Here is a 57,671-nt window from a genome sequence, read left to right on the forward strand (position 1 = left end):
ACCCCAATAATGCGAAAGATCCTGCACATCAACACCCATTCCCGCACAGGCAGCAACAACCTCACGCGCAACACCCGCATGCTCCACAGAAATCACCGCATGCGCCCCCGAGGTCAACATCACCGGCACAGAAAGAACCTCAGCGATCACCTCACGGCGGCGCAAAATATCGCGACGTCGACGAATAATCCGCCGACGCAACCCACCGCTTTCCAAAAACGTTGCCACCGCGCGCTGCGTTATAGCCGAAGCCCCTAATCCCAAATCACGCTGAGTGGAACGCAGCTGCCCACTCCAAGCCGGCGGAGCAATCAGATACCCAATACGCACCTCAGGGGTAAGAACCTGATTAAACGTTCCCAAGTGAATTACCTGATCAGGCGCTAAATCCCACAACGTTGGTAGCGGCGGTCCAACATGGCGGTAATCAGCATCCAAGTCATCTTCAATAACAAGAATCTCCTCCTGACCGGCATGCGCCAACAAATCCATCCGCCGTGGAGCGGGCATCGCCCCACCAGCAGGAAAAACATGATTCGGAGTCACCAAAACAGCATCCACATGATCCGGCAGCTCCTGCGGAACGATCCCCTCAGCATCACTACGAACCGGCACAACACCAGTACCAAGACGATCCAACACCCGATGAAGCCCCGGATAGCCTGGAGACTCAACAGCAACGGTCGGTGCCCCCTGAGCAGCCAACACCAACATCAGTCCTTCACGAGCACCAGCCGTAATCAAAATGCGCTCAGGATCAACAGCCATCGACCGCATCTCTTGCAGATGCTCAGCCACAGCCTCCCGCATCATTACCAAGCCAGGTGATGCAGAACCAGAAGAAGGCCCCTGCGACGTCGCCGCCCGCCGCCACGCCTCCCGCCACGACGAGTCATCAATCGTGGCATCTACCCACGAACGTGACTCACCCCGCACTCCCCCATCAGAAGGCGCCACCTGCTCACGCCCACCGTCAGCAACACCACCACGTAGTATCACCGACTGCCCGTCACGCCCACCACCACCCCGAACAGCTACAACACGCTGAGCACCTGGGTGCACCCTCGTAGCGCCCCCAGGCGTAGAAACAAGGTAAGACTCTGACACCAACTGGTCGTATGCACCAACCACTGTGCCCCGCGCAACCGAAAGTCGCTGCGCCAAAGACCGCGTCGACGGTAGCGCTTGCCCAGGAGCCAAACGGCCAACCGAAATCAGCCCCCGAATCCCACCCGCGATTTGCGTCGCAAGTGGGACCCGGGAGGAGCGGTCAAGCACGACAGGAATCTCAGCGCCCATAACAAACACCACACTCCACACGCCTAACCGCCCACAACAACGCCATAGTCACGTCACAGGCAGGTACTTATCCCACCAACCAAGAATCGCATCGAATCGCTGCCGGCGATGCCACGGAGTACCACTACGCGACAACTCATGATTCTCACCAGGGAACACCACAAACTGCGACTCAACGCCACCATGACGTAACGCCAACGCATAACGCTGCGCCTGCTCCAACGGACACCGCAAATCAAGCTCAGAATGCATCACACACGTCGGTGTACGAACCTGATCAACGACTGCCATCGGGCTCTGCGCCAACACCTGATCGACCTCAACCCCGGTGTACTCCTGCGCAAAAAACCACCCAATGTCAGAAGGCCCCGCAAACGTCAGCGGATCAAGGAACCCACGCTCCACAATCGCACCACTAAACCGGTGATCATGAGCAATAATCCACGCCGTCAAATACCCACCATACGAACCACCAAGAACACCAACCCGGTCACCATCAAGATCAGGATCACTCGCCGTCACAGCATCAAGCAACGCCAACACGTCATCCTTATCCACAGTGCCCATAGCCCCCTTAATCACCCGGCCATGAGCCTGCCCATACCCCGCGCTCCCTCGAGGATTAGCCTGCACCACCGCATACCCAGCCTGGGCATACACCTGAGCCTCATCAAAATACGCCCACTGATAGTCAGCAAACGGACCACCATGAATATTCAGCAACACCGGGTGAGGGCCAGGCGTCGACGGTTTATAAAGCCACCCATGCACAGGGTAGCCATCAGGGGCGCTTGCGGTGATCTCAACCTGTTCAACGACCTGGGTTTTGTCACGCAACGCTGCCGCAAAGTCAGTGAGAACTGTAAACTCCCCGCCATCAACGACCACCGCGATCTCCCCTGGCGTCACCGGATCGGTATATGCCATCGCCACGGTCTTGTCGGCTGCAGCAACCCCGGTAACCACTCGCTGCCCTGTGACTACTGGCGTCACTGTTGCGGTGCTGTGGTTATCCTCTGCGGGTTCTATGAGGTGTAGTTCACCAGCACCTCGGACTCGTGCGATGGCAAGCACACCTGAACCATGCGGTACGAGTGCGCCTGTTGGCGCGTAGTCAACGTGTTCCAAATCGGTGAGCAGTTCTGCAGTCAACGCAGGCAAAGAAGCCGTTGGAACCGCGTACACACCAACGTTGCGGGCAACAAAATCCCGCCCGGTTGGGCCAAGGTCGTGCCCCAACGCAAACAGTGTGTCTCCCTGCGCACCGAAGGCCGCAGAACTGAACGACACCTTCGCCTCAGCACCACCGAGGACACACTGTGCCTGTGGTGGGGTAACATCCCATTCCTTCTTGTCTTTCACCTCAACACCCGCATGAAGTTCCACCCGGTAGATACCGGTGATGAGGTCGTCATCACGGCGGTCATGCTGAGCTGACGTGAAGTACACGTGGCGCCCATCTGGGCTAACCACGGGCTGCGACGCCGAATACGCAGGGTCGCTCAGCACATGACACGTCGGGTATTCCAACCGATCACCTGCCACCCCATCATTGGCGCGGCTTTCGTCCGTGTCGAGCGCAGAATCCTGTGCCTGTTGCGCTGCAACGCGTCCCACCGGGGTGAGGAACGGTTCGCTATCCACGGGGGGTACCGTCACCACATACAGGGCAGATAATCGGTCGTAGGACCAGCCCACCCCATTGCTGATGGTTTGGTTTGTCGTGACTACGCGGGGATCTTCAGCACCAGCAGAAACTCCCTCCACCGTCCCATACCGGCCAGGGCGGGCTGTCGCTGAGGTAAACACGATGCGCGATGAGTCAGGCGTCCACGTGAAGGAGCTGACACCCAAGTGACGGTTCGTGATGATGAGGGGTTCGCCGCCTCGAGCATCGAGAAGCGCAAGTTGAGGGCGTCCACGGTCATCCGGCCTCAGAAAAGCTATCAGTGTTCCATCGGGAGAGTACTGCGGAGCAGCGTCGCGCACTCCGCGTGTGAAGCGACGGGGTGGCGATGAACCATCAACTGGAATCTGCCACAGCTGACCGACATAACTGTCGGTGGTAAAACTTGGCCGCGAGGTTGCCGTGACAATGGTGCTGCCATCTGGGGAAACCGTAGGAGTAGAAACGGAGACAAGGAGATCAAGGTGTTGTGGTTGCACAGCAACCACGCTACTCCTCCACACCTCAACTGGTCTAGTGAATCTTTCACTAACTGGCTCTACACATAGACCAGCTGGTGCGCCATGCTGGAGGCTGACCACCACGCACAGCCAGAACCGCGCAGGAGAACCTTATGACCACTGATTCAACCACCCCATCCCCCGCGCCAGCATCACGCGTGAACACCGGGCTGGCTCGCATGCTGAAAGGCGGGGTCATCATGGACGTCGTCAACGCCGAGCAGGCACGCATCGCCGAAGACGCAGGCGCCGTTGCCGTCATGGCACTGGAACGCGTGCCAGCCGACATCCGCGCACAGGGCGGCGTAGCCCGCATGAGCGACCCCGACCTCATCGATGGCATCATCAACGCTGTGTCCATCCCCGTCATGGCTAAAGCACGCATCGGCCACTTCGTTGAGGCACAAGTCCTTCAAGCACTCGGTGTCGACTACATTGACGAATCTGAAGTGTTGTCCCCAGCAGACTTCATCCACCACATCGACAAGCGGTCATTTGATGTCCCGTTCGTGTGCGGTGCCACAAACCTTGGTGAGGCGCTGCGCCGAATCACCGAAGGTGCTGCCATGATCCGGTCAAAAGGCGAGGCCGGCACCGGTGACGTCTCCGAAGCGATGAAGCACATTCGCACCATCACCCAAGAAATCGCTCAGCTCGCTGCTCTGCCACACGACGAACTTTACGTGGCAGCTAAAGAACTCCAAGCCCCATACGACCTTGTGGTTGAGGTTGCCCGCGCCAAGCAACTGCCTGTTGTCATGTTTGTCGCCGGTGGGGTTGCCACTCCAGCGGATGCAGCGATGATGATGCAACTTGGCGCTGACGGCGTATTCGTTGGTTCCGGTATCTTCAAATCTGGCGACCCGGCAGCCCGCGCAAAAGCAATTGTTCACGCCACGACCCACTACAACGACCCAGCCGAAATCGCTCGGGTTTCCCGCGGGCTCGGTGAAGCAATGGTTGGCATCAACGTGGCAGATGTCCCTGCACCGCACCGCCTCTCGGAGCGCGGCTGGTGACAATTCGCCGAACTATTGGTGTGCTCGCCCTGCAAGGCGCAGTCAGCGAGCACGCCTCTATCCTCACTGACCTTGGCGCACACGTTATCCTTGTGCGGCGCACCGAACACCTGAACGGCCTGGATGGTTTGGTGATTCCTGGCGGGGAATCCACCGCCATCGCACGGATCGCAGCCCCTTTGGGGTTGTTCCCTGCCGTGCGGAACCTTGTAAGCGGCGGGTTGCCAGTGTTTGGAACATGCGCAGGGCTCATTTTGCTGGCACACACGGTGGAGGACGCCGATGCGCTAGCCGGGTTTGACCGTATCGCCACGTTGGATATCACAGCGCAACGCAATGCTTACGGCAATCAACTTGCGTCACGAGAAGCGCCAGTCGACTTCATGCCAACCCCCACTGTGCAACCAGTCGCCGCTTTCATCCGCGCACCACACATCTCCAGTGTGGGCCCACGGGCGAAAGTCATTGCCACAGCTGACGGTGTACCTGTTGCCGTACAACAAGACAATCAGTTAGCCGCTACGTTCCACCCCGAAATCACCGGCGAATCAGCATTTCACCACTACTTTTTGTCGCTGGTTTAGGAAAACAACACAGGGTGGCGGCGGAGGCCGCAATCTAGACAACGGACACACCGCATCTCAACAAATCGCCATGACATCATGTCACCAACCCTCCACGCACAGCATGAGTGGCAAGTTGGACACGGTTTTCCGAACCTGTTTTCTCCATAGCGCTTTTCAGATGTGTTTTTACCGTCGCTTCACCGATAAACAGGCGCTGAGCGACATCACTATTCGACAGTCCCTGCGCGACAAGTGACACTACCGCAACCTCGCGTTCAGTCAGTGCCGCCAAGAGGTTCTGAGAAAATAGGGCAGTACTTGATCGTTCGCCGTGTTGCAGTTGTTGAAGTACGACACGGGCGGCCCTGTGCGACAGCGCACCCTCCCCAGCAGCGACTTGCTGGACCGCAGTAGCGATGTCATCAGGAGACGAATCTTTCGACAGAAAACCAGCGACACCGGCATCAATTGCATCGACAATAGCCGCATCCGTGTCGAATGAAGTGATCGCGATGACACCTGGTGGGTGCGGGAGTTCGCGTAACTGCCGCGCAGCGTCGATTCCTGACACACGGGCCATACGGATGTCCATGATCACGACATCGGGAAAATGTGCTTGGACAGTGTCGATAACCTGATCACCATCAGTGCACTCAGCTACCACCGCCATACCTTTGGCGTGAAGAATAGTGGTGAGCAACCGGCGGACCATCGTGTCGTCATCAACAATGACAACGCGAATCTGCGACGTACTGTCCATGGTGCCTGTCATGAAACTTCTCGTTCTGTCCAAGGCAACGATGCGTTGAGGAACCACACGCCGCTGATTTCTGCACTGCTGACTGATCCTCCAACAGCACGTGCTCGTTCTTTCATTCCGGGGATACCAGCATGAGAACTTTTCCCTTGATATGCCAGACGGGCAGTCGGGGATATCTCGTTAGTGATGGAAACGTGTACCCCAACACCTGGTGCTGCAATAATTCGTGCGTCAATGGGTAAACCGCTGGAATACCGGATCGCATTGGTCAGACCCTCTTGAACAATTCGATACATTGCTGTCGCTAGTGGGGCTGGCATCACTTCGGTTCGATGCAAGGTCACTTGCGAAACGACGTTGGCGCCGGAATCTTTTGCCTCCGCGATAAGTGCGTCGAGGTCGGTGGCCGTGGGCACCGTGCCGGTGTAACCGCCGTCGCCGGAATCTCGCAGAGAGGTGATTAACCCACGCATCTCATCGAGCGCTTTATGCACAGATTCTCGCATTGCTTTCGCACTCTCGGGCACTGTTGGGTCAGTCGAGGTAACTTCAAGTGCCGATGCTTGCAATGACAACAGCGAAAGTTGATGAGCAACGGTGTCATGCATTTCTCGTGCAATCTGCTCTCGCTCTTGTTGGCGACTCAAATGCTCACGTAACACTTGGGCGGTTTTTTCATGTTCTTGTGAGTTCTCCTTCGCAGCACGTTCAGATTGCTGCGCGAGAGAAACGTTCGCAACTGCTTGGTGCGCGGTTTCCACAGCCCGGGTGGTTGTGGCGTGGAGGCGTCGAAGAGAACCAATTCCCACAGCGATGCCATAAATGATCAACGCACCGACCACATACTGGGTGACGCTGAGGCGACTAATAGTGCCAGTTACGTCATCTGTTGAGGTGAACATCGCGGAGTCAAGTGGTCGCCTGACTTCCTGCCATAGCCCGAAAACAGTCATGGCAGCTGCGATACCAGCACCCCAGATCACTTGCTTACGTGTTCCTTTGGCGATCAGCCAATTCACTGCAATCAGCACACCGAGGGGCCCAAGTGGAAAAATCACCGCAAGAATGACGTTGGTGATGAAGACATTCAACGGGCGCCGCATACGGCTGAGCATAGATAGACCTGCCCACACTGCGGCGGCAAAACTCGCAAGGGCATATATGCCACCGAACGCTGACAGCGTTTCGGGCATGGCGTACGCAGCCCACGCCATACCAATAAATCCCACCCACCCGATAGCGTTGACTGTGCCAAAGAAGGAGAGGATTTTCCAAGCCAGACTGCGTTGCGGCTCAAGCGAGTGGTCAACACGATGATGCCGTTCAGCGTCCGGTGGGCCTGACAACACCTGATCGGCCCGCAGTGGAGGCATTAAGTCGGCCGCTTGCCCCCACCCACCAGCCATCGCCTGCCCATTCGCGGTTGGCCATGACGCATATGGGGATCGTTCACTGGATGGATCGCGGTATGGGAAGTCTCCAGCCGCAGGTGAAGGTCTAGGGGACTTGGAACTACCACCTGGCGGCGCGAAACGCGAGTGATCGTCACGCCGAGACGGGAGATCAGCGGGGGAACTCATGGCAGAAGCCTACCGACTTCTTTGACAATCCCACTCCCCCAAGTGGAGTTTGTGATTCATCCGATCGGGGGAGGTGACGTATTCGCTGTTCAAGGACTCTTAGAGGTGTTAGCCAGTCAACCTGCGAAAGGGCACCCCATGAGTTCTGACAATCGATTCTCTCCACCACAACCCTTTAGTGCACAATCTGGCCCACAGGCGACAAGCCACGGGCCGCAACATCCCAGCGGAGGAAACGACCCGAGTTCGATTCAACCGCCGCTTGGTTCGCATCCAACACAGCGAAAAAATTGGTTTGCTCGACACAAATTCCTCACCGCGTTAGGCATTATCGCAACACTTATCGTCGTTGGGAGTGCACTGGGCGGGGGCACCTCACCCAGCGACAATGTCGCAGCATCAACGGACTCGACAAACAACAGCGGAGAATCATCTACGCAGGAGTCTGTCCCAGGAATTGGTGAAAATGTTACGGCTGGAGACATGTCCTATACAGTCACCGCTATTGACACAACGGACACTGTCGGACCTTCTTTTCTCTCCTCAACAGCTAAGGGAACATTCGTTCTGGTCACTGTCGAGGTAACGAATAACTCCAACGAATCATCGATGGTCGATTCGTCTTTCTTCACGCTTCGCAATGGCGAGAAGTCATATCAGGCAGATAGTTCAGCATCAATGTACGCAAACACCGATGAAGATGGCGATTCTTCATCCTTTTTTATCGAGAATCTTAACCCTGATCTCACCATGACTGGAATTGTTGTCTTTGATGTTCCAGAATCAATCGCTTCCGCTACCGATAATGTCTTGCAAGCTCAAACTGGTTTCTGGGGCACAGAAACTGTTGATATTGCACTTTCCAAGTAACAGCCGTTGGCCCTAACCACGTGAGGGCCAGTTGCTACAGGCAGTCGGGTGTGATGCTGTCATCGCTCCACACCCGACTTCACCTCATTGCGGGAACTCTACTCTGCGTGGTGGGGATGAACGATGATACTGCCCACTTTCCGCCCGGAACTAACCCTGGCATGTGCGATGGCAATGTCATCGAGTGTCATCCGTTGCTCAATAACACTACGCAAATGCCCTTGGCGCAGTTGTTCCAGAAGGTAGTCAAAGTCGCCTACTCTCTCAGGAGCAGCACCAGCTTTCACCTGACCACGAGCGATCAGCGTTTCGCGCAGACTCGCAACTGCTAGGAGAAGCGTTCCGTCAGGCGTGATGAGTTTCTTTCCCTGACGTGGGGAGATGTTTCCCACCGTATCGAAAACTATGTCGAACTGTTCGTTTATCTCCGTGACAGGTGTGGCGTGGTAGTCGTGGATACTTGTCGCCCCCAGAGATCTGACCAGGTCTGTGTTGACTGCACTGGTAACAGCTGTGACGCGCGCGCCAGCGTGGTGGGCGAGTTGCACAGCCTGAGTACCTAAATCGCCGGAGGCGCCGTTTACTAGGACGGACATGCCACTGTGCAGGTTGCCAAGATCACGGAGGAAGTACAGTGCAGTTGAGCCGCCAAACATGATCGCAGCAGCATCATCGTGGTTCACTTCTGCGGGCTTGTGTGTGACTTTTTCCGGCTTGATAGTGAGGAACTCAGCGTGCGCTCCCATAGCCATTCCAGTCATTCCGCACACCTCTTGACCTGGGGTTAATCCTTGGATTTTGTCTCCCACTTTCACGACGATTCCAGAGAAGGAACTGCCCAAAATAGGGTTGCGTGGCCTCGTTATGCCAAAAACTGCGCGCGCGATGGGGGTGAACCCCGGAGGGAATGTTCCTGCACGCAGTCTTGCGTCGGCAGCAGTTACGGAAGCCGCTTGAACCTTGACCAGGATCTCGTGCGGCGCGGGGTGTGGGGTGGCAGTAGTGGAAACGGACACGCTTTGTGGCGGGCCGTACTGGTGGGCGAACGCTGCTCTCATAAGATTCTTCCTTACATGTGTAAGTTTTACGTTGAGTGTAACCTTACGACTGTAAGAACAACAAGGGGGACCATGAAGCGCGCACGCCTGACGCACGACACCATCGTTGACGCCGCAGCCGAGGTTGCCCGCGCCCGCGGGCTAGAGCGACTCAGCATGCGTGCGGTTGCAAGCGAGTTGGGCGTTGAAGCAATGTCGCTATATCACCACGTCAGCAACAAGGAGAGCCTGCTCGATGCGCTCGTCGAGTGGGTCTATGCACGCATCACACTCCCCCCGTTTGATGCGCCATGGCAAGACGCACAGCGCATCAGGGCCCTTAGCGCCAGAGCCATACTTGCGCAAAACCCGTGGGCATTGACCTTGATAGAGTCACGCACCACACCAGGCCCGCATCTTTTACGCCATCACAACGCAGTCATCGGCTCTTTTCGCTGTAACGGATTCACCGTGCAGCAAGCTGCACACGCAATGCTAGTCATCGATGCGTACATCTATGGTTTCGTCCTGAATGAAACCCAACTACCGTTCGAGGGAGGCGCCGAAGCTGATCAGCTCACTCAGGACATGAAACTTCCCGCAACCGATTTCCCTTATTTAGCCGAGTTTGTCGACACCCTCATTCGAGATAAAGGGTACAACTTCTCTGAACAATTCACCGCAGGGCTTGATCTCATCCTCCACGGACTTTCCCCAACTGATGCAACGTCGATTCACGGCTCACAAGAACCCTTGAAATCGTCAGAAACGCAGTAACCTGTATACCCCGTGGGGTATTAAATGTATGCTGGGACAACCACCAGTCATGAAAGGCCACCCATGCGCACACTTCCCACACTCCTCGCAGCGCTCACCCTACTCATTGGGGCATCTAGTTGCTCCACCACCCCCGGCGAGCAAATGCCTGCCACAAGCCCAACAATCACCGTCACATCGACCACGGTCCTCGTTGACGTGCGGACAGCAGAGGAATGGGCGACAGGACACCTCGATGGCGCAGAACTATTGGACTTCACCAGCGGGGAGTTCGCCGCAGCGATTCCCACACTCGACGCTGACGCGGACTACGTCGTGTACTGCCGCTCAGGAAACAGAGCCGAACAAGCAATCGCGCTCCTCAATGAGGCAGGCATCAACCAAACGGTCAACGCAGGGAGTGTTGAAGAGGCATCCGCGGCGACGGGCATCGACATTGTTACTAACTAACGGCGACGCCCGCCGCCTGAGCGCTTAAATAAAGAGTGTCGACCCTGACTTCTCTGCCGCAGCAATAAACGTGGCAACACCACCTAGTTGAACCCCATCGATGAGATCACTTTCGGCAATTCCCAACAAGTCCATTGTCATAGTGCAAGCCGTGACTTCTGCCCCACCTTCCACCGCAGCTGTCATCAGTTCCGGCAAACTGGAGACCGAGTGATCTTTCATGACTTTCTTGATCATGGCGGTTCCCGCACCTGCCATATTCATTGTGGAAAGTTTCAAAGCATCAGGACCGGAGGGCATCATTGCGCCAAACATTTTGTCTAACGCGCTCCGGTCACGGGCAGGTGGGTTCTCACGGCGAAGCGCGTTCAGGCCCCAGAACGTGAAGAACATGCGCACTGGTTTCCCCATAGCTAGGGCACCGTTCGCGATAATGAATGCCGCCAACACCTTGTCCAAGTCACCTGAGAACACCACAAACGACATCCCGTCACGGCCATCCGAAACCACACCAGCGCCAGTTGCAGATTCAATGGCTCCACCCATGCGCATCGTCATGCGGTAACCAGGGCCATGCGGGGTGAGGTCAAGAATGTCGTGACCGTTCGCGCCTGCCCACGCTGGACCGTCGTGCGCAAAACCAGGGTCAGACACGGTGACCGTTACTTCATCACCCGGAGTGAGCGTTGCCGCTGTCTTTTTGAGCGACATGATCGGTCCTGGGCATGCAAGCCCCGTGCAATCAAGGTCGATGTGCTGCACAGGCCCCTTTGCCACAGCCGCCGCGATCTTCTCCACAGCAGGGTCACCCCCTGCTGGTGCGTGCGAAATCTCAGCATGCTGCGGGGTAGCACCCTCCCCTTCCACTTCATGCCAGGCACGGAACGTGATGGACCCACCTGACAGAGTGCGAACATCGGCAAATCCTCGCTGTACCAGGATGCGGTGTGCCAGGTAGGAACGGAAACCCACCGCACAATACAACCGAACCGGAACCGCTGGATCCCACTGAGCCACCTCATCACGCAGCGTGGCCAACGGAACGTTCACCGCGCCTGGGATGTGCCACAGATCGAACTCCTCTGGCGTGCGCACATCAACAACTTTGGCTCCGGCCACAGCTTGCGGGAACTCTTGGGCGTACCACAACGTCAAGTCACCCCGAATCGTGTTCGCGGCAACAAACCCAGCCATATTCACGGGGTCCTTCGCTGAACCGAAGGGCGGGGCGTACGCCAGTTCGAGCTCTTCCAAGTCATAGACGGTAGCCCCAAGCCGGAGGGCGGTTGCCAGCACATCAAGTCGCTTGTCCACACCGTCAAAGCCGGATGCTTGAGCCCCCAAAAGCTTCCCAGAGGTGGGATCAAAAAGAACTTTTAGATGCATGGCTGCAGTGCCTGGGTAATACCCTGCATGACCTGATGGGTGCACATGAACGGCACGATAGTCCATACCTGAATCGAGGAGCTGGCGTTCAGTTGCCCCGGTTCCACCAGCAACCATGTCGAATACTTTGACAATCGAGGTTCCTTGCGTGGAGGTGTATGTGGTCGCCCGGCCACAAATATTCTCTGCAGCCACACGCCCCTGCCGGTTAGCTGGCCCCGCCAAGGGGAACAACGACTGGCCAGAAAGGACAGTGTGTGGGGTTTCCACCACGTCACCAGCTGCCCAGATATGCGGGTCGCTGGTTCGCATGTGCTCATCAACAATCACCCCACCCTTTGCACTGACTGCCAGGCCAGCAGCTTGTGCGAGTGCACTTGAGGGGCGGACTCCGACAGAAAGGATGACAATGTCGGCTTCCAATGAGGAGTTGTTCGTCAACTCAACCCGCATCTTGCCGCCCTCACGCTCCACAAACGCTGCAGCAGCAGTGTTGAGGTGGAGGGAAATACCGCGTGCGCGCAGGTGGTTTTCGACCGGCACGGCAATTTCACGGTCGACGGGCGGCAGAATTTGGTCGGCCGCTTCAACGACTTCGACCTTTACGCCCCGGTGGTGGAAGTTTTCGGCCATTTCTAGACCAATGTAGCCCGCACCGATGACCACTGCGGTGACAGGTCCGCGCTCTTTGTTATTGTGCGCGCTCAGGGCATCGTCGATGCGCTGTTTAATGCGGTCCATGTCGCCGATGCGGCGCAACACCATGACGTTGGGCAGGTCGATGCCAGGCAAAGGTGGGCGCACTGGTTCTGACCCGGGGGTCAGTGCGAGTGCGTCGTAGGTTTCGGTGTACTTGCTGTTGTCGTTGATGTTTCGAATGGTGACGGTACGTGCATCGCGGTCAATAGCGATGACGTCGTGGCCGGTTCGTGCGTCGATGTTGAGTGATTCTCGGAGCGACTGCGGAGTTTGTACAAGGAGTCGCTGGCGGTCAGTAATGACATCGCCGATGTGGTACGGCAGTCCGCAGTTTGCGAAAGAGACGTGGTTGCCTCGTTCGAGGACGATAATTTCGGCATTTTCGTCAAGGCGCCGAGCGCGCGCGGCAATGGATGCTCCTGCGGCGACTCCGCCAACGACAACAAGTTTCATGGTGTGGGCTCTTTCTGGGAAAATGATGGCACGTCTTGGCGCCTGTGGTGCGTGTGCGTACCACACCAGACTACCGTAAATACCCCTAGGGGTATCAGGACGTTTGTCCGCAGTTCCCGCCGAGCGCATTCCACGCTTCACGCACCGCCATAATTGTGACCAGCGTTACACTAGGTTGTGGGTCGAGTAGAGAACCCTGCCCCTCAAACCTCACTACACAGCTGAGGACCCCATGGTGACAATCGCGCCGAGTATTTGGTGCAATAACAACGCCGAAGAACTTGCCTCGTTTTACACATCAGCCTTTTCCGATACCAAAATTCATGCCACCACGCACTACCCGCACGAAGGATTACTCGACTTCCAACAGCACTTAGCTGGGAAGGCGCTGACCATCGATCTCGAGATACTCGGCACACACTTTATTGCCATCAACGCAGGACCCGAGTTTTCACTCAACCCGGCGCTGTCCTTTATGGTGCTGTTCTCCGTACACACAAGTAGCGACCCGCAAGCTGAACTCGAAACATTGTGGGAACACCTCACCGCTGACGGAACAGCCCTCATGCCCCTAGCGGATTACCCATTTAGCCCGCTATACGGCTGGTGCAAAGATCAATTCGGAGTGAGTTGGCAGATAGCACCCCGGAACGTCGACTCACTGATGGATAAACCTGCCGCGTACTCCGCGATGATGGGGATGAAAAAGATTGATATAGCCGCTCTCCATGAAGCCGCCCAAGAGCGTTAACCAGCAGGTGCGTCTAGCGGCAAGCTCTACTCAGCAGGTTGTGGCCCGTTTTCCACAGCAGCGGGGTCCATCCAAAAGGGCTCAAAATGATTACCATCAAGGTCATCAAACTGGCGCTGGTACATGAACCCGTAGTCTTGTGTAACGCCAATGCGCGCACCGGCAGTTTCCGCACGTGCGATAAATGCATCAACGGCCTCTCTGCTCGGCAAGGAAAAAGCAGTGAGAGCTAACGACGTAGTGCGCGGATCTCCGAGAGTTTTGCCTGTGCCTTCAAGGAACCCCTCATAGAACTCACGGCGCAAAATCATCAGCACGCTGTGTTCCGAGATGACCACCGCTGCTGCATTTTCGTCAGTGAAATGGGGGTTGAGGGTCCACCCGAGTGCTGTGTAAAACTCTTTGGATTTCTCCAAGTCGCTGACCGGTACATTGACAAACAACTGCGTTTCCACGAGCCCCCTCGGGTGTGATCTATTCCACTTCTACGGACGGTCTCAGCCTAACTCTCCCCTCAAGAAAAGGCATCAGCGCGCGACAACGTGGTCGAAAACAATGGATGTTCGAGTGGATGCCACCGCAGGGTGAGTCGACAGATGCATCACCACAAAGTCGCGAACGTCATCAGAATTTCTCGCCGCAATGTGAATAATGAAGTCTTCAGATCCACCAAGAAAAAACGTTTGGACAACCTGAGGTAGGGAGCGCATCTCTTGGGCAAAGCGCGTCACTGCAGCACGTTGACCTGACCGAATATTGACGCTAATGAGCACTTGAAGCGTCAGGCCAAGTTGGTCTGCTGATAATTCTGCCGTGAAACGCGAGATCACACCCCGCTGAACCAGGGCACGAACTCGTTGATGACACGTTGACTGAGCGACCCCCACCCGGTCAGCCAGAGCAGCATTCGAGATTCGCGCATCAAGGCGCAGCGCACGCACGATCTCTTGATCGATGGAATCCAATGATGCCAACTGATAATGATCCTTCGTCGACCCCATCCACGAACCCCTCACTGGCTGATGATTTACATGATTTTTCTCTATTCTTCCGCATAATCCTCGATCTGTAACGCTAACGAAACAGATACTTCGGATACTGAAGCAGTCCCACATGATGTGTCATACAACACATCTTGTTAGTGAGCGGTGGTCACAAGCCACCGGAACAGGAGATCACCTATGCGCATCGGCGTTCCCACCGAGATAAAGAACAATGAATATCGTGTCGCTATCACCCCGGCTGGTGTCTACGAACTGACTCAAGCAGGACATGAAGTGTGGGTCCAAACCGGGGCCGGTGTTGGGTCAGGAATCTTGGACAGCGAATACCGCCGCCAAGGAGCACACATCATAGGAACAGCATCGGAAGTGTGGCAAAACGCTGACACCTTACTCAAAGTGAAAGAGCCAATTCCCGAAGAGTATGGTTACCTTCGAGAAGATCTTGTGCTTTTCACCTACCTCCACCTTGCTGCTGATACGCCATTGACAACGGCTCTCCTTGCCGCAGGAACAACCGCAATCGCCTATGAGACCGTTCAACTCCCTGATCAATCGCTGCCACTCTTGGCACCAATGAGTGAGGTCGCTGGCCGGTTAGGTACTCAAGTCGGCGCATATCACCTGATGAAACCTACCGGAGGCCGTGGCATCCTCATGGGCGGTGTACCTGGCACCTCGCCTGCACGGGTTGTCGTCATTGGTGGTGGCGTTGCTGGAACACATGCCGCAGAGTCCGCTATAGGGATGGGCGCAAATGTCACGATCCTCGACGTATCTTTACCCCGACTACGCTCGCTCGAGGCACGTTTCCAAGGCAGGGTCCACACGGCTCTATCGTCGCAGTACGAAATTGGCGCCCACGTCGTAGACGCTGATCTTGTGATTGGGTCAGTGCTGATTCCTGGTGCTTCAGCTCCAAAACTAGTCACCGATGACATGGTATCTGCCATGAAAAAAGGTGCAGTGCTCGTGGACATTGCCATCGACCAAGGCGGGTGCTTTGAACACTCACATCCCACCACACATGACTCACCTGTCTTTTCGGTTCATGACACCCTCTATTACTGTGTTGCGAACATGCCAGGGGCAGTCCCCTTCACGTCGACACAAGCGTTGACGAACGCTTCACTCCCCTATGTCATGTCGATCGCCAGCCACGGATGGGCCGCAGCGGTGAGAGAAGATTCCGCGCTGGCCGCCGGGGTAAATACCCATGGTGGCGCGGTGGTAAACCCTGGTGTGGCGCAGTCAGTGGGAAAAGATGTCACACCTCTGACAGAGCTCATAGGGCTGAGTTAATCGCTTGAGGAAAAACAAAATGCTGCTGGCTCTCCTATGAGGGAGGGCCAGCAGCATTGATGACGCGTTGAGACTAGGAAGTCAGTGAGTCAACGTAGTCCTGGTTTTCTTCGATCCACTGACGAACGAGTGGCTCGTAGTCATCGGTGTCGTTCTCGTTGAACAGAAGGTCTTCGAGATCGTAGAGCAGTTCAGGTGTCATGGTGAAGTCACCCATCCACTGAGCTACATCGGGGTGGTCTTCACTGAAGCCACTGCGTGCGTAGGAGTGAATGAGTTCAGCTCCGCCCAAAGCACCTTCAGGGTCCTCAAGGTTACGGATGGGGAATGCTGAGTATGCCCAGTGTGGCTCCCACAACGTCACAACAACGTTCTCGCCAGCATCAGTGGCGGCCTTGAGCTCGGAGAGCATGGCAACGGTGGATGAGGTGGTGAAGTCCATCCCCTCAAGGCCATACGTGGGGATTACTTCGTTTTCGGTGGCGCTCGTCAGGCCTGCACCTGGCTCAATGCCAACAATCTGGTTACCGAACTCGTCAGCGTTGTCGGCCAAGTCAGCCAGCGACGTGATCGGTGAATCCTCGTTGACAGCAATGGTCAATTTTGCCTGGTCAAACCAGGAGCCAAGGTCTTCGATGTCGTCGCCGAAACGGTCAACGTATTCCTTGTGGGTGCCTGGCAACCAAATGTCGGTGGTGAGGTCGTAGTCACCGGTGGACAAACCTGCGAAGAGTGGTGCTGGGTCAGCGTACTCGAGGGTTACGTCGTAGCCCTCGTCTTCGAGAATGGCCCGCCACAATTCTGACGTAGCGATTCCTTCATCCCAGCCGTTGAAGACAGCAATCGTAATGTCCTTGGACTGCTCTTCACCTGATGTTGAGTTTTCTTCAGCATCAGAGGAGCAGCTAGCCAGCACGAGTCCGGCAGCCATGATTGTTGCGAGTGAGGCGGTTGTTTTCTTGGTCAAGGGAAGTCCTTTCTTCTCAACGCCAGGTATTTCCGGACGTTGTCGTAGCCACTTATCATCGAGATCAGTAGCCAGGGCTCAGGAGGCCCGTGGTAAGCCCGACGTTTTCTCACAGAAAACACCAGGAAGTTGTGGTCAGTAGACCGAGCGTGTTGACGCAGCGTGTCAGACGTTGCCGACTGCGGGGCGGCCTTTGCGTAGTGCCGCATACAGCCCTCTACGCTCACCAAATGCGCTGGTGAAACGGTCGAGAAGCATCGCCAAGATGACAACTGACAGTCCGGCTTCAACACCTAGAGCGGTATCAAGTCGGTTCAGGGACGTGATGACGTCTCCACCGAGTCCACCGGCGCCAACCAACCCAGCAATCACAACCATCGAGAGGGACAGCATGATGACCTGGTTGATGCCGGCCATGATGGAAGGAAGCGCGAGGGGAAGTTGAATTTGGCGCAAAATACGCCCTGGTGTTGCACCAAAAGCTTGCCCAGCTTCAACAGTTTCGCGGTCAACTCCGCGAATACCAAGTTCGGTGAGACGCACCCCTGGAGCCATGGCGAAAATAATCGTTGCCACGATGCCTGGGGCTACGCCGACTCGGAACAGGAGAAGCGCGGGGATGAGGTACACGAACGCAGGCATCGTTTGGAGGAAGTCCATCACAGGACGAACCACAATTGACACTGGACGCACCTTAGCGGCCGCGATACCCAAGGGGATCGCCAACACGATGGCGATGGTTGCAGCTACGAGAACAAGAGCCAACGTGTTCATGGCGTTGTCCCATTGGTCCATTCCTACAATGAGGAGGAGACCCAGTGCAGAGGCGACAGCGAAGGTCCAGCCACGCGCAAACAATCCGAGGACAACAATAGTGATGATGACAACGATTGCTGGCGGCGTGGAGAGCACCCAGTTCACAGACTCGTACATGCCAACAAAAACAGAACGAAGCCAGTCGAACAGAGAGCCCAGATTTTCTACAACCCAGTCGACCCCTTCCGAGGCGCGTTCACCCACGGGGATACGGAAGTCTTCCATCAGTTGTCCTCCTCCTGGGGTTGAACGGTTGACGCAGTTGAGACAGGTTTCACGTCAGGGCCTGAGTCTGCGCTGAGCGCATCCTCAACAACTGAAGGTGCCAGAGCCGGTGGAATGGGTTGAGCATTCACTCCAGCTTCATGTTCTCCTCCGAGTGCTGCGAGGAGGACTACGCGAGGGACTACTCCTTGAAGCCGTCCTCGCTCATCCACAACGGCAAGAGGCAACACAGATTCCACTGCAGGGATGAAGAGTTCCGCGAGCAGAGTGTCTGGGGTTGTTTGCGCGGCCTCACTCAAGTGATCAGTAAGGCTTTCTTCTCCGCGGCGCAGGAGTGACAATGCTTCACGGTCAGTAACAGCGCCAAGTAGTTTCCTGTGACGATCCACCACAAAACAGGCGGATGTCTGCTGTTCACGCATGATGCGCAGCGCCTTTCGCGGCCCACCAGGGAGTTGCATGAGTGCGGCTGGCGGTTGCATCACTGCTGAGGCAGTGAGGACACGAGCGCGGTCAACGTCCTGAACGAACTGTGACACGTACTCGTTGGCAGGGTCGGTGAGGATCTCTTCGGGAGTTCCAATTTGGACTATTCGCCCATCGCGCATCACGGCGATCCGGTCACCGATGAACATTGCTTCATTGAGGTCGTGAGTGATGAAGATGATGGTTTTGTCGAGTTCAGATTGCAACTCAATGAGTTGCTCCTGCATTTCACGACGAATCAGTGGGTCGAGCGCTGAGAACGCTTCGTCCATGAGGAGCACGTCGGTGTCTGCTGCGAGCGCACGGGCTAGCCCGACGCGTTGCTGCATTCCACCGGAAAGCTCTTTGGGGTATTTGTCTTCCCACCCATCGAGCCCAACCATGGAAATGTACTTCCGAGCGCGTTCGATGCGTTGAGCGCGTGGCATTTTGCGGATTTCGAGGCCGTAGGCCACGTTGTCGAGAACGCTGCGGTGGGGCAGGAGGGCGAACTGTTGGAACACCATGGAAACCCGGGTTTCGCGGATGTTGCGCAGTTTGCGGGCGGAAACTCCGGTGAGGGTGTCGCCGAGAATGTCGACGGTGCCTGCTGTTGGCTCCCATAGCCCGTTGAGCATACGGATGAGGGTTGATTTCCCTGATCCTGAGAGCCCCATCACGACGAAGATTTCGCCGCGTTGTACCTCGAAGGAGGCATCGATGACAGCTGCGGTGTTGTTTGCGCCGATTTTGTCGCGGGGCGCTCCACCTTGGATTTTTTTGATGGCGGCGTCAGGTTTTGGCCCGAACACTTTGTAGAGTCCTTGGGCCTTCAGGACGATCTCGTTGCTGCTCATAGTCCTTCCGGGCGAGCGTTCTCACCCTGTGACCGGGTCACACTCATGCAGCTCTGGGGGTTCGGACCCAGTGGCTCAGTGCGGCGCACTTGTGGTCTGAAGAACGCCAATGCATCGTGTCACCATACATGCGTGGATGGCCTTTCCATCCCCGCCTGCGGCAAGGCTTGGCGCGTTCTTTACATACTCTTTGCGCCATGCAGTCCCTGAGCCTACCACAGGCGATCCGGTTTATTGGACTTATACAACAGGTTGTCGTGACACACAAACGCGCAGGTCATAAACATCAAATTCACCCGTTTGTGACACTGAACACGGGGCACTTTTTTCGCGATGTCAACATGAAGTAGACACCCTGCAGTTGGGCCGCTCAAAGAGCGTGCACTACAGCCGAATGAGCATGGCATTCGCTGTGAGCCCCGCAGCCGTCCCGCACAACAGCACAAGATCTCCCGTGGTGGTGTTTCCATCTTTGAGGGACTGCGCGAGAGCAAACGGAACTGATGCAGACACCATGTTCCCGTAGTCCTGGACGTAGTCTGCGTACTTTCCGTCCGCGATACCTAGCTTCCGCATCGCCAGCGGCAATGCCCGGCTCGCTTGGTGGGGCACCACATAGTCGATGTCTGCTGGGGTGATGCCTGCTCGCGCATAGAAGCGTTCAAAGAAACCCGGCAACACCCGCAACATGCTCATCAAGACGCTGCGCCCATTCATATCAAATTGGTAGTCAGCGGTTTCATGGCGGTCGAAGTGATGAGCGGGCATCCTGGTTGTCCCGCCGCGAATTTCGGTGTCGTGAGCAAACTGGGGCCATGTCTGTTGCATTGAGGCGACAATCCCCCGCTCTGGGTTGTCACTACGGGTAACAACCATGGCCACTGCGGCGTCAGAGAATAATTCATAACTCTCATGCTGATTCGGATTCAGGAACTGCGAGCCGACATCACCAGAGACCACAAGGATGGTGGAGTACTCACCGTCACGGATATACCGTGATGCAATGTCTAGCGCAGTGATGAAGCTGGTGCACGTGGAGTTCACGTCGAATGCTGCCGCGTGTCCCGTGGTGGTGAGTTGTTCAAGAATCAGTGCAGCGTTGCATGGGATAGGTTGGATGTCTGCTGCGCTTGCCCCGATCACGCAGTCGAGGTCTTGGGCAGTAATATTTGCATCCTCCAGAGCTCGCTGTGCGGCAGTCACAAGCATGGAGAGTTGTGCGTGTGATTCTGTGACTCGGTATCGCACTGAGCCGTCAAAGACGACGGAGTTCTCGGGGAGGTAGGTTCCGATGCCACGAATAGCGAGCGGACGGGTAACGCTCATGGTGTGAAGGTTCTTTCTATGCGCCGCAGTTTCTGTGAAGTGTCACGACTATAGGGTTGGAAGTTCACGACAGGCATCACACCTTGGAAGGGTGCGATGAGAGCAGTAAGTTCCTCGATGACGCTTTCATGCGCTTGGGGGGTTGGGGTGTCGAGATAAATGGTGAATTCTGCTGGGTTGGTTTGCACGACGCGGTAGTCAGAGAAACCGGTGGCATACAGCATGGATCGCGAAACCATATCGCCATAAACGGGCTGTAGTGTTCCGGACGTTGTCGGTATCAGGAATGTGTCACTTTCCCTGCCTTCAATGCGCTCTATTGCTGTCAATACGCTTCCGCATGGGCACGGGGCTTCGCGTTCTAACAGAATGTCGTTGAGACGGTACCGCAGGATGGGTTGGGTTGTTCGCCGGAAGTCCGTGATGATCGGTATGAATCTGCGCCCTTCAACCACCTCACGCTCCACGAGTACTGTGTCTTCGTTCAGGTGCAGGGTGCCTTGTTCACAAGTGTGAGCGAGGAAACCTTCTGTTGCTTGGTAAATCTGGTGAATGATCGGTACGTGAAACGCTTGGGTAAGGAATTGTTCATCCGTTCGCTCAAGAACTTCAGCAACTGACATCACTTTTTGGGGAGTGACAGCCAGGTGACCTTCAGCTTGGGCGTGCGCAATGTCGCGGAGCACCGAGGGCGGGGCAACCAGAATTGTTGGTTGAAATTTCGCAAGGCGGTCAAGGTTCTTCGCCATAGGTGCGTACACGTCAAAGTATTCGAACGTTACAGCTCGTGATCCGATGGTTTGGTAGAGATCATTGTCAGCACGTAAAAATAGCGCGATGCGGTGGCCGCGCAGTTTCCCCGGGGGGAGGCTGCGGGCCAGGATCGTTCCGGCCCATTGTGCGCGCTCTTGGGGTGACACAACAAAAAGGCCTCGATGCCCACTGGTCCCGGAGGATAAGCCCACCGAGCATCCCTGCAGTTCAGTGCTGAAATCGCGGTTGCGTTCAGCGGTAATCGCCACATCCAACGCTTCATCACGGTTAATACCAACCGTATTGAGGTCATCAAAGCGTTCCATCATGATGGTTTTATCCATCAGTGGGATTTTGTGGAAATCCCCTCCTGCTTGTTCCAGTACCTCCCGGATGTACGGCGACATCGTTGCGAGCTTGTTCACATGGCGGGTCACGCTGCGCTGTTGTGCACGTTCAACTTGTGCACGGGTACGAAAGCGCTGTAACCATCTCGTGCGCGCAAACGACCACACGATGAGTGCAGTAAACCTCACTGGTGACAGCGAAACTGCAGGCTTGCGGCGATCATGCTGAGCTGTCATAGCAGCACCTTGTCGCTGTATTCATCATGAGAAAAGCACACTCTTATACCTTCGGCACGCAGCCTTTGCAGCATGACAATCGTGGCGCGGTATTGGGCCACATCATGTTGGATCGCGGCCGGCAATCGACGCATGTGTTCGGTGGAATCCACCAGGTCACTCCCCCATGATGCATCCCCCGCCAGAAGTACTCGCCCTTCGACGAGTGCACCAACGTGCCCTTGAGCATGGCCTGGTAGCGAGGTAACAATATAGTTGCCATCCCCCAGCACATCCCAACCAGTAACTCCCGTTGCACTGGTAACACTCAACTCTTGCGGGGTCAGGACAATGCGCTGTGCATCGGCAAACCAGTCTGGGAGTAATCCGCGCAGCACACCATCTTTAAGCCGGGAATGCTGGAGGGACTCCACTAATCCACTGGACATAACAAATGTGGCCTGCGGAAAGTACCGCACACCCCCAATATGGTCCGGGTGTAAGTGTGACAACACAACGTGAGTGACATCTTTCGGTTCCACCCCTAACGCCGCGAGTTGTTTGTCGACGGTGTCATCTGGGCCAACTACAGGCGGTAACAACCGGGAGTAGATTTTTCCCCTCACCCCTGCACTGGAGGTATCAGGTGCATACCCGGTGTCATAGAGAATGACTGCTCCGCTGTGGTGTCGGTAGAGAAAAACCCCTGCAGGGAACACACGGCGCTCAGGAGCCGCCCCTCGGAACAATTGGGCGATGTTGTGGTGTGTACGCCCGCAAGGTGCGTAGAGCAATCGGGCATCACGCATCGGGCTGTTCCTTCCAGTGTTGAGCGAACCGTGCCAACGAGTCATCTAGCCCGATTCGAGGCTCATAACCGAGTTCCTTACGTGCCCGAGAAATATCAAGAGTTTGAGAATAAGCGATGGTGGTCACTGTATAGCGCGTCAACGATGGCTCCCCCAACCACGGAAATACTTGGTAAATCCGTTCCATCACGCCTGCGAGCGCGTAAACCAGCTGTGGGTTGGCTCGCCACATCCGGGGCGTCACCCCAATATTGCCAAGGAGTTGGCGCAATAAGTCGCCCATCGGGCGAGGGTCGTCATTGGTGATGTTGTACACCTGTCCGCTAGCCCGTGGCGCGGTCATCGCTAGCCTAAGGGCGAGTGCTACATTTTCGACGCTGGTGAGATCCACGAGGTTACGTCCGCTATTGAATAGTGGGATGCCAACTCGTCGGTGAACGTCCAGAAGGCGTGGGAGTAAACTTGGGTCCCCTACACCGATGAGACCACGAGGCCGCACAATAACGAGTTCTTCAAGTTCCCCTGACTTCAAAGCGCTCTGAAGGGTTTGTTCCGCAAGAATTTTGGAGCGGATGTAGTGGTTCAGGCGGTTTTTTGGATCAGCCTGGTCTTCGCTGATGTTATGCCGGTCACGCGGCGCAGCATATACCGACGGCGAAGAGACGAAAACCACACGCACTGGGTGTTGTTGTCCCTCATGTGACGCCGCGTAGTGAGCGTTACGTCGTTCCGTGCATCGCTGAGCGAGGGTAACAACATGCCTGGTGCCATAAACGTTGGCCTCTTCGAAATCACGCCATCTGCCCCACGGAGAAGAAAGCGCTGCACAGTGAATGATGGCATCGACATCAAGATCCGCGGTGGCAAGTGATGCGAGGTCACCAACATAGAGGTCCGCACCTGCGCTTTTCAGCGGCTCGAGTGCACTGCTGTTACGGCCCGCTGCCGTGACACGCATACCGTGATCCAACAATTCGTGAACCACATGACGCCCCAAGAAACCGGAGGCGCCCGTCACCAGGACGTGGAGGGGTGGGGTGGTCTCAGGCATGCCGATCATCTTACGGGGTGGGAAGAACCGCATGATCCCGCCATCCACAGCTTGTGGACGAAGCCCACAAGAGTACTCGCTGGACCCCCTATACTTGGCGCGTGCACATCGCTATGGTCACCGACTACTACCTACCTACCCTTGGCGGGGTCCAAACTGTCGTCAAGGCCCATAAAGAAGCCTTAGAACAGGCGGGACACACCGTCACGGTGTTTTGCCCTCGGCACGCCCCGAGTGAGAACACACCCACCGAAGAGAACGATCCACATGTAGTGACACTCCCTACATCACGGCGTTTTCACCCGGACAACTACCCATTCACTTGGCCCCTTGAAGATACGAGGAAACAACTGGTAGGGGAGTTCCGTGAACGCGCGGTGGACGTTGTCCATGTCCACTCAGAGATCTTCGCAGCAATAGCAGGCCTCACCGCCGCACGCTCACTAGCGATCCCCACAGTGCAAACAATGCATGGGCGCATCGATGTGTACACCGCTCATGTGCTACCCGTCCCCGCGGTTTCCACCTTTGTGCTCGCACAATTGCACCGGCGCCACATTCCCCACTCACTAAAAGTCCGCAGGTCTTCTGCCTACACCAGCACAATCATTGCGCGGCGCATGTGGCAGCTCATGGTGAATCAGGCGAACTACGCTGACCATGTCGTTGTTCCGTCACAACACTTTGCACGAAAACTTCTCGCCCAAGGTGTGACCCGTCCGCTAACGGTCATCTCAAACGGACTCGAAGAATCCGTCACTAAGACCATTGATGACACCAACACCCGTTCCCTTGCCCCGGGGGAACAAATCCGCATCATGTGGTGTGGGCGAGTATCACCAGAGAAACGGCCCATCGAATTTATCTGGGCTATTGCCCAATTCCCAGCGAACGTACACGTAGACATGTACGGCAATGGTGTGCAGTTCACAAAGGTGCGTCGCCTCATTAAGCGCCTGGGCCTCGATGACCGAGTGACCATGCATGGGGCTGTACCGCAACACGATATTCTTGCTGCAATGGCATCGAGCCACCTGTTTGTTTCGACCTCGTACGATTTTGACAACCAGCCCATGGTCATGCTGGAAGCAATCGCTACGGGTCTACCCATCCTGTATTGCGATCCCGACCTCACCGAGATCATGCCACCAGGCAGTGCGATTCTCGCGGACTCTCCCGTTGCGGTTGACATTTCTGCAGCAGTTCGCCAGGTAGCGCACGACCCGAGCATCATTGAACACATGAGCAAAAACATGCTCAGCGAGCCTCACGTTGCTGCACAGAAAACCCACTTAGCTTCCCTCACCGCGGTCTACGCGCAACTCACTGGACTTCCGGCTAACCCTCTCGCAGAAATCACCGAGCCTGAACCTGTGCCCGAAAGCAAACCCCGACGCAAGAAGAAGAAGAAAAGGAAGAAGAAGGTATAGTAGTGACATCCCACGGGAGTCCGGCGCACCGGGCTGAGAGGAAGCTATCGCGGCTTCGACCGTTACACCAGTCCGGATCATGCCGGCACGGAAGAGAGCGTCATGCCGCACAACACACTTACTGCTGCCAGTACCCAGCCAGCCAGATCCAACCACACCTCACGGGCCGCAACCCGCGGGGCACTCGCGTCAAACTATGTTGACCAATTCGACATCTTTGTCCCAGTCATCGCGCTCGCCCCTGTCACCGCCTCCCTCTTCGGCGAAGACAACCTCGCCCGCAGTGCAGGGCTCGTATTCGTCGCAACGCTTATAGGGCGCCCCCTCGGAGCAGCCGTGTGTGGCCCACTCGCTGACCGGTTCGGGCGGACCCGCATCTCAACCCTGACCCTTGCCGGCATATCCGCCACAACAATCATCATCGCAGCAGTTCCTAGCCACGAAAGCTGGGGGTTGTGGACACTCATGACAGTGCTCCTCATGCGATTCCTTGGCGGAATCTTTCTTGGTGGGCAATACTCAGCAGCTATCCCCCTCGCCATGGAATGGTCGCGCCCCCACAACCGCGGCGCGCTCAGTGGGGCGATTATGGCAATGTCACCCCTAGCAAATGCCAGCATCGCAGCACTATCTCTCGCGCTCCTCGCCACACTCCCCACCGATCAATATGCCCAGTGGGGGTGGCGCATACCCTTTGTTCTATCAGCGCTGCTCGCGGCAGTTATGCTGCTGTTTTATCGGCGTTCCGTTTCTGACAACCTCATTCCATCCACAACCCAACGCACCGTGCAGTCCGTGGCGGTTGGTGAGCATCGCCGCGTTTTTTGGCATATTTTTGTGCTGATGTCGGGGCTATGGCTCCTCACAAACATGGCAATACCGGTGGTGACGCAACAGTTGTCAGCACATCGTGACTTCGAACCAACACAGGTCACGCTGGTCATGTTGTGCGGAACGGCAGCATCCGCGGTCACAATGTTCGCTGCCGGACATCTCTCCACATTCACTGGACGGCGACGTTTTTACACGGTCTCAGGGGTAGTAATCGCGACCTTTGCACCAGCAGCCTTCTTAGGGATTTGGCAAGCGTCTTCTATCGAACTGGTTATTGCCTGCGTTGTTGCACTCCAAGTCTGCACAGTCTCTGCATATGGACCAATCGGGGTCTACCTCTCAGAGCGCTTCCCTGCCGAAGTCCGATCAACGGGGTATGGACTGGGTTATTCGCTGTCCATTGTGATACCGGCCCTCTATCCGTACTACCTCCCGGTATTACAAGGATGGTTAGGAACGCACGCTGCGGTAGCGTGCCTCTTAGCTTTGGGAGGTTTACTTGTCGGTGTCGGCGCTACGCTGGATCGCAGCCGCGGGGATCACCTCACCGTGGGATGATCCCCCGCGCTGTCATTGAGTGTGGTCAGTGCTTAGTGTTGCGTATTTTCCCAATGAGGGTCACGACACCAACAATTGCCAAGCCCAGTACGATACCCAATACCGCTGAGTAAATCGTGTCACCAAACCATGCAGCTACCGCTCCGCCGAAGGGTTCTAGAGCGTGGGCGACATCGTGGGCGATGTTATAGAAGAAGTGTGCACCAAGGTCGGAAAGGCTTTTCGCGAAGATGTGGCCGCCAACCCACAGCATCGCTATAGTTCCAACCACACTCAATACGGTGAATACCTTGGGCATGACCTTGACGATGCCGCGTCCTGTTGCCCCAATCACTCCAGAACGCGACCCAGCAAGAACAAGTCCGATGTCGTCCATCTTTACTAAAATCGCGACCGCCCCGTACACCACAGCTGTCATAAGAACAGCAACAATGATCAAGATAATGAGCCGGTCAACAAACCCGTCAACCTCGACGTTGCTTAACGTAATGAGCATGATCTCTGCCGACAATATAAGGTCGGTGCGCACTGCCCCAGCAACGAGTTTGTTTTCAAACTCTTCTGGGTTTTCTGCTGTTGTCAGTGATTCTTTATCACCGTGTAGGTGAACACCAAACCAACCAAGGACCTTTTCAGCACCTTCAAAAGCAAGGTATGCGCCGCCAGCGATCAGAAAAATGGGAAGAATCCACGGAGCCCACGTGGTGAAAACCATCGCCGCAGGCAAAATAAAGAAGAACTTATTGCGCAGGGACCCCATTGTGATGCGCTTAATGACGGCAAGCTCACGTTGAGGGGATACACCCTGCACATACTGAGGGGTCACTGCCGCGTCATCAATAACAACCCCCGCGGACTTAGCTGACGCCTTTACCGCTGCAGTTGCTAGATCATCGAGTGATGCAGCAGCCGTTTTCGCGAGCACTGCGATGTCATCAAGGAGGGCCAAAAATCCTGTGGCCATTGCTGTTGCCTTTCACGCCGAGCCGCACATCGCAGACTCAGGGGGAGGGGGGAAACCGCTCAACTCCGAAGCCGAACAGACCTCGTGTGCGCTTTTCACCACCAGAACGAGATAACTATACGACTGTGTGTCATCACCGAGTTACTTGTGCCGCGTGGGCAACCAGTTCACGCATGACATCAAGGTCAATCGTTTTGAGGTCTGTGATAGCAATGCTCGCTGTGCCAACTTTGACCCGCCCCAGCCTGTTCTCATATGCGCTAACCAAGTATTGGTTATCCTCAACTGCGTTGACGTACACACTGATGTATCGGGTTTGTTCCGCTAAGCCAAGGAGAAACCAGTCAACAGATCGGCCCCGTGGGCGTGGCTGTGTGATGACCCCATAACCCACAATCGTCTGCTGCGTCCCACCCCACATCACCCCACGCCACAACGTCCGACTAGCATCAGGTATGGAACCGGTGATGAGTTCGTCGAGTTGTAACAACTCAGTTGACCGTTTAGCTGACCGCAGGTAGGTATCAACGTCATCGCCTGTGGGACGCATCGTGTCACTGTCAGTGGTCATAAATCATTGTCTCTCTGCACGCAAACTTGCGCATGGGGAGTGCAAACTTCCCCCTCTGTAGGCCCAAAAATCTCCTATCTTAGGCCGATTTTGCTGTGGTACTAATAGAGTCACACAGGCTGGTTCACGGCCTGCACACGCTACAAGATGGGTTGGATGAGGCGATTTGGCCTGCCACCCACGTGATGTTGAGGAGTTCTCCATGGGTTTCATCAAGGCATTCGCTGGCGCTATCGGAGGCGCTTTCGCAGACCAGTGGAAGGACTTCGTGACTCCACCCAGTGGCGTAGCCCCAACAGCGGCACTTTTCCCTGGTGTTGCCCAAGGCCAAAATGCGGGTAGAGGGGCAAACGTTAAGGGCTCGCAAAACATCATCACAAACGGATCAAAGTTGCTTGTCCCTGAGGGATTCGGCCTACTTACTATGCAAGACGGGCAAATCACTGGGTTCATCGCGGAACCTGGTGGGTACGAATGGCGCTCAGACGACATCAACTCCCAATCAATTTTCGCGGGCGACGGCATCGTCAGCCCTCTCATCACAATGTCGTGGGAACGTTTCAAGTTTGGTGGCCAACCAGGCAGCCAACAACTGGTGATCTACGTCAACCTCAAAGAAATTCCGAACAACCGGTTCGGCACACAGTCAGAGATTTACTGGGATGACGCGTACCTCGGCGCGCAGGTTGGCGCAATCACACGCGGCACCTACACGCTACGCATCATTGATCCCATCTTGTTCGCGAAGCAGTTCGTTCCACTGACCTACCTGCAAGCCGGAGCCCCAGCCTTCGACTTTTCCGATTTCGACAATGACGCGGCCTCACAACTATTCAACGAAGTTGTTTCTTCGCTGTCTGCAGCATTCTCGAACTACACCAACGACCCGTCAAAAGGGAACCGCATCACCCGGATCCAGGGCGACGCCATCGGATTCGCACAGTCAATGTCAGCTGCGGTCGAAGAAGGTTACCGTTGGTCATCAGATCGCGGCCTCACCATCGTCAAAGTTGCCCTCCAAGCCATTGAGTACGATGCCGATACCCGTGCACTACTCTCTGACGTCAAGAAGGCCGATGCTCTTAGTGGGACACGAGGCAACTCGTTCCTCCAACAATCCGTAGCTCGCGGTATGCAAGCAGCTGGCGAAAACCCCAACGGCGGGGGCGCAGGTATGGCATTCATGGGTATGGGTATGAATGCCGCCGGTCAAGCGCTAGGCGGGCTGCAACAACCAACTGGCCAACAGCAGCCCTACCAACAAACACCTCCCCCACCCGCACCACCAGCACCAGCTTCCGCTGGGTCAGCAGCACCAGCAGGTGATGACCTTGCCACCAAGTTAGGACAGCTGAAGAACCTCTTTGACCAAGGGCTGATTACCCAGGAAGACTACGACGCCGCGAAAGCCAAAGCGCTAGGTCTGTAAAGGGTAGCCAGTGAATAACAACAACACGGCAGGTCAAGAACCTGCCTCACCACCACCTCCTCCTGGGGAGAGCCCGTACTCGCAACCCTCGGCATATGGACATCCGGATTACCAAGCACCGCCTGTGCAAGAGACCCCCGCGGAGGAGTTCGCAGACAAAACTTGGGATGATGTTCGCGCCCAAAATACTGCGGAAAAAGAAGCTGGGTACGCTCCGGGCGAGGAACCGGCTGTCGCGTACGAGGAACATGACGGCCCGGCAGTCATCAATACTGGTACGGGTGCTGAGGACGGGCTCACCAAGTGTGAGCGGTGCGGTTCAACAGAAATATCGTTGAATGTCGCCAAAGGAATGTTGCGGTGCCACTACTGCCGTCATGAATGGCAAGAAGCCAGTGCTGTCGAAACTTTCAACCTGAATACGCCAATTAGTGAACTAGAGGGCATCACCATTGGTTCTGGTTCTGCCGCGATAGTTCCTGGCACTGATCAAGTCATCAGTTTCAAGTGCTCAGCGTGTGGCGCTGAAGTCGTCATTGACACAGAGCACGCAATGCAAGCACGGTGCCACTGGTGCCGCAACACGTTGTCCATGAACGAACAGATGCCTAACGGGGCAGTTCCCGACGCAGTGTTGCCATTCTCGCTGCCTAAGGAAGAGGCGGTCCGGCTCATCGGGGACTTCGTGAAGAGCCGCCGGTTTTTCGCCAACCGCAAGTTCACTGAACAGTTCAACGCAGGCAACGTCATCGGTGTGTATTTGCCGTACTTGATCGTTGACGTCAACGCGAAAATGTATCTTGCCGGGCAGGGCGAGCATGAAGTTCGCCGCTACACCGTTGGCAGCGACAACAACAAGCGCACTGTGTATGACGCTGATGTCTTTCAGGTGAGTCGCCAGTTCGATTTGCATGTTGATGACCTGACTATCGAGTCATCATCTGACAAATACAACATCGACACTGGGAAAAACACGAACAACATCATCAACTCCATCATGCCGTTCGATACTAAGAACATCGTGCGCTTCGATGCGAACTACCTCTCCGGCTTCAGTTCACAACGCCGCGACACTGATGTGGATAACGTAACGGAGCTGGTCCTGAGGCAAACACGAGACATCGGCCGCCACAAAATGCTTCCAACCCTCCGCCACTACGACCGGGGAGTGCGTTGGGAACAAGAAGGATTCGAAGTAGTGGGCCAACGGTGGGTATCCGCCCACCTTCCCGTGTGGCTGTATAGCTACTACGAAACCAAACGTAGCGGCAAACGGCTCTTGCACTACATTGCTGTTAATGGGCGCACCGGAGAAACCATGGGGTCAATTCCCATCAATAACCGCCGTCTACTCATCGCCTCAGCGATTGCTCAGGTATTCGGAACAATCGCAGCGATTTTGCTGCTCTAAGGGAGGCGAAAAGTGAACACCATCGTGGAATTTGCCTCCATGGCGACGGTGACCATGGACATCGGCACGGACGGCGACGGAAGCAACTGGCTTTCGATGCTTTTCCTCCTTTCCGGTCCCGCGTACTACTTCTTCATGTACTCGCGGTACCGCAATCAGAACAAGAGACACCATCATGAGGCTGAAACGCTCGCAGAGACTGCGAACCTACAAGCTTCGGATAACCGCGTGAAGCGCGTGACTGGTGTCAGCAACTCTCGAATCCGCGGCGACAACGCCCGTGATGTTTCAGGGGCTAGAAACTAGCGATTCCGTCATCACTGAGAAACCTCGGTATCAGCAATTGAGCTGACCGCACGGTGCTGGTGAGGAGACACCCCTCCTCACCAGCACCGTTGTCTTTTCGCTGAAGAAATCGGCTCGTCGGCAAGTGCACGAAAACTATGACGCGAAAAGCGGGTGAAATTTACTATCCGGGGAGACCTCCCCTGGGGAGGGGTTGCTCTCCCCACGCATTATGGCACGTGGGGGGCTGTTTTCCAGGTTGCCAGGCTCTACCGTTTAGTCTATGCACACGCCAAATTCACCCGCACCCCGGCATCGCCTGGGGCACATCGCGGTTCTCTTCGCGCTTCTCGCAGCCTTCTTCTTGGCTCCAGCCACAGCGGCACAGGCCACTGGATTCCCTGACGGTTACCCAAAGATGGGCAAGAGCCAGGAGAGCCAAGCCGGTTACCTGCTGAAGGCATCCTCTCGCTCGTACTACGCCACCACACTGTTCCCCGTATACACAGAAGCTGGCAGCACCCCCAACCAGCTCGCATACTGTGTTGAACTGTCAGTTGGTGCAAAGTACAACATTGGGCTCAATGTTGGCGGCTGGGATACTTTCCCAGGTAAGAACAACTTTGCCAAGGACGAAGCTGTACGGTCCAAAATCGCTTGGATCGTCTACAACTCCTACCCCAACAAGTCACTCGACGAAGTTGCCGCCAAAGCGAACGTCAAGGGTCTGACAGAAAAGGAAGCAATCACCGCTACACAAGCAGCGATCTGGTCACTTTCTGACTCAGCCCCAGCACAAGCCGGCTACAGCTACAAAGGCTTCGCCGTTGAGAACGGTAAGTCCCCTTCCGCCGCACAGCAGGAGCGCGTCGATGGTCTGTACGAATACCTCAGTGGTGTCAACAACACTGGACGCCCCGAGGTTCTCGAACCATCCCTCTCCGTTGAGGTCACATCCGCTGTTGGTAAATCAGGTAGCCTCGTAGGCCCCATCACCATCAACGCATCTGAAGACACCGTTAAGGTCACCACCGATGCTCAGTACCCACTTGTTGACGGAAACGGCAACGAAGTTGACCTCAACAACGTACCCGGCAAGTCCGCGCTGTACCTCAACGTTCCAACAGGAGCAGCAGCAGGGAAAGCAAATGTCACTGTTGACCTCACCGGTTCACGCTTCACCGGTTTGCTCATCACAAACACCGCACAACGCACCCAGTCCCTCATGATTTCAGCAAGTGACGAGGTTACTGAGTCTGCAACAGGCACCATTGAGTGGGAAGTTGGCGCTGCACTGGCTACAACCGCCCGTGACGAAGCGACCGAAGGCAAGTTCCTCACCCAGGACGGTACTTCAGCGATCATCGACTCAGTCGAATACACCGGCCTGAACGCTGGTGAAGAATACGAACTTCGCGGCGAACTCATGGTCCGTGAAGGCACCGAAGCGGTAGCAACCGGTATCACTGCTACACAAAAGTTCACACCCAAGACCGACGCTGGTCTCGTTGACCTTCGCTTCGAAGTTCCACAAGGGGAACTCACCGGCAAGGTTGTTGTTGCATTCGAACGCCTCTACAAGAACGACGTTGAGGTTGCCGTCCACACCGACATCATGGACGAAAACCAAACCGTTTACAGCCCAGCTGTTGAAACTGACGCCTACGACCTCACCGACTCCGACCAGATCCTGGGAGCAGACGGCGGCACTCTCCGCGACCGCATCACCTACTCAGGGCTACGCACCGGCGACACCTACACTGTTCGCGGCGAGGTCATGGACAAAGCAACGGGCGAAACCACTGGTATCACCGCTGAAACAACGTTCACCGCTGGTGCATCAGCTGGTGTAGTTGACGTCGACTTCGAGATCCCAGCAGAACACGCTGGTAAAACACTCGTCGTCTTCGAACGCCTCTTCACAGTTCCAGCCGCTGACAGCAACGAATCAGAACAACTCGTCGCTGAGCACACTGACATCAATGACGCTCGCCAGACCGTCACCGTGTCAGAAGAGCCAGTTGTAGAAGAACCTCAACCAGAAGAACCAGTTGACGAGGAAACCCCTGACAAGGAAATCCCCGCCGACGAGGTCGAGGTAGAACCAGGAACTGACGAAACAGACGAAACCCCGTCAGACACTCCTGAAGAAACCCCATCTGCGGAGGAAACTCCAGCAGCCGAGGAAACTCCAGCTGAAGAACCAGTCGACGAAGGTGTTCTCGGTGAAGTTGAAGACCAAGACAACACCTCAACAACAGACACCACTAGTTCCGACCTTGCTGAAACTGGTTTCAACGCAACCAGCGCCGTTGTTATCGCAGCGATCGTCTTGCTGCTCGCCGGTGGCGGCATCGTGATCTACCAGCGCAAATTCCGAAAGGAATGAGCTGGCCACCTAGCAACATTCGTGTGAGCTAGGACAACGCATCGTAACTTCGATGCACGCTCTCCCCCGAGCGAGTGTGCCTGTTGCAACAGCGACTGGTATGCGCCGTCTGAAGGCGGTCCACCCGAACCCAGGTGGGCCGCCTTCGCGTGTCTCTCCCCCGTTGCCACAACATCTGTACAGTGGAATTGTCCTGTCGGAGTTTGTTGCTCAACGTAAAGGAATCCTCGTGGACGTTCTACGCCTTACAACGCATCGTTTAGTTCGCTTCGCCATTGCAACCGGTGTCACACTCTGCGTTGTTGCAGGGTGTTCCGTTGATCAACCAACTGTTGAAAACAACGATCTACCCGTAACGTCACAAGCTTCAACGGACTCAGTCACACCCCCCGCCAACGAAACAGATACCGATAGTGCGCAGGAACCCTTGGCTGTTTTCCCCGTAGGCGGAGCCGTGGATTATCAATTAGGTGGAGCCTACGATCTTCCGGCTGGGACTGACATCGTTGTGCGGGACAGTTGGGACACCCCCGCTCCTGGAGCATTTTCCATTTGCTATGTCAATGGTTTCCAAACCCAGCCTGGTGAAGAGGAACGTTGGGAAGGCGTAAACTCAGACCTCCTATTGCGTGATGACTCCGGACAGCCAGTTATTGACCCTGATTGGCCAGACGAGTTTGTGCTCGACACAACGAGTGAGAGCAACCGGATTCGCATCGCGAATATCATCTCCGATGACTTAAACCGTTGCGCCAAGTCCGGATTTGACGCAGTAGAGATAGATAATCTCGATACCTATACGCGTTTTGAGGCCCTCACCCGCGACGGTTCCGTGGAACTCGCTCGTCTTTACGGTGAGGTAGCCCATGCTGCAGGAATGCTCATTGGACAAAAAAATGCTGCAGAAGATACTGAACTCTTTGAGGGACACGGCGGATTCGATTTCGCCGTCACGGAAGAGTGTTTGGGGTGGAACGAATGCGCAGCCTACACCAATGTTTATGGGCAGGCAGTGATCAGCATTGAGTACTCTGACGACGATAGACTAACCCTCGAGGATATGTGCGCCGACTCAACGCGACCAGAGTCATTTGTGTACCGGGATCGAAACCTCACCACGCCAGATTCACCCGAGTACGTGTTTGAGCGCTGCACGGATTAATATCTACTCACATTTCCTTGGATTTCCGTGAATTAGCCCAGTGGCACTGACTTGCGGAACTCTAAGAAAAGGGGGCTCACCGCTTTCAAAGTTTCCGCCCTCTTTGACTGTGCGACACTTTTATCAATAGCAGACTGTATTTGGGGTAGTTCCTTCGACGTCAAGAAAGCTTGATAAAGAGTCGTATAGTGAGCGGGTTGAATACCAATTGTACTCACTGCAGCCCGGATCTTCTTCTTCCAAGCCTCGGGTAGTGCTTTTTGATCAGTATTCCCAGAACCATTTGTAGCAGGCTTTTTCTTACTTCCCACTTTGAGATCAGGCTTAGGCGGAATGCTCTTCGGCTTATTTTCCGGAGAGATGTCTGATGGAGTTTGAACTCCGAATAGAGCTGGGCGCCGTTCAATTTTCACATCAGCCCGTCGAGGTTTCCAAAAGTCTATGACTGAATCGAACCCTGTATCGCGAGTGACTATCACGTAGTGGCTTTGATTATTTTTAGAACTCCCAAGTAGGTAGCCTAAATAGCTTACCAACTGAAAGTCGAGATAGTTTGGAGCAGTACCTTCGCATCTTTTCCATTTAATTTTGGCGGGGAAGCCGATATTTGTCATTTTTATGACAGCTTCCACAGGGATGGTTTTATTTTTAACACCGACGAATATCACAAGAACATCATCTGATGTCAACCCTGCAAGCCCATCAAGACCCGCAACATGGGTGTTCTCAAAATCAACGAGGTAAGTAGTCATGTCTTCACCTTACCTACTTATGGAACTTCCCAATGTCATTCTCTTCACCTTAGTGCTGCCATGTTGGGGTGGTTCTTGAGACCTTCCACCCCATGCAGACCATTGAGTGCGTGGACGGCGGCAACTGGTGAGGCATGGCCCGCCAGGAGGAGAGGTTGTGCGTTGTCAAACGAACAAACAAGCACCCATGCTCCGACCTCAGGGTAAACCATGCGCATGTCAGCATATGCGAAGCTGTGCCACCGGTCCCCAATTTTACAGAATATGCGTCGGTTCGACATTACAGCGTCCACCTTCGCGAAGTCACGCCATTGGGCAGCAGAGTCTTTATCCGCCGGAGAGCGAGAGATGACAGGCACAGTCGATGCTGCGATTATGCCGCCCACAACGTATGACGGCAAAGCCGCCAGATCACCGTTATGCCCTGCGTCTTCAACATAAGAACCAGAATATCGAGCGTAGACCAGTTGAGCTCTAGCATAGATTTCTTCAGAGTATTTTTTGAGAACATCAGGGTCATCGATTGATTGGATCTTTTGACCAAGCATCAGCGTGGAGAAATGATGCTTGGCAATGCCCCACCAGCGCATCCGATCAGCTTCCTGAAAACTCCTTACTATTTGATTTGGTGCCACTTTACGAGAATCTCGCAAATGGACCGCAGAAATAATCGCAAGTGTTGCAAAAAGTGCAGCTAGAGGTGTGCTTATAAAGTTTACTATGGAGGTCACAAAAGCCCAAAGCAACGATTGTTCTGTTTGTGTTGAATCTATAGTAATATACAGCGTCAGAAAGTAGATCGCTATAAATATCAACGACAGCCCCGCATAGCTAATCCAACGCCAGTGCGTGATCGGTTTTTTCTTAATCTGATATTTCATTCGAGCTTTCCTGCGACGGTAACCGAACCAAAAACCGAACGCAACAATGGCATTGACAAGCGCAACCGTGAACAAAATTATCCATGCCAATACGGCAATCACGTAGAAAAGAACCACGAGCATGTAACTACGGGTACCAACTTCATACGCAGGGAGCAATTGCGACAAATTGCTCTCCATGACGCGCGTCAGTGGGTACAGCGCAAGTGCTGGGATAAGCCACGACAGGTGTCGCCGCAAAGGAGGCTGTCGGCGATCGATTACCTCGGGCGAGGGCTCAGCTGTAGTCACGGTATTCCTTCGTCAGGTTGCCCGCTGGCGGGGAGTCGCGGTTCACCTATCCCACCGCATCCGAGGCTCAAATAACAACTAGCCTTACACGCCCTGTGGATAACTTCGAAATACTTGATTCCGTCTTTTACGCCAAACACCCTGGTGGCGGCCGGTGGCTAACTCGGACCACTGTTGAATCGTTGCAGCGTCCACTGGGAACCGTATGGTTTCGCACCGTGGGGACTGTACCGAAGTTCCACCCAGTTGGCATGGTGCAGGTGGCCTAAGATTCGCGGCTGCTCGGGGAGCCCAAGGAGGTCTCTGACTCCCGAAGCGATCGCTGACCCATGGCTTACGAAAACTGCCGGTCGAATGTTTTCACCGAGTTCGTCGAGGAGCGTGCTGTCCCCTTCTCTCTGCAGTGAGACAGCCTTAGCGAACAAGGTATTGCACCGAACAGTAATCGCATCGGATACCCGTTTCCCTACGGTCTTTCCTACTTCCCAACCTGGGATGTCCGGGTCTCCCCCACTATCACGCACCATAAGTTCTTGCGGGTATTCTCGAGCCACTTGCTCAAATGTCATCCCTTCCCACACGCCATAGCTACGCTGCGTGATTCCATCCTCGCGTTCCCATTGTGGCCCACCGAGGTCGGTCAGCAGTTGGGCTGTTTCACTAGCACGACGCAATGGTGAGGACCATATCGCTGACGGCAGGCCGTAACGGTCAGCAATGTTGCGAGCCGCTTCACGGCCTACTTCAAGACCCGCTTCTCCAGTCTCGGTATCGCGTCGCCCTTGCAGGCGTCCGCTGGAATTGTCAGGTGTTGGGGCGTGCCGCCACAGCAATACAGTGAGGCGGTCGAGTTGTGTGGGCTGCATGGCGGAAGTCACGCGGCTAGTCTATCGATGCTCCGACACAGCGAGGTAGGTCTAGTTGACCTTCCACCTCCACGCCTCCTACCACGCAGCGTCACAAGCAGGTAGACTCACAACACTGTGACCGGTCACAGGCAGTCGATTTCTCAACGGAGAGGTATCACTCACTATGTCAGCACACCGCACACTCAATGGTCGCAGGCGAGTTTCGGCCATCATCGCTACATTGGCGCTTGCTCTTGCGGTCCTTAGCGGCACAACTCCAGCAACAACATCACCAGCCCATGCCGCGTCAGCATTCGCGCAAGGGGCTGATATCTCTTGGATTCCAGGCATGGAAGCGCAGGGCTACACCTGGAAGGACCGTCACGGAGTACGCCGGGACATTCTCGACATCCTGAAGAACGACTACAACGTGAACTCGGCACGCATTCGCGTATTCGTTAATCCGTCAGGAGATTACGGGAACGGCTACATGACTACGCAGCGTGCAGCACAACTTGCCCAGCGGGCCCAACGGTCTGGAATGCGCGTGATGTTGACGTTGCACTACAGCGACTCATGGGCGGATCCCGGAAAGCAGAACAAACCAGCAGCTTGGTCAGCATTATCTTTCCAACAACTCATGGACACGGTGTGGACTTATACGCGCGGAGTAATGACAACGATGCGCAGTTACGGCGTGACCCCGGAATGGGTGCAGGTTGGAAACGAGACTAATGACGGCATGCTGTGGAATGACGGGCGCGCCACAGTCAGCATGCGCAATTATGCATGGCTCGTCACAACTGGGCACAACGCCGTCAAAGATGTCAGCCCCAGCACAAAAACTGTCGTCCACCTGGCAGATGGTCAAGACACATCCTTGTTCCAATGGAACATTGGTGGACTCATCAGCAACGGTGCACAGTTCGACATGATTGGAATGTCGGTGTATCCCACAGCATCAAACTGGCGATCATACTCAGCATCAGCGGCCAATACGATGAATGACATGGTTTCCAGGTATGGGAAAGAGGTCATTGTTTCTGAAATTGGTATGGACTACCGCGATGGAGCTGTCGCACAGCAGTTCGTGGCCGATTTGGTTACCCGAACCAAAAATGTCAGCAGCGGAAAGGGAGCGGGAGTCTTTTACTGGGAACCAGCGGCATACCCTAACTATAACGCCGGATATGCGAAGGGGGCATGGTTAAGCAACGGAATGCCAAATGGCGCACTCGATGGTTTTAGAAAACCATAAAACAAAATATCGGGTGAATATCATGTGAACCGCGTGGCATTCTCCAAGGTCGCCGTCTCATCACCCGTCCACCATGTGGACGGGTGATTGATTTGGGTCATATTCCACCGGACGATCCTGAATGTACACAGGCGTCACCCACGGGTTCCCCCGTCTGGACTCTTCGACAGAATCGAGTGGTCCACGTGACGTCACCGGTCACACGAAAGGACACCATGCACCTCATCCGACGCACATGGGCTATCCTCACTGCTGTCACGCTACTCGTTCTCGCGGGGGCCACCGGAGCCCATGCGGCAGACAATCCCTTCGAACGCGGCCCAGACCCCACCGAATCGTCCATCGAACAAAGCCGCGGCCCCTATAACGTCTCAGAGCGCTCCATTAGCCGCTTCAGCGCCAGTGGGTTCCAAGATGGAACGATGTACTACCCCTCTAGCATCAGTGACGGAACGTTTGGGGTGGTTGCCATTTCACCTGGATACACCGCATCAGAATCGACCATTGCTTGGCTTGGGCCACGCATCGCATCGTTTGGTTTTGTTGTTGTCACCATCAACACAAACAGCCGCTATGACCAGCCACGACAACGCTCCACACAACTCCTCGCAGCGCTCGATCACGCCATCAACGACTCTGTGGTTGGCCCACGCATCGCCCCTGACCGACAAGCAGTGATGGGTCACTCCATGGGAGGCGGTGGAGCTCTACAGGCCGCAGAAGACCGGGACGAAATCCTCGCTGCCGTGCCCCTAACCCCCTGGAACCTCAAGAAAACTTGGCGATCAGTCGACGCTGCCACACTCGTCATTGGTGCACAGAACGACACCACCGCGCCAGTGCGCAGCCACTCCATTCCGTTCTACGAATCCCTCACAGGCGCTGAACGCCGCGGCTACCTAGAACTACGCGGGGCGAGCCACTTTGCACCAAACATCAGCAACACCACCATCGCGAAATACAGCATCGCGTGGTTGAAGCGGTACGTCGACAGTGACACCCGCTACGAACAGTTCATTTCCCCCGGCCCACGTGTCGGAATCACCACAGGTGTTTCAGACTACCGAATCGACTAGAACAAACGCTGATGGTGTGGTCACGCACAGTTGCGTGACCACACCACCCAAAAACAGCTAACTAAGATGCGTAACCGTATGCGCCGCAGAAATGACACTGGAGTCGTGACTAGCCACGATTATTGCTGTGCCTTCGCGGGTAATTGTGTGCAACGCATCAATAACTGTCAGTGCAGCCTTCGCATCAAGTGAAGCAGTCGGTTCATCGAGCGCTATAGCTGTTGGTTTCACCAACAAAGCCCGCGCTATTGCTAACCGTTGCCGCTCCCCACCTGACAAAGTTTTAGCTCGTTGCTTCGCCCGGTCACCTAAACCCAATGTTGCGAGCAACGCATGTGCACGGTTGATATGCGCCTCAGCGATCTTTAACGGGATTGCTGGCAGCAACACATTATCAAGAACAGTTAATTCCTCGATCACGGTCGCTTTCTGGTCAACATAACCCATGTGTGCGCGCCGCGCGTTGGCCAATTGCTTGGGTGCCAATGTATGTATGGGCGTCCCAGCCCACTGGACGGTTCCCGCCGTTGGCGTAAGTGTCCCTACCGCCACACGCAAAACGGATGTTTTACCCGAACCTGACCGGCCCGCTAAGCAGTGCATCGTACCGGGTGGGATTCTCAGATCGAACCCCCTCACAATGGTGAGTGGATCTTCATGATGTCGAGGGAACTCAATAGAAACTCCAGTGAGCGCCACCGCTGGAACAGCGTCGTGAGATGCTCCTAAGGTTTGCACATGTTTAGTGGTCACTTGTCTGCTTTCACAGTTGAAATTTTTGACGCGAAATTACCTGCCCACAACGACGCCACACCCAAAGCAATGCCACACATCGCAAGAACAGTCACCACCATGGGCAACGGGTTCGTTGTGCTGACAATGAATGAAGCGGAAATACCGCCAACAACCGCCATGAGACACCCCGGCGTTAATGCAGTGAAAATGTGCCCCCGCACGCAACGTGCCAGCATGTCACGGTCCCACCCACTCGTCACCAGCATGACGTACTGCCCAACACCAGACGCAAGAGCAGTCTTCAGTGCATTCACAAACATGAATATCCCTGCACCTAAGCCAACGAGCGCAAGAATTGTCTGCGGGAGGACAAGAGCATCTTGAACAAGCACAGCTATTCGTGACGTCCCTGCAGAAACACGGGAGTTGAGGATCACTGCGAGAAATGCGACGCCAGTCAGAGTTAACACAACAAGTGATGCTCCCATCAACACAGTTGAGGCACCATGCGCTCTGGCAATCCTGCTGCCAATTCCAGATGCTGTACGGGCAGGCAACTTCGGTGGGCGGGCAACGTGGGTTCGCGTCGAGGATTGACGGGTTATTGACCATAACGCCCAACACACCACGGCCACGAAAGTTCCCACAACGGCGATGATGGTTGTGCGGGCAGCGCCAATGTGCGCAGTATTCACCGCGTAGGCCGCTGCAACAGCGACAATCGTGAGGCTCGGAAGGTCCTCCGTGAAAAACCACCGCCGTATGCGTGGCTGAGTCCATCCGAATGAGCCCAACAGTGCCGCCTCATCACGACGTTTCGCCACCCCTGCACCTTGCACAACGCTGGCCAAAAGAGCGACCCCAACTAGTGTGACGATGAGGAGGGTGAGTGTGGCGAGGTTTTGTGCCTGCTCCACTTTGAGAGCTGCCCCAAGACTCGTCCATTCTTCGACAGTCCACCCCAGATCACCGGCTTGGTTGTACTGCGGAACATACACTGCGACTTGGTCGAGTGAGGACCCGGCAACAACACGAACATCTAGACCAAGGGCAGTAATAGTTCCGGCAACATCACCGATTTTCTCTAACGCTTGTGGCGAGTAGTTGCCCACTCCCGCAACTCTGACTCGAACAACATCTGCACCACTGAAACCTTGTAGTTGGTTAGCGGCGGCCATGGTCGTGATGGCGCCCGGTGTTGACAGCGCCAACCCGCGACCACTGAACGAGGGAGCTAACGTCGAACCGTCATGCTCGCCCCCAACCACGGTGATGCCTGTCGAACGGTAGGTTCCCAAGGGGACATATGACGCCTCATCAACGCCTTGCACGAGGTCATGGGGATTAAACACACCCAGCGGCGCGTACACAGGTGCTGGGCTGAAACTAATACCGGATGACTCCTTCAACCGGTACGTCTGTTCCTGCCCACCGGCGTTCCCCACGTTTGCTACCCCTTGGGGGTGCGCCCGTAAAGCGAGATTCACGCCTGACGGGGAGTCACCAGCGGACTGAGGTGCAGCGTCATACTCAACACGGCCAACAAGCGATGAATCGTAGTTGGGTGTGGTGGAAACCATGGCCCCCCCTGACGCCTCGGAGGCACCAGGTAGGGAAACATGAAGTTGAGGTGCCGCGAATGCTGTGAGGCTCTCCGAGAAGTCGTACTCTGTTTCTGATCGCTCTCCTTGTGGCGCTCTGGCCATCGCCTGCCGCCACCCCTCACCAACGCTTCGCGTTTCGGCATCATAGTGATTGGTGAGAAAGTTTTGCCCAATGAGCCTCTCAGTCGCTTGGAGGCTTGCTGTTACCTGCGGGTAGGCCCCCTGTGACACGAGTAGCGGTAGAGCATCACCATCCAGTGAGGTGAGGTTGTTAAAAGCCTCAAAGTACGTTCCCACGCTTACTGCTTCTTCCCCCACTTCCCGTTGGAGGATTTTCGCGAGTTCAGCTGGTTCAGTGCCGCCAGAAAGTGCGGAGTCGAACATCCCTAACGTGGCGAACAAGTCTTGATGTGAACTCAGCAGTTGCGCTTCAGCGTGTGGGTCTACGGCAATTAACCCTGCACTCAATGGTGGTAAAGCTGGCGCCACATAGTCCACTGTCCAGGTTCCACTGCCATCCGCCATTCCTATCCCTTGAACATCACCGTCATCCATGACACCGGTGAGCAGAGGTAGATCGTCTTCGCTTCCTGTGGCGGGCGGTGAGGTGACGACGTGCGCTTTGTGTGTCGCTAACGGGATTGAGGTGACACCATCGTGAGTATCGACGTTTATAGAGACATCAAAGCCACGTAGTTGGGAGAAGAAGGTGGACTTCGCTCCATCAGGTTCCGAAGCCCCTACGATGACATCGTAGGAAGGGGTGCTGAGCTGTCCAATAAAAGCGAGGGGTGCCGCAACCTCGACCGCAGATATGGCTGCGATATCTTCGATTTGTTGCGCTGTCACACCACCTGTGCCGGTAAGTGACGCGAAGTTTTGTTCAATGAGGCCACCTGTATTTTCCGCAGCCCGGGACAGCCCACCGTCGGCGGTGACAAGCAGGTCATACGCGCCACGCCAGTTTTCGTTCACTGTTGTTTCAACAACTGCAGACGACCGTGTTGTCACCTGCCCCGCACACACCACGCTGACGGCCAAAAGGGCGGCCGTCAGAACGGCCACCCTCTGGCGAAACACCCGATATCCCATACGAGCCTGACCATGCCACAACACGATGAATCGCCCTAACTACGTTGACCCACAGATTACATCGCTAACTCGAAGTATCGTAGCAGCACACGGCGAAAAAGCGGGCCCATCAACCCACGGTCCACTAACCATTGATGCATGTTCTTACATCGTTGTAGAGTCGCCGAACAATGCAGGTTTTTCCTGTCCCACCCCCAACCATGCAAGGAGTGATATGAAACGCTCAACCATGCGAGGGTTCTTCGCAGCGTGCACCAGCGGGGTGATGGCAGCAGCCACCCTCACCGTCGGAGCAACTTTGCCAGCGGTTGCCGCTGACGAACCCGCGCCACGGTACACAGACGTGTCAGTCCATGACCCCTCCGTCGTCACCTCTGGAAACGACATCTGGATCTTCGGCTCACACGGCGCATCAGCAAAATCCACCGACCTGCTGAACTGGACCCAGCACACGGTCGACCTCACCCAAAACAAAAACAACAAACTCTTCACCAACATCCAAGCCGAACTCAAAGAAGCGTTCGACTGGGCCGAATCAGACACACTCTGGGCCTCCGACGTCATCCAACTCCCTAACGGCAAGTACGCGATGTACTACAACGCCTGCAAAGGCGACTCACCCCGATCAGCGCTTGGTCTAGCAACATCAGACAAAGTTGATGGACCATTTAAAAACCAGGGAATCCTCCTAAAATCTGGACAGTGGGGGCAAGAATCAGAGAACAAAGGCGAAATTTACAACGCCCTCGTTCACCCCAACGCCGTTGACCCCGACGCTTTCTTCGACAAAGACGGCAAACTCTGGATGGTCTACGGGTCATATTCCGGTGGCATCTACATTTTGCAAATGGACGCTAAAACCGGAAAACCCCTTCCCAACCAGGGGTACGGCAAGCACCTCATGGGAGGAAACCACTCCCGCATCGAAGCGCCAGCCATTCAGTACAACAAAGACACCGGGTACTACTACCTCTACACATCATTCGGCGGCCTAGATGCCACCGGTGGTTACAACATGCGTGTAGCACGTTCCAAGAACCCCAACGGGCCTTACGTAGATGCCAAAGGCACTGCGATGACATCCGTGAAGTCCAATGCGTCAAAGCCAGTATTCGATGACGCAACTATCGCACCACACGGCGTGAAGCTCATGGGCTCACACGTTTTCACTCGCGAAGCCGGATCACCTGGTAGCGGATCAGGTGTCGGTTACGTTTCACCTGGTCACAACACGTGGTATGAGGACCCAAAGACCGGAAAGATGTTCCTCATCTTCCACTCACGGTTCCCAGACACAGGCGAAATGCACCAAGTACGAGTGCAACAACTGTGGTTCAACAATGACGGCTGGCCTGTTCTCTCACCCATGCGATACGCCGGCGAAACAGCGGGACGCGCCAGCGCAGAAGACGTCATCGGCCAATGGCAAGTCGTGAACCACGGCAAAGAGATCAACACCACTACCAAAAAATCAACCACCTACACATTCCGTTCAGGTGGCACCATCACCGCCGCTAACAGCACAAACAGCGTCGGTACGTGGAAGATCTCTTCACGGAACACCGCGAACATCACCCTCAACGGCACGACATTCTCGGGTGTTTACACCCCCGTGTGGGACCCACAGTATTCTTCGTGGTCCTACGGGTTCACAGCACTATCCAAAGATGGCACTTCCCTGATGGGCCGCAACATCAGCCTCGCTGCCCGCAGCGTTGGCACACCTGATGGGTCATGGTCTTTTGAAGGACACCTCAACGACGGGTCCGGTAAATCAGCTGCCGCCACCACAACCGGTTCACGCATCGGCACAAGCGGAGGGACCGCATCGTACAACTCAGGTGTCCAAGGGAAGGCTGCCTACTTCAACGGCAGCACAGGAATCCGACTGCCTGACGGCCTCATCCAGGGCAACAGTTACACCGTGTCCATGTGGTTAAAACCAGAAGCGCTCACCGAGCACACACCCGCGTTCTTCGGGTCAGCAACCACAGAACGATGGGTCAGCATGGTTCCACAAGGGCACTCCGGTGTTAGCGGAAACGCCATGGTGTGGGCTGGAACCACGTGGTATGACGCGGGCACTGGCAAAAAACTGCCCCTCAACCAATGGAGCCACGTCACATTCGTTGTGAAAAATGGTGCTGTTCAGGTGTACGTCAACGGTCAACGCACCCACAATGGCACAGGATTCCCCAACGTCTTCACAACTGCGAACGGCCAATTCGCACTTGGTGTCAACCACTGGGACACCCCGTTCAAGGGCAGCATCGACGAGGTAAAGGTGTGGCGTTCAGCTCTCACCGCAGCTGACGTTCAAGCGCTTGCCGTGAAGTAATAGCCGTACCGCACTACCGATGGGTGTTGCCCTCTCTACGGAGAGAGGGCAACACCCATTGTGTTGTTATCCACAGGGAACCTAGTCCCATGTTCCGTCAGCACCTAGCTGCGATGTGATGGGACGCATGTCAACAACTCGTGGTGAACACAATTCTCAGCTAGCGTCACTCAACGCGGCAAAGCAAGGGCGGGCGCGCCTAGTGGGTGCGGCTTTGACTGCTCTCATTGTGTTCTGTGGCTTAGGAGCATGTTCAAAGGAAGAAACGAACGCCCCTCCCGCACCGCAAACAAGCAACACTGCGCCCACAAACTCTACTGCCGACGAAACCACCGAACCAGCGCCTCAAGATGAGGTTGTCGACGAGCCTGTTGCCAGCCCTGCGCCGGAAGAACCAGAAGCTATGAAAACCGGGGATAAAGCCGGTGCCCTCGCCGCAACTGAGTTTTTCATCAAAGTCATCGAACACGACATGGTGAATAACAGCACCGACCTCCTCGATGAGTACGCCTTTGAGGGATGCGGCCGATGTGAATATCTACGCGGCGTAGCAAAAAACCAAGAGGAAATGATGATAGACGTTTCGGAGTATACGTTTACTGAACTAGAAATATCAGCTCCAGAATTTACAGGGGACACCACCCTTCTCTGGGATGTTCCCGTCAAGGCTACGGTCAAATCTTCCACCAGTGACAGCCCGGACACGCCGCCTGTCAAACAAAACACACCAGTTGATCTCGTCTTCCTTGTTGGTTTCTCAGAAAGCAGTTGGAAACTTGTCGAAATTGAGGACCCCAAGTGATTGGCGCCTCTTTCATTCGCATTTCATTGTCTGTGACATTTTTTGCCATTCCTAGTCTGATATTTTTCGAGACAGATTTTCTACCCGAGTGGGATCTAGAGAAAGTTAACATCCCGGCGAAAAATGAAGGCAGAAATAGATGGGAAGATGCCAACTCCGCTGAGCCTAAAACCAGTGATGCTGATCCTCAACCTCAAGCTTCTTCGGAACCTCGAGACCCACTCGCTGGCGCGGCACAAGGGGCATGCGGCCCAGATGGTGGACAGCAGGTACTCGCGGAAGTTCAGAATGGTGGACAGCAAGGGTTTGCAGAGCTTGGCGCTGGTGAGGTCAGTCCAGAACGTACGTCGCTGATCATGTATTGCTTTCCTCCGGGAGAACCTGGCGCGCAAGGTACGGAAGGCAGCGAACCCCTTCGCATTAGCTTTACCATGTCGGACTTCCAAAGCCTCCCTTTGAAGGGTTCTGGCATCAACATTGAGCCAGATCGTGATGACTACGTCATTAACCTCCCTGTCATCACGCTAACGAACCCCGAACCGCAAATTTTGACCACAACCATATTGGGCATTCCGATCCGAGTGCGTGCCACTCCCATCGAATACGCCTGGGACTGGGGCGATGGAAGTTCGCCTCTCGTCACGACCGACCCAGGCCGCTCATACCCCGACCATACGGTTCACCACACATATACAATGCTCGACACCTTCACCATTAGCCTCACAACCCGGTGGGAAGGGGACTACAGTATCGACGGCGGTGCCACTTGGCTTCCGATCAGTGGAACAACGACGACAACAGAAAACAGTTCACCTGTGACCGTGCTCGAATACACGCCACTGCTCACGGACCCAAACAATGGGACAACTGGTGACTAGCTCACCGTCTACAACGCCTACATAGAAGTCGGACGTTGGCTTTGATCTTGCCGTGAAGTGCCTTGGCCTGGGGTAAGCAATCCCGTCTCGTATGCGACGATGACAAGTTGCGCCCGGTCATGGGCATGTAGTTTCGCCATGGTTCGGTTCACGTGGGTTTTTGCGGTGTGTGGTGAGATCACGAGCGCATCCGCAATGTCTTGGTTGGACAAACCCTGCGCAACAAGAATCAGCACTTCCCGTTCACGCTCAGTGAGGTGCTTCAGCTGGTCAGGTATGTTCCCCCGCTGACCGGTCGCCACAGGGGGGCGTGGCCGCACATAACGCTCCACCAACGCGTGGGTGGCACGTGGTGATAAAAGTGTGTCCCCAGCATGCACGGCGATCACTGCATTGACAATGTCCTCAGGTTCGGCACCTTTACCAATGAACCCACTTGCTCCCGCTCGCAGAGCCGCCACCAAATTGTCGTCTTCTTCGAAAGTGGTAAGGATCAGCACGCGTGTTGTGTCATTGTCAGGGTTCCCGCAAATTTCAGCGGTCGCTTCAATACCGTCTTGGTGCGGCATGCGAATGTCCATGAGCACAACATCAGGATGTTGTTGACTCACCGCAGCAACAGCTTGCACACCGTCTGCGGCTTCCCCAACCACGTCAATGTCTGGGTGGCTACTCAAAATGGCGGTGACTGCTTGGCGGATCAGTGACTGGTCATCAGCCACAAGCACAGTTGTTGTCATGCTGGGTTTCCCTGCTCGAACGATGCTCGTGGCCCCCGCGAAGGGCAAGATGGAGCTGGTGAACTGGGTGTTGCGGGTAAGCGAAGCAAGCTTTGTTCCTGACCTGTTGGGGAGTCCGAATGTGTGTGGCCAGCCGTCGGGACTGTCGCGCTAAGCCGATATGTTCCACCGTGGTGCCCACTTTCGAGATGCCCGCCGACAGCGGCGGTCCGCTCACGTAAGCCGAGAAGCCCTCGGCCACCTGCCTTCTCTGAATTGCCTTGCGGTTGAGCAGTAGACACGGCAGGGTTGGTGACGAGCACAGTTGCTGTGTCTTGATGGACACTGATCAACACATGTGCTCGATGTTCGCTACCGTGTTTGTGGGCATTTGTGAGCCCCTCTTGAACGACCCGGTAGAGAACTTGACCGGGTATTTCTTGTATCGATGTCAAGTCGCCCTGATGCCGACTAGTGACATCAAGGCCAGCTGTCTCGAATTGTTGAATAAGGTCCTGAACATGGTCTATACCAACCTGCGGCTTCGTTGGGCCCGTATTGTCGTCGCTGTCCTCTGCTCTGAGATACCTCATCAAATCGCCGATTTCGGTGAGTACGGTTCGCGCTGCGCCTCGTACTCGCTCCAAGGATTCACGGGCGGCAGTGGGGTTTGTTTCTAGTACTGACGTGGCCACCCCGGCGTTGAGACTAATAACGGAAATTTGGTGAGCGACAGCATCATGAAGGTCACGGGCGATGCGTAGGCGTTCCTCGGTGACTCGCCGTTGCGCTTCGATTTCGCGGGTTTGTTCTGCTCGTTCGGCGCGATCGAATGCCTGACGAATAAGTTCTCGGTGCGACCGTGCTGCATCTCCAGCTGCCGCACCAAAAGCGATGAGTGCAGCGAATTGCACAATGCGAGGGTCAGACACTCCCTCGACGGGCACTAGGTTACTGGAAATCATAATTATTGCTATTGCCCCTAGGCATATCGCCACTGATACCCGCCGGGGGTAGCGGTTAGAAACAGCGAACATACCAAATGCAAGTGCCACCACAATCCCCGGGCTCAGCACTCCAAGGGAAGCTGCCACAACATAGAGTGCCACGGCGGTTGCGACAAATTCGCGGGGAAACCGCCGGCGGAGAGGAAGCACAATAATGGGGCTGAGGACAATGATGTACCCCCACGTGCTGGAGGGGACATATCCCGTTTGATGGTGAGGGGCCATCGCCGAGGCGAATATGAGCGCGGTACCTACAACATCACCGACTATGCGTTTCGCCCGTTGACGGGCGGGCGCTGCCGATAAGTCTTTCCATTCAGGTCCCATGCTTTTAGTGTGCACTGGAAGCGACGATGTTGTCGTCATCCTCGCGCAGCAGCCCTGTACTGCGCTCATAGTACGAGGCAGTGTCTGCGGTGGGTGGACGCGGTGAAAGCAAACTTCACGGATGCTGGGTTGAGTGCAGCAACCGCCGCACCAAGCACGTGAGGAGCATCATGACTCAACAAATTTTTACTGTCCATGACCTTCGGAAAACGTACGGTCACGGACAAAATGCTTTTGAAGCGTTGAAAGGTGTCAGTTTCACCATTGATCGCGGTGAAAGTATCGCGATCTTAGGGAAGAGTGGTTCTGGGAAGTCAACCCTCATGCACGTTCTCGCGCTTCTTGATGCGCCGACGTCAGGCAAACTGTCACTTGACGGAGTTGACACGACATCGTTGCGTGGCAAGAACCTCAACGCTGTGCGGAACAAAACGTTTGGTTTTGTCTTCCAACAGTTTTTTCTCACCCCCAATGCCACTGTCTTAGAAAATGTCACATTGCCTCTGAAAATTGCCGGAGTTAGTGCCTCTGAGCGTCGCCGTCGCGGCATGGAAGCTCTTCGCCAGCTTGAACTAGATGACAAAGCAAAAAATAAGGCAGTGAATCTTTCTGGTGGGCAGAAGCAGCGTGTTGTTATTGCTCGGGCTTTGGTGAACAACCCAAGCATCATTTTTGCTGATGAGCCGACAGGAAACCTTGATTCAGCCACAGGGGCAGTTGTCGAGGACATTTTGTTTGATTTGAACGCACAGAACGGAATCACATTGATTGTGGTGACCCATGACGAGGAACTTGCAGCGCGGTGCGATCGACAGCTTCGGATTCGCGATGGCCTACTTGTTGATGAAACACTAGAGGTGGCAGCATGAAAACTCGTGACCTTGTTTCCTCAGCTATTTCAAACACCTTCAGGTCAAAAACTAGAACAGTTTTAACCGCTCTAGCAATTTTCATAGGTGCTTTCACCTTGACTCTTACCAACGGTTTGGGAACCGGAATAAATGCATACATCGATGACACTCTCGAAGGGATTGGGGTTTCTGATGTATTGACGGTGACTAAACCTGACCCATCAAGTGTGGGGTTTGGTGCGTCTTCAACGGAACCTCAACTGTATGACCCAGACTCCATTGATGTAGATCAAGGAGGCGCTCCGGGGAGTTCAGTTATCGCATTAACTCCTGAGGATCTTGATGAATTGTCAAGCATTAACGGTGTTCTTGATGTTCAGGCCGTACGGCAGGTCACGGTAGATTTTGTTCAAACCGCTGATAGCGAACTCTACGTCGCTCAACTAGCTGGAATTCTTGAAGGTCAATCTCTGAACATCACTGCCGGGCGAGAGCCAGACACTGATGCAACCACACATGAGGTTGTCATCCCTGCCTCTTACGTAGAGAGTCTTGGTTTCACTGATGCCTCAGCAATAATCGGTGAAACGTTAACCTTACAGGTCAGTGATGCCACAAGAACGTCACACAGTGTTGACGCGGAAATCGTGGGGACGTCCGAGCCTACTCTCGCTTCTCCTCTCGGAGAGAGCATCGTTGCTAATACGTCACTGACCGACGCGTTGGTTGAAGCGCAAAACACTGGGATTCCGGCGGAACAAGCAGAACGCTACCCTCAGGCAAGCGTATGGTTCGCCGCTGATGCCTCACCAGAGGACATCACAGCTTTGAAAGACCGTCTCAGTGACGCCGGCTACTCGGGCCTAACTGTTGAAGACCAATTAGGCACTTTCACCACGGTGATTGATGGCATTGTTTTGGTACTAAATGGCTTTGCTGTTATCGCATTGATTGCCGCTAGCTTTGGAATCGTAAATACCCTACTCATGTCCGTTCAGGAACGAACCCGAGAAATTGGGTTGATGAAGGCAATGGGCATGGGGAGTGGAAAGGTTTTTGGGTTGTTCAGCCTGGAAGCCACATTCATCGGTTTCCTGGGAAGCGCAGTGGGTGTTTTTGCAGCAATCATCTCAGGAACTGCTATCAGTGCAGCATTGTCGGAATCGCTGCTTGCCGATCTGCCCGGTTTGCAACTCATCGCTTTTGATCCGGCCACAACTGCGGTCATTATTCTCGTGATCATGGGCATTGCGTTCCTCGCAGGAACACTCCCCGCCGCACGTGCAGCGAAAGCGGATCCAGTGACGTCGCTACGGTACGAGTGATCCACTCTGAAGGCATCTCACCGTGGGGCGCCCTTCACACGACAAATAGTGCAATGACAGAGTGATGTGGGGTGGAGAGTTTCTCTCCACCCCACATCACACGTAAGCTTTTACATCGTTGCAGAAGCCTTCTACATCGTTGTAGAGTCAGCCTGGGTGCATGTCATTGGAGATCCGCACCCGTGTACTGTCCAACGACGAACAGGACCACCATGCAGCGAACACGTATAACCGCTGGTATAGCCGCATCCATGGCAGGAATTCTCACCGCCACCGCTTTAGCGGTTGGGGCTGCCCTACCAGCTCAAGCAAAAAAGGGACCGAAAGCGCCGTCCTTCACCGACGTCACCGTCCATGACCCCTCCGTTGTCACCAGTGGTGACGACATCTGGGTTTTTGGCTCACATGGCGCCTCCGCACACACCACTGACCTGCTGAACTGGACACAACACACCGTTGACCTAGCGCAGGACCGCGACAACAAACTATTTGACGATATTTACACCGAACTTAAAGAGACTTTCGAGTGGGCAGAGTCGGACACCCTCTGGGCATCCGATGCCATCCAACTTCCGAACGGGAAGTTCGCCCTCTACTACAACGCCTGCAAGGGAGACGCGCCTCGCTCAGCCCTCGGCCTCGCAATCGCTGACAAGGTTGACGGCCCCTACAAAGACCAAGGCATTCTTCTGAAGTCAGGAATGTGGGACGAAGAATCAGAAAACCCCGGCGAGATCTATGACGCCTTGATTCACCCCAACGCTGTTGACCCCGACGCATTCTATGATGCTGACGGCCGCCTATGGATGGTGTACGGGTCATACTCCGGCGGTATTTTCATCCTCGAAATGGATGCCGACACTGGGCTTCCCCTCCCCGATCAGGGATACGGCACACACCTGATCGGCGGAAACCACTCACGCATCGAAGCTCCAACAATTCAATACAACAAAGACACCGGCTACTACTACATGTACCTGTCCTTTGGCGGATTGGACGCAACCGGTGGGTACAACATGCGTGTTGTGCGTTCAAAAAACCCTGACGGCCCTTACGTGGACGCTCGAGGCAACACTATGACGGACGTGAAATCCGACCCCAGCAAACCTCTGTTTGATGATGCCTCCATCGAGCCCTACGGTGTCAAGCTCATGGGCTCGCACGTCTTCACCAGAGAACTCGGAGACCCCGGCACAGGAACCGGAGTGGGCTACGTTTCACCAGGCCACAACACCTGGTACGAAGACCCTGACACTGGGCAGATGTACCTCATCTTCCACTCACGGTTCCCAGACAGTGGCGAAATGCACCAAGTCCGGGTACAACAATTCTGGTTCAACAACGATGGTTGGCCGGTAGTCTCCCCCATGCGTTACGCAGGCGAAAAACTGACCGCCGTGAAGAAAAAAGACATAGCCGGTGACTGGCAAATCGTTGACATGGGTCAAGATATCAACACCACCGCAGTGGAATCACAAACAGTGACCCTCGATAAAAAAGGCCATGTCACCACCACGTCAGTGAACGGCAAAAAGCCAACCACACAACGCATCGGCTCATGGAAACTCACCAGCAAAAACACCGCGACGCTGACACTCAACGGAACGACCCACACGGGTGTATTCACACCAATGTGGGACCCACAGTATGAAGAATGGTCACTAGGGTTGAGTGTCCTATCGAAGGATGGGCGCGCTGTCACCGGCAGGCAGGTTGACGTCCTCACAGGTAATGCCGCAGTGAAAGCTGTGGCGAAAGCAATTGACCTTGGTGACACCAAAAACGTCACCGCGAACTTGACGCTACCAACCAAGGGCACGGGTGGGACCAGCATCGTCTGGTCGTCATCCAACGATGCTGTTGTGACGAGCACAGGCACAATTACACGCCCCGCAGTAGGCGAACAACCCTCCACCGCAAAACTGTACGCACGCGTCACCAATGGCAAGAAAACAAAGAAAATGACGTACACCATTGTGGTTCAACCACGCACGGCAGCTTCACTAGCCGCGCAATGGTCCTTCGACGACAACCTGGCTGACACCACTGGAACCCATGCCGACGCCACAACAACCGGCGCAAAGATTGACATCACTGGCGGTGACGCTACCTACGTTGCTGACGGAGTTTCCGGTAAGGCACTCACCCTCGATGGAAACAGTGGGGTTCGCCTACCCGATGGGCTCATCGACTCGCGGTCATACTCAGTGAGCCTGTGGTTGCGCCCCGAAGAACTCACCCAGTTCACATCAGCATTCTTTGGTGCAGCATCAACTGAGTCGTGGGTGTCACTTGTCCCCAAGGGGCATGACGGCGCCGGTGGTAACACCATGGTGTGGTCAGGCAGCACGCAGTGGTACGACGCCTCGACAGGCACCACACTCCCCATCGGTCAGTGGAGTCACGTCACCATCGTGGCCGATGGTGGAAGCCTGGAAATCTACATCGACGGCGAACGAACCTTCGAAGGCACAGGATTCCCCGACATCTTCACCGGTAAATCAGGAACGTTCGGTCTTGGTGTGAACTGGTGGGACACACCGTTCCACGGTGACATTGATGAACTGACGGTATGGTCATCCGCGCTCTCGCCCGAGGACATCCTGGAGCTCACCGCAGCAGGTCAGTAACACCACAGACCATCCTCATAACTCACTGACCGTCAGGCCGATGCCCACCACAGGCATCGGCCTGACGCACGATGATCCAGTGGTCATTCTCAGGAAGAAGTAAGCGCTAGCAACCACGTAAGCGAATGTGCACCAAGAGGTTGATCCGCTACGTGCTGGTCGTAGAAGTGACGGTGCAGATCCTGGGCAGTGTCGCGTCCCATTCCAAGGTTTCGTGCAAGATCTGCGAGCGCGTAAGCATCGTGGTCGCTCAAATGGCCAGATGACAGTGCTTGTTCCAGGGCTGTGAGATAGGTGTTGTGGTCCTCGGTAGTGGTGAGATCGAAAACATCTGAATCGAGGCGGTCGAGGATGATCGCTACTGTGTTCTCCGTGGTGCTTTGGTTGCGTGGGTACCATCGCGTGTGGAGGTCATCGGGAAGAGGTTTTTGTGGGAGATGGGAGGCTGCTGTGAGGTGCGGTTCCCAGTCGTGGGGTGGACTGTTCGCGAGGTAGGTTGCGAGAAGTTGAGCGGTTGCGGTTGCGTCTGCCAACGCAGTGTGGGCGTTATTGATGGTGATTCCGCAGGCAGCGCAGCAGTCAGCTAGTGGTTTGCCGACACCGGGTAGGTAGCGTTGGGATAGTTGCATGGTGCACAGGAAATCGTGTTGACGGTGGAATGGTATTGAGGTGCGCTGGAATTCTGCGGTGATGAACCGGGCGTCGAAGGGTGCGTTGTGCGCTACGGGTACGCGCCCTGAGAGCAGCGCTTCTAGGTCTTGGGCGATAGCGGTGAAGCGGGGCGCGTGAAGGACCTGGTGGGCGTGAATGTGGTGAATGTGTTGAGCGGCCAGATTACGTTCGGGGTTGATGAGTGTTTCCCAGTTGCCTGTGATGGTTCCGTTGGTGTCAACGTGGACAACGGCAATTTCGATGATGCGATCGTTTCGGGCGCTCAGTCCTGTTGTTTCAACGTCTATGACTGCAAAGCCTGTCACCAGTTGCTCTCCTGTTCGTCAGGCCCTCTGTGGGCTCACCCTACTCCCCTCGTTGCGAGAACAAAGTGGGCCATTTGACCTAGTGCGCTGGTGGGCTGCGCGGAGTTACGGGGGCAGGCGCGAGTTATCCACAGGTTCGCTCGTGGTCCAAGCGCCGCAGTCAAACACGCCGCTAGGGTCAGTGGTTGTGGGGCGAGCATCGTGCAGCACGAGACGCCAGGTTATTCTCACGCAGGTCACGGGCGAAAAAGAGGTCAACATGAACGGTTGGGCAACAAACATTGAGGGGACTCAACGCGTCCTCGAGGACACAAGCACACGCATTGAGGAACTTGCTGGCATGTTCGCTCTGCTCACAGAAAAAGTTGTGGAACCAGTCATTGAAGCTGGAGGGTTAACAGGGGCAGTCGGGCACGCCACAGCCGGATTCTTTGACGACCAAGTCCGCCACCGCCTTACTCCCGCTTTCCAGCAGTGCGGAGCCGCTCTCAATGCGACGTCCGAGATTCTTCACGCTGTGAACAGTGCTGACGAGCAGATGATGGAGCAACTCAGTGCAGGAGTCACACAGTCTTTCGCCACTGACACGTCGGCTTTTGACGCAACCCGTCGCCTTGGCGGCATCCACGCAGGGAGCACACCACGATGACCAATCAGTGGTTTTCCACGACAGGGCGCGAAGGCCTGATTGTCCCAAAGGAAATCCCCGGTGCTGAGATTAACCCTGACCGCATTTACGATGCCGCCCGCCAGCTTGGAATGGTTGCGATCCAACTGCCCGTAGGGTCAAAAAGAGTCACAACAGCGTGGACCAGCCTCAGCAATGTCATGCGGGTCAGCGGAACTGAACCCCTCCACAGCGCATTAACCCCACCTATGCAAGACGTCATAGGAGTTGCGGAAAACTTCGATAAAGCCGCGACAGCGCTGCGTGTATTCGCCGGAACCTGCGAGCGCATACTCCCCCAACTCACGGGAATTCGCCAAGAAGCGAGGGAATTTGTTTCAGGCATCACATGGGACGGTATGGCGTGGATGCCACACTACACCTCAGTTTCTTGGCAAAACTACTCGGGGACGACCATGACTCCACCTCATGGAAAGTTCTCTGCTCCAGGTACGTTGCCGCGCACTGAGTGGCCACAAGACATTAAAAACAGGGGAACTGATGCGCGGCTTGCTCTTGATAACTACACCTTGGAGGTATTGGTTCATTGGCGGGAGAGCAAAGAACTCGTCGAGCGCAACAACGATCTTGTTGATCGGGTGGCGCACCTTGTTGCTGACTTTGTGGATGCTGAGCGCAGGTGTGCCACGACGATCAACCTGTTGCGTTCTGCACCTGCCGTTCCTATAGATGCGACATTCGCTCGGCCGACGGATGGTGGTGTTACTGCATACCCTTGGGGGCACAAAGTCGAGAAGGTTACAACCCGTGGAGAACGGCAAGCAGACGGGGTTGTCCAGTCATTGACTGATACAGCAAACTTTTACGGCCTCTTCGTTGGGTATAACCCCTCAACTGGCGGGTTTTGGGATTATGACTATGCGGAAACTGTTGCTAAGGAGGCGGCTGTTTCCACAGCTGCGGGTGTGGGGGCATTGAGTTTGCCGGTTGTGGCAGGAACGTACCTAGTTAATCCTGCGGCTGGACGTAAACTCACTGACCGCGGCATCCAGCACTGGGAAGGAGTACTGAATGTTCAGGGTTGGAAGACTAATCCTGACCAGGCTGCAGGTGCGTTGGGTACAGACATTATTGTTGGTGCGGTGAGTGGTGTCCTGACAGCTGGTGTTGGCACAGCGGGAACTATTGTGAGCAAAACTGTTCGAAGTTCTGCAGCATCGTCGGCGACTAGAGTCAGTAAGCGTTTGAGTGGGGTGAGTACGCGTGCTGGTGCGTTTGTTGATGCGCGGATCGCCGGGCCATTGCGGGGGCCAGGGCAGGTGAGTTTTGCGCCGGATACTTTTGTGAAACCCCCTGGGGTGGATAAGCAGTTGGGGTTGGCTTTTGAGAAGGAATTTCCCTCAAGTGTGTTGACGGATAAACCTGAGCCTGCGCCACTGACGTGGGATGAGAAAGTTTTGGAGAAAGGTAAGGAGGAGGCTCCCGGTGTCATTGGAACGGGCGCGGAACCTGTCGAGGATTCCACCCCGCTTGATGGAAGTGTCCCCTCACACCCTGACCCGGCTTTGATGCAACACTCCCATGACGCCCCTGAACCTCCTGCGAGCCTCACCCTTGGTTTGGATGAGGCTCGCAGCAAGTGGCGTGATG

49 protein-coding genes (2 of these 49 running past the window's edge) are annotated in these 57,671 nt (G+C 55.3%); 24 read left to right on the plus strand and 25 right to left on the minus strand.

All coding sequences use genetic code 11. The annotated features are described in order from the left end of the window. Both pdxR and G538_RS0110300 read right to left on the minus strand, forming a co-directional pair. On the minus strand, positions 1–1,299 hold the 5' portion of the coding sequence (gene pdxR / locus G538_RS0110295) for a MocR-like pyridoxine biosynthesis transcription factor PdxR (protein ID WP_029069259.1). The gene continues 102 nt to the left of window position 1, outside the view; the window shows 1,299 of its 1,401 coding nt (coding positions 1–1,299); the start codon lies at positions 1,297–1,299; its stop codon lies off the left edge, out of view. Positions 1,300–1,347: 48 nt separating this feature from the next. Next, positions 1,348–3,474, minus strand: coding sequence for a S9 family peptidase (locus tag G538_RS0110300; RefSeq protein ID WP_342664650.1), 2,127 nt, complete (start codon positions 3,472–3,474; stop codon positions 1,348–1,350). 125 nt (positions 3,475–3,599) lie between these two features. On the opposite strand from G538_RS0110300, the gene pdxS reads away from it, so the two are divergent. Together pdxS and pdxT are read left to right on the plus strand one after the other, a co-directional pair. Then, positions 3,600–4,505, plus strand: coding sequence for a pyridoxal 5'-phosphate synthase lyase subunit PdxS (pdxS, locus tag G538_RS0110305; RefSeq protein WP_029069261.1), 906 nt, complete (start codon positions 3,600–3,602; stop codon positions 4,503–4,505). Further along, the gene (gene pdxT, locus G538_RS0110310) at positions 4,502–5,089 is read left to right on the plus strand and encodes a pyridoxal 5'-phosphate synthase glutaminase subunit PdxT (protein WP_029069262.1); all 588 of its coding nucleotides are present in this window, start codon (positions 4,502–4,504) and stop codon (positions 5,087–5,089) included. The genes pdxS and pdxT overlap by 4 nt, the downstream gene beginning before the upstream one ends. A 76-nt stretch (positions 5,090–5,165) precedes the next feature. Here pdxT and G538_RS0110315 read toward each other — a convergent pair whose 3' ends face one another. Both G538_RS0110315 and G538_RS0110320 read right to left on the minus strand, forming a co-directional pair. Beyond that, a complete protein-coding gene (locus tag G538_RS0110315) occupies positions 5,166–5,843 on the minus strand; it encodes a response regulator transcription factor (protein ID WP_035834098.1) in 678 nt (225 codons plus the stop codon). After that, on the minus strand, positions 5,840–7,411 hold the full coding sequence (locus G538_RS0110320; protein ID WP_084618309.1) for a sensor histidine kinase: 1,572 nt from the start codon (positions 7,409–7,411) through the stop codon (positions 5,840–5,842). The genes G538_RS0110315 and G538_RS0110320 overlap by 4 nt, the downstream gene beginning before the upstream one ends. Before the next feature lie 138 nt (positions 7,412–7,549). On the opposite strand from G538_RS0110320, the gene G538_RS17425 reads away from it, so the two are divergent. After that, positions 7,550–8,281, plus strand: a complete 732-nt coding sequence (locus G538_RS17425; protein WP_157544426.1) for a DUF4352 domain-containing protein — start codon at positions 7,550–7,552, stop codon at positions 8,279–8,281. A 98-nt stretch (positions 8,282–8,379) separates the two neighbouring features. On the opposite strand, the gene G538_RS0110330 is transcribed toward G538_RS17425, so the two are convergent. Then, positions 8,380–9,339: an NAD(P)-dependent alcohol dehydrogenase gene (locus G538_RS0110330; RefSeq protein ID WP_029069266.1), complete on the minus strand. Its 960-nt coding sequence runs from the start codon at positions 9,337–9,339 to the stop codon at positions 8,380–8,382. Between the two features lie 72 nt (positions 9,340–9,411). Here G538_RS0110330 and G538_RS16240 point away from each other — a divergent pair, with 72 nt between their 5' ends. Together G538_RS16240 and G538_RS0110340 are read left to right on the plus strand one after the other, a co-directional pair. Next, on the plus strand, positions 9,412–10,095 hold the full coding sequence (locus G538_RS16240) for a TetR/AcrR family transcriptional regulator C-terminal domain-containing protein (protein WP_035834104.1): 684 nt from the start codon (positions 9,412–9,414) through the stop codon (positions 10,093–10,095). 63 nt (positions 10,096–10,158) lie between these two features. After that, positions 10,159–10,545, plus strand: coding sequence for a rhodanese-like domain-containing protein (locus G538_RS0110340; protein WP_029069267.1), 387 nt, complete (start codon positions 10,159–10,161; stop codon positions 10,543–10,545). A gap of 24 nt (positions 10,546–10,569) precedes the next feature. On the opposite strand, the gene G538_RS0110345 is transcribed toward G538_RS0110340, so the two are convergent. Continuing rightward, positions 10,570–13,083 carry an FAD-dependent oxidoreductase gene (locus tag G538_RS0110345; protein WP_029069268.1) on the minus strand — a complete coding sequence of 838 codons (2,514 nt, stop codon included), beginning with the start codon at positions 13,081–13,083 and terminating at the stop codon, positions 10,570–10,572. A 235-nt stretch (positions 13,084–13,318) separates the two neighbouring features. Here G538_RS0110345 and G538_RS16245 point away from each other — a divergent pair, with 235 nt between their 5' ends. Next, complete coding sequence (locus G538_RS16245) at positions 13,319–13,834, plus strand: VOC family protein (protein WP_169514112.1); 516 nt, start codon at positions 13,319–13,321, stop codon at positions 13,832–13,834. Positions 13,835–13,860: 26 nt separating this feature from the next. On the opposite strand, the gene G538_RS0110355 is transcribed toward G538_RS16245, so the two are convergent. Continuing rightward, positions 13,861–14,289, minus strand: a complete 429-nt coding sequence (locus G538_RS0110355) for a VOC family protein (protein WP_029069269.1) — start codon at positions 14,287–14,289, stop codon at positions 13,861–13,863. 72 nt (positions 14,290–14,361) lie between these two features. After that, a complete protein-coding gene (locus G538_RS0110360; protein ID WP_029069270.1) occupies positions 14,362–14,835 on the minus strand; it encodes an Lrp/AsnC family transcriptional regulator in 474 nt (157 codons plus the stop codon). Between the two features lie 180 nt (positions 14,836–15,015). Here G538_RS0110360 and ald point away from each other — a divergent pair, with 180 nt between their 5' ends. Beyond that, positions 15,016–16,137: an alanine dehydrogenase gene (gene ald / locus G538_RS0110365; RefSeq protein ID WP_029069271.1), complete on the plus strand. Its 1,122-nt coding sequence runs from the start codon at positions 15,016–15,018 to the stop codon at positions 16,135–16,137. A gap of 73 nt (positions 16,138–16,210) precedes the next feature. Here the strand turns inward: ald and G538_RS0110370 are convergent, their stop codons facing one another. The 7 genes from G538_RS0110370 to G538_RS0110400 form a co-directional block, all read right to left on the minus strand. Further along, on the minus strand, positions 16,211–17,068 hold the full coding sequence (locus tag G538_RS0110370; protein ID WP_084618337.1) for a glycine betaine ABC transporter substrate-binding protein: 858 nt from the start codon (positions 17,066–17,068) through the stop codon (positions 16,211–16,213). A gap of 201 nt (positions 17,069–17,269) precedes the next feature. Then, complete coding sequence (locus G538_RS0110375) at positions 17,270–18,145, minus strand: ABC transporter permease (RefSeq protein ID WP_035834108.1); 876 nt, start codon at positions 18,143–18,145, stop codon at positions 17,270–17,272. Further along, positions 18,145–19,467: a quaternary amine ABC transporter ATP-binding protein gene (locus G538_RS16250; protein ID WP_051196945.1), complete on the minus strand. Its 1,323-nt coding sequence runs from the start codon at positions 19,465–19,467 to the stop codon at positions 18,145–18,147. Before G538_RS16250 ends, G538_RS0110375 begins: the two co-directional genes overlap by 1 nt. A gap of 384 nt (positions 19,468–19,851) precedes the next feature. After that, complete coding sequence (locus G538_RS0110385) at positions 19,852–20,793, minus strand: 3-oxoacyl-ACP synthase (protein WP_029069274.1); 942 nt, start codon at positions 20,791–20,793, stop codon at positions 19,852–19,854. Then, on the minus strand, positions 20,790–22,130 hold the full coding sequence (locus tag G538_RS0110390) for a F390 synthetase-related protein (RefSeq protein ID WP_211218602.1): 1,341 nt from the start codon (positions 22,128–22,130) through the stop codon (positions 20,790–20,792). The genes G538_RS0110385 and G538_RS0110390 overlap by 4 nt, the downstream gene beginning before the upstream one ends. Then, positions 22,127–22,918: an MBL fold metallo-hydrolase gene (locus G538_RS0110395; RefSeq protein ID WP_051196948.1), complete on the minus strand. Its 792-nt coding sequence runs from the start codon at positions 22,916–22,918 to the stop codon at positions 22,127–22,129. Before G538_RS0110395 ends, G538_RS0110390 begins: the two co-directional genes overlap by 4 nt. Then, entirely contained in the window at positions 22,911–23,969 is a 1,059-nt protein-coding gene (locus G538_RS0110400; protein ID WP_035834194.1) for an NAD-dependent epimerase/dehydratase family protein, read from the minus strand. Before G538_RS0110400 ends, G538_RS0110395 begins: the two co-directional genes overlap by 8 nt. Before the next feature lie 101 nt (positions 23,970–24,070). Between G538_RS0110400 and G538_RS16255 the strand changes: the two genes are divergently transcribed. After that, positions 24,071–25,399, plus strand: a complete 1,329-nt coding sequence (locus tag G538_RS16255; protein ID WP_051196951.1) for a glycosyltransferase — start codon at positions 24,071–24,073, stop codon at positions 25,397–25,399. Between the two features lie 102 nt (positions 25,400–25,501). Further along, positions 25,502–26,791, plus strand: coding sequence for an MFS transporter (locus tag G538_RS0110410; protein WP_029069278.1), 1,290 nt, complete (start codon positions 25,502–25,504; stop codon positions 26,789–26,791). Positions 26,792–26,816: 25 nt separating this feature from the next. On the opposite strand, the gene G538_RS0110415 is transcribed toward G538_RS0110410, so the two are convergent. Continuing rightward, positions 26,817–27,755, minus strand: a complete 939-nt coding sequence (locus tag G538_RS0110415) for a DUF808 domain-containing protein (protein ID WP_029069279.1) — start codon at positions 27,753–27,755, stop codon at positions 26,817–26,819. A gap of 133 nt (positions 27,756–27,888) precedes the next feature. Further along, complete coding sequence (locus tag G538_RS0110425) at positions 27,889–28,326, minus strand: DUF1801 domain-containing protein (RefSeq protein ID WP_029069280.1); 438 nt, start codon at positions 28,324–28,326, stop codon at positions 27,889–27,891. Positions 28,327–28,528: 202 nt separating this feature from the next. Here G538_RS0110425 and G538_RS0110430 point away from each other — a divergent pair, with 202 nt between their 5' ends. The 5 genes from G538_RS0110430 (at position 28,529) to G538_RS0110450 (ending at position 35,002) form a co-directional block, all read left to right on the plus strand. After that, a complete protein-coding gene (locus tag G538_RS0110430) occupies positions 28,529–29,755 on the plus strand; it encodes an SHOCT domain-containing protein (protein WP_029069281.1) in 1,227 nt (408 codons plus the stop codon). Between the two features lie 10 nt (positions 29,756–29,765). Then, entirely contained in the window at positions 29,766–31,166 is a 1,401-nt protein-coding gene (locus G538_RS16260) for a TFIIB-type zinc ribbon-containing protein (protein ID WP_245566847.1), read from the plus strand. Between the two features lie 12 nt (positions 31,167–31,178). Beyond that, on the plus strand, positions 31,179–31,472 hold the full coding sequence (locus tag G538_RS16265) for a hypothetical protein (protein WP_051196955.1): 294 nt from the start codon (positions 31,179–31,181) through the stop codon (positions 31,470–31,472). A gap of 262 nt (positions 31,473–31,734) precedes the next feature. Continuing rightward, positions 31,735–33,840 (plus strand): VaFE repeat-containing surface-anchored protein, encoded by a 2,106-nt coding sequence (locus G538_RS17430; protein WP_029069282.1) that lies wholly within the window; start codon positions 31,735–31,737, stop codon positions 33,838–33,840. 100 nt (positions 33,841–33,940) lie between these two features. Beyond that, positions 33,941–35,002 carry an endo alpha-1,4 polygalactosaminidase gene (locus G538_RS0110450; protein ID WP_084618339.1) on the plus strand — a complete coding sequence of 354 codons (1,062 nt, stop codon included), beginning with the start codon at positions 33,941–33,943 and terminating at the stop codon, positions 35,000–35,002. 32 nt (positions 35,003–35,034) lie between these two features. On the opposite strand, the gene G538_RS0110455 is transcribed toward G538_RS0110450, so the two are convergent. The 3 genes from G538_RS0110455 to G538_RS0110465 form a co-directional block, all read right to left on the minus strand. Next, the gene (locus G538_RS0110455; RefSeq protein WP_029069284.1) at positions 35,035–35,754 is read right to left on the minus strand and encodes a PIN domain-containing protein; all 720 of its coding nucleotides are present in this window, start codon (positions 35,752–35,754) and stop codon (positions 35,035–35,037) included. 44 nt (positions 35,755–35,798) lie between these two features. Continuing rightward, complete coding sequence (locus G538_RS17435) at positions 35,799–36,926, minus strand: hypothetical protein (protein ID WP_051196957.1); 1,128 nt, start codon at positions 36,924–36,926, stop codon at positions 35,799–35,801. A gap of 158 nt (positions 36,927–37,084) precedes the next feature. Then, positions 37,085–37,804 (minus strand): histidine phosphatase family protein, encoded by a 720-nt coding sequence (locus tag G538_RS0110465; RefSeq protein ID WP_029069285.1) that lies wholly within the window; start codon positions 37,802–37,804, stop codon positions 37,085–37,087. A gap of 154 nt (positions 37,805–37,958) precedes the next feature. Between G538_RS0110465 and G538_RS0110470 the strand changes: the two genes are divergently transcribed. Together G538_RS0110470 and G538_RS16280 are read left to right on the plus strand one after the other, a co-directional pair. Further along, positions 37,959–39,032 carry a glycoside hydrolase family 53 protein gene (locus G538_RS0110470; RefSeq protein WP_029069286.1) on the plus strand — a complete coding sequence of 358 codons (1,074 nt, stop codon included), beginning with the start codon at positions 37,959–37,961 and terminating at the stop codon, positions 39,030–39,032. A 215-nt stretch (positions 39,033–39,247) separates the two neighbouring features. Continuing rightward, complete coding sequence (locus tag G538_RS16280) at positions 39,248–40,108, plus strand: alpha/beta hydrolase family protein (RefSeq protein WP_051196959.1); 861 nt, start codon at positions 39,248–39,250, stop codon at positions 40,106–40,108. 57 nt (positions 40,109–40,165) lie between these two features. Here G538_RS16280 and G538_RS16285 read toward each other — a convergent pair whose 3' ends face one another. Next, positions 40,166–40,861: an ABC transporter ATP-binding protein gene (locus G538_RS16285; RefSeq protein ID WP_035834111.1), complete on the minus strand. Its 696-nt coding sequence runs from the start codon at positions 40,859–40,861 to the stop codon at positions 40,166–40,168. Beyond that, on the minus strand, positions 40,858–43,458 hold the full coding sequence (locus G538_RS0110485) for a hypothetical protein (protein WP_029069287.1): 2,601 nt from the start codon (positions 43,456–43,458) through the stop codon (positions 40,858–40,860). The genes G538_RS16285 and G538_RS0110485 overlap by 4 nt, the downstream gene beginning before the upstream one ends. A 295-nt stretch (positions 43,459–43,753) precedes the next feature. On the opposite strand from G538_RS0110485, the gene G538_RS0110490 reads away from it, so the two are divergent. From G538_RS0110490 to G538_RS17440, 3 genes are all read left to right on the plus strand, one after another. Continuing rightward, positions 43,754–45,877: a LamG-like jellyroll fold domain-containing protein gene (locus G538_RS0110490; protein WP_029069288.1), complete on the plus strand. Its 2,124-nt coding sequence runs from the start codon at positions 43,754–43,756 to the stop codon at positions 45,875–45,877. Between the two features lie 127 nt (positions 45,878–46,004). After that, entirely contained in the window at positions 46,005–46,679 is a 675-nt protein-coding gene (locus G538_RS0110495) for a DUF6318 family protein (protein WP_029069289.1), read from the plus strand. A 32-nt stretch (positions 46,680–46,711) separates the two neighbouring features. Then, complete coding sequence (locus G538_RS17440) at positions 46,712–47,557, plus strand: PKD domain-containing protein (RefSeq protein WP_157544428.1); 846 nt, start codon at positions 46,712–46,714, stop codon at positions 47,555–47,557. Positions 47,558–47,574: 17 nt separating this feature from the next. On the opposite strand, the gene G538_RS16295 is transcribed toward G538_RS17440, so the two are convergent. Both G538_RS16295 and G538_RS17445 read right to left on the minus strand, forming a co-directional pair. Further along, entirely contained in the window at positions 47,575–48,297 is a 723-nt protein-coding gene (locus G538_RS16295) for a response regulator transcription factor (protein ID WP_051196963.1), read from the minus strand. Beyond that, on the minus strand, positions 48,294–49,610 hold the full coding sequence (locus G538_RS17445; RefSeq protein ID WP_051196965.1) for a sensor histidine kinase: 1,317 nt from the start codon (positions 49,608–49,610) through the stop codon (positions 48,294–48,296). The genes G538_RS16295 and G538_RS17445 overlap by 4 nt, the downstream gene beginning before the upstream one ends. A 170-nt stretch (positions 49,611–49,780) precedes the next feature. On the opposite strand from G538_RS17445, the gene G538_RS0110515 reads away from it, so the two are divergent. From G538_RS0110515 to G538_RS0110525, 3 genes are all read left to right on the plus strand, one after another. Beyond that, positions 49,781–50,479, plus strand: coding sequence for an ABC transporter ATP-binding protein (locus G538_RS0110515; protein WP_029069290.1), 699 nt, complete (start codon positions 49,781–49,783; stop codon positions 50,477–50,479). Beyond that, positions 50,476–51,786, plus strand: a complete 1,311-nt coding sequence (locus G538_RS0110520) for an ABC transporter permease (protein WP_029069291.1) — start codon at positions 50,476–50,478, stop codon at positions 51,784–51,786. The genes G538_RS0110515 and G538_RS0110520 overlap by 4 nt, the downstream gene beginning before the upstream one ends. 212 nt (positions 51,787–51,998) lie before the next feature. Then, positions 51,999–54,416, plus strand: coding sequence for a LamG-like jellyroll fold domain-containing protein (locus tag G538_RS0110525; protein ID WP_029069292.1), 2,418 nt, complete (start codon positions 51,999–52,001; stop codon positions 54,414–54,416). 89 nt (positions 54,417–54,505) lie between these two features. On the opposite strand, the gene G538_RS16305 is transcribed toward G538_RS0110525, so the two are convergent. After that, complete coding sequence (locus G538_RS16305) at positions 54,506–55,393, minus strand: 3'-5' exonuclease (RefSeq protein WP_051196968.1); 888 nt, start codon at positions 55,391–55,393, stop codon at positions 54,506–54,508. A gap of 259 nt (positions 55,394–55,652) precedes the next feature. On the opposite strand from G538_RS16305, the gene G538_RS0110535 reads away from it, so the two are divergent. Both G538_RS0110535 and G538_RS0110540 read left to right on the plus strand, forming a co-directional pair. Next, complete coding sequence (locus G538_RS0110535; protein ID WP_029069293.1) at positions 55,653–56,042, plus strand: DUF6507 family protein; 390 nt, start codon at positions 55,653–55,655, stop codon at positions 56,040–56,042. After that, positions 56,039–57,671, plus strand: the 5' portion of a protein-coding gene (locus G538_RS0110540; RefSeq protein ID WP_029069294.1) for a hypothetical protein. 71 nt of this gene lie beyond the right edge of the window; the window shows 1,633 of its 1,704 coding nt (coding positions 1–1,633); the start codon lies at positions 56,039–56,041; its stop codon lies beyond the right edge, outside the window. The genes G538_RS0110535 and G538_RS0110540 overlap by 4 nt, the downstream gene beginning before the upstream one ends.

This window comes from Jonesia quinghaiensis DSM 15701, assembly GCF_000423205.1.
Lineage (GTDB): Bacteria > Actinomycetota > Actinomycetes > Actinomycetales > Cellulomonadaceae > Jonesia > Jonesia quinghaiensis.

Excerpts from the sequence above, each read along its gene's own strand:
- G538_RS16250 (WP_051196945.1), bottom strand. The coding sequence starts at position 19,467 with ATGAGCAGCAACGAGATCGTCCTGAAGGCCCAAGGACTCTACAAAGTG.
- G538_RS0110490 (WP_029069288.1), top strand. The coding sequence starts at position 43,754 with ATGAAACGCTCAACCATGCGAGGGTTCTTCGCAGCGTGCACCAGCGGG.
- pdxS (WP_029069261.1), top strand. The coding sequence starts at position 3,600 with ATGACCACTGATTCAACCACCCCATCCCCCGCGCCAGCATCACGCGTG.
- G538_RS17445 (WP_051196965.1), bottom strand. The coding sequence starts at position 49,610 with ATGGGACCTGAATGGAAAGACTTATCGGCAGCGCCCGCCCGTCAACGG.
- G538_RS0110385 (WP_029069274.1), bottom strand. The coding sequence starts at position 20,793 with ATGAGCGTTACCCGTCCGCTCGCTATTCGTGGCATCGGAACCTACCTC.
- G538_RS0110360 (WP_029069270.1), bottom strand. The coding sequence starts at position 14,835 with ATGGGGTCGACGAAGGATCATTATCAGTTGGCATCATTGGATTCCATC.
- G538_RS0110400 (WP_035834194.1), bottom strand. The coding sequence starts at position 23,969 with ATGCCTGAGACCACCCCACCCCTCCACGTCCTGGTGACGGGCGCCTCC.
- G538_RS0110395 (WP_051196948.1), bottom strand. The coding sequence starts at position 22,918 with ATGCGTGATGCCCGATTGCTCTACGCACCTTGCGGGCGTACACACCAC.
- G538_RS16295 (WP_051196963.1), bottom strand. The coding sequence starts at position 48,297 with ATGACAACAACTGTGCTTGTGGCTGATGACCAGTCACTGATCCGCCAA.
- G538_RS0110455 (WP_029069284.1), bottom strand. The coding sequence starts at position 35,754 with ATGACTACTTACCTCGTTGATTTTGAGAACACCCATGTTGCGGGTCTT.
- G538_RS16240 (WP_035834104.1), top strand. The coding sequence starts at position 9,412 with ATGAAGCGCGCACGCCTGACGCACGACACCATCGTTGACGCCGCAGCC.
- G538_RS0110425 (WP_029069280.1), bottom strand. The coding sequence starts at position 28,326 with ATGACCACTGACAGTGACACGATGCGTCCCACAGGCGATGACGTTGAT.
- ald (WP_029069271.1), top strand. The coding sequence starts at position 15,016 with ATGCGCATCGGCGTTCCCACCGAGATAAAGAACAATGAATATCGTGTC.
- G538_RS0110430 (WP_029069281.1), top strand. The coding sequence starts at position 28,529 with ATGGGTTTCATCAAGGCATTCGCTGGCGCTATCGGAGGCGCTTTCGCA.
- G538_RS0110415 (WP_029069279.1), bottom strand. The coding sequence starts at position 27,755 with ATGGCCACAGGATTTTTGGCCCTCCTTGATGACATCGCAGTGCTCGCG.
- G538_RS0110370 (WP_084618337.1), bottom strand. The coding sequence starts at position 17,068 with ATGGCTGCCGGACTCGTGCTGGCTAGCTGCTCCTCTGATGCTGAAGAA.
- G538_RS0110535 (WP_029069293.1), top strand. The coding sequence starts at position 55,653 with ATGAACGGTTGGGCAACAAACATTGAGGGGACTCAACGCGTCCTCGAG.
- G538_RS0110320 (WP_084618309.1), bottom strand. The coding sequence starts at position 7,411 with ATGAGTTCCCCCGCTGATCTCCCGTCTCGGCGTGACGATCACTCGCGT.
- G538_RS0110340 (WP_029069267.1), top strand. The coding sequence starts at position 10,159 with ATGCGCACACTTCCCACACTCCTCGCAGCGCTCACCCTACTCATTGGG.
- G538_RS0110495 (WP_029069289.1), top strand. The coding sequence starts at position 46,005 with ATGTCAACAACTCGTGGTGAACACAATTCTCAGCTAGCGTCACTCAAC.
- G538_RS0110390 (WP_211218602.1), bottom strand. The coding sequence starts at position 22,130 with ATGACAGCTCAGCATGATCGCCGCAAGCCTGCAGTTTCGCTGTCACCA.
- G538_RS0110375 (WP_035834108.1), bottom strand. The coding sequence starts at position 18,145 with ATGGAAGACTTCCGTATCCCCGTGGGTGAACGCGCCTCGGAAGGGGTC.
- G538_RS0110520 (WP_029069291.1), top strand. The coding sequence starts at position 50,476 with ATGAAAACTCGTGACCTTGTTTCCTCAGCTATTTCAAACACCTTCAGG.
- G538_RS17430 (WP_029069282.1), top strand. The coding sequence starts at position 31,735 with ATGCACACGCCAAATTCACCCGCACCCCGGCATCGCCTGGGGCACATC.
- G538_RS16280 (WP_051196959.1), top strand. The coding sequence starts at position 39,248 with ATGCACCTCATCCGACGCACATGGGCTATCCTCACTGCTGTCACGCTA.
- G538_RS0110315 (WP_035834098.1), bottom strand. The coding sequence starts at position 5,843 with ATGACAGGCACCATGGACAGTACGTCGCAGATTCGCGTTGTCATTGTT.
- G538_RS0110450 (WP_084618339.1), top strand. The coding sequence starts at position 33,941 with ATGCGCCGTCTGAAGGCGGTCCACCCGAACCCAGGTGGGCCGCCTTCG.
- G538_RS0110470 (WP_029069286.1), top strand. The coding sequence starts at position 37,959 with ATGTCAGCACACCGCACACTCAATGGTCGCAGGCGAGTTTCGGCCATC.
- G538_RS0110525 (WP_029069292.1), top strand. The coding sequence starts at position 51,999 with ATGCAGCGAACACGTATAACCGCTGGTATAGCCGCATCCATGGCAGGA.
- G538_RS0110330 (WP_029069266.1), bottom strand. The coding sequence starts at position 9,339 with ATGAGAGCAGCGTTCGCCCACCAGTACGGCCCGCCACAAAGCGTGTCC.
- G538_RS0110515 (WP_029069290.1), top strand. The coding sequence starts at position 49,781 with ATGACTCAACAAATTTTTACTGTCCATGACCTTCGGAAAACGTACGGT.
- G538_RS0110345 (WP_029069268.1), bottom strand. The coding sequence starts at position 13,083 with ATGAAACTTGTTGTCGTTGGCGGAGTCGCCGCAGGAGCATCCATTGCC.
- G538_RS17425 (WP_157544426.1), top strand. The coding sequence starts at position 7,550 with ATGAGTTCTGACAATCGATTCTCTCCACCACAACCCTTTAGTGCACAA.
- G538_RS0110410 (WP_029069278.1), top strand. The coding sequence starts at position 25,502 with ATGCCGCACAACACACTTACTGCTGCCAGTACCCAGCCAGCCAGATCC.